The following is a 56,736-nucleotide window of genomic DNA, read 5'->3' as shown; positions in this document are numbered from 1 at the left end:
CGCCGAGCATGAGGGCTCCGATCCGTTCCCGGGCGTCCGGCTCCGCCGGGTCGACGGGGCCCAGCAGCTTCCCCCGGTAGGCCACGGTGATCCGGTCGCACAGGACGAGGAGTTCGGACAGCTCGCTGGAGACCACCAGCACACCGGTCCCGGCGGCGGCCGCGTCACGGATGCGGGAGTGCACGGCGCCCACCGCTCCGATGTCCAGCCCTCGGGTGGGCTGGGCCGCGGCCAGGCAGATCAACGGGTCGAGCGCCAGCTCCCGGGCCAGCACGACCTTCTGCTGGTTGCCGCCGGACAGCGAGGACATCAGGGCCCCCGGGCCGTCCGCCCGGATGCCGTGCCCGGTGAGCACCGAGTCCGCGGCACGGTCCATGGCGCGCCGGTCCAGGAGCACCCCGTGACGACGGAACCGGTCGAGCCGGCCGAGGAACAGGTTGTCGGCGACCCGCAGTTGTGGCACGCACCCTTCGTGGAGCCGGTCCTCCGGCACCACGCCGAGTCCGGCCCGGCTCCGCTCGCGCGGTGCCGCCCGGGTGAGGTCCCGTCCGTCCAGCTCCACGCGTCCCGCGACGGGCGCGAGCGAGCCGCCGAGCAGCGCCATCAGCTCGCTCTGACCGTTGCCCTCGACCCCGGCGATCCCCACGATCTCCCCGTACCCGACGTCCAGGGAGACCTCGTCCAGGGCGGAGGTCCCGTCTGCGCGCCGCACACTGACGTCGCGCAGCCGCAGCGCCTGCGTCACCCGGGCAGCGGCCTTGCCGCCGGGCTCCGCCCGCCCGCCGGGCTCCGCGGTTCCGACGGCCAAGGCGCGGCCCGCCGGCTCCGGACCGCCTGCACGGGTCTTCCCGGAGCCGGACGCCCCTGCCTCCGGGGAGTCCCCGTCGGCGGCCAGCCCGATCGTCCCGGCGAGCCCCGCGTCCAGCGAGCCGGCGGGCCGGCCGATCATCAGCGGTACCAGCCGCTCCGGCGGCAGCTCGGCCAGTGGCCCGCCACCGGACACCCGGCCGCCGCGCAGCACGGTCGCCGCATCCCCGGCCCGTGCCACTTCTCCGAGCTTGTGCGTCACCAGGACCACAGCGTGCCCCGACTCCGCGATCCGCCGGCAGGTCGCCAGCAGGGCGTCCGTCCCGGCCGGTCCGAGGACGCCCGTGGGCTCGTCCAGCACGAGGAGCCGGGGCTCCCGCAGCAGTGCCTTGACGATCTCGGTCCGCTGGCGCACGCCGACGGGCAGCTCACTCACCCGCGCGTCGAGGTCCAGTTCGAGTCCGTACTCCTCGCGCACCCGTGCCACCCGCCGCGGCAGGTCCCGCAGCCGCAGCAGGCGCATGTTCTCGCCCACGGTCAGGGTCGGTACGAGGCTGAAGTGCTGGTGGACCATGGCGATGCCGGCGGCGAGCGCGTCGGCGGGCCGACGGGGGGCGTAGGGCGAGCCGTAGAGGCGCAGACCGCCCGCGTCCGGCGCCACCGAGCCGCCCACGACGTGGCAGAGGGTCGACTTGCCCGCACCGTTCTCGCCGAGTACGCAGTGGACGGTGCCGGACTCGACGACGAGGTCCACCTCCTCCAGGGCCCGCGTCGTGCCGAAGGACTTGGTGAGTCCGGAGATCTCCAGCGCGGGAGCGGCCGTGTTCATCGGGTGGTGATCTCGCCGGCCGTGATCTTCCGCTTCAGCTCGTCGAGCTTCTCGCCCACAGCGGGGTCCGTGGTGTCGCAGAGCACGATGTCGTTGTGCGGTTCCTCGAAGGTGAGCCCGAAGTGGACGGCTTCCGCCGTCCAGTCGTCGGCGACCAGGTGATTCACGGCGTACTCGATCTCCGCGCCGATGTCCGTCTCCACGTACCCCGCGTACGCGGGGTCGGTGCCGCACTCGTGGGCGATCGGTCCGCCGATGAGAGCGCCGTCGCGCCGGCCCGCGGCCTGGGCGACGCCCTTGTGGCCGAGATTGAGGACCTGCCCCAGGACGTCCGCCCCGGCGCCGAAGCCGGCGAGCGCGGACTGCTTGGCCTTGGCCACGTCGTTGAAGTCGCCGACGTACTGCGGGGCGAGGACCTTGACGCCGGGGTCGGCCGCCTCCGCACCCCTGTCGAACTCCTTGGCGGCGTTCACGATCGCCGGGAGTTCCGCACCGCCGATGAATCCGACCGTCCCGGACTTGGAGAGCAGTGCGGAGGCCGCGCCGGAGAGGAAGGCCGCTTCGGCCTGCTGCGGGTCGTACAGCGAGAGGTTCGCGAGGGGCTTCCCGTCGGCGGGGCCTCCGATCTCGGCGAACTTCACCTGAGGGAAGCGCGCCGCGACGTTGCGCACATCGGCGTCGGTCTGCCCGCCGATGGAGATCACGAGGTCGGAGGTGGTGGCGAAGCGGACCAGCGCCTTCTCGTAGTCAGCCGTCGCCACCTGCTCCACCTTGCTGAACTCCACCGTGCCGGCGTGCTGCTTCTCCGCCCGCTGGTAGCCGAGGTAGGCGGAGCCCATGAAGCCGTCGTCGGAGAGCGAACCGGGGAAGAGGACGCCGACCTTGAGCTTGCCGTCGTCCTCGCCCCCGCCGTCGGCTGCGGAGGACCCGCCGCAGGCGGTCAGCAGGAGCAGCCCTGACACGACGGACGCGGCGACCGCGACGGGGGAGGAGAGGGGTCGGGAAGGTGCCACTGGGATGCCTCCAGGAAACGGGGCCCGCGAGCCGGTTAGCGGTATACCGCTATGGCGCCCAGTTTCCGCGTCGTTTGTTGCCACCGCGTCACCGAGCGGTTAGCAGTAGCGGACCCGGCACGGGATCCGCATACGGTGGGACCGTTCCGGAACCGGAGGAAAAGCCTTGGTGACAGCAGCCCGACAGTCCGACGCGGGACGCCCCTCGCTGCGCGATCTCGCGTACGAGACCTTGCGGCGGCGCATCATCGAGGTCGAACTCCAGCCCGGAGAGAGGCTCGTCGAGCGCGATCTGGCCACCGAGCTGGAGGTCTCGCGCATTCCCCTGCGCGAGGCCCTGCGGCTCCTGGCGGCCGACGGGCTCGTGCTGCTGGTACCGCACCGCGGCGCACTGGTCGCGCCCTTCACCCCCGGCGACGTACGCGATCTTTTCGACGTACGCGAGTCGCTGGAGTCCCTCGCCGCGCGCCTGGCCGCGGAGCGGGCGGACGAGGACGGGCTGGCCCGCCTGGCGGCCGGCCTCGATGCCGCCCGCGCCGCGACCCGCGCGCACGACCGGGCCGCGATCGCGGCGGCCAACGCGGCCTTCCACACCGATATCGTCGACCTCGCGGCCAACGCGCTGCTCAGCGGTGTGATGCGGCCCCTGGAGGCGCGCATGCACTGGCTGTTCCGCCTGACGGCCCAGCGGGACCCCGCCCGGCAGTGCGCCGAACACCAGCGGATGTACGAGGCCATCGCGGCACGCGATGCCGACCGTGCGGCCCGCCTGGCGCACGAACACGTGGCGGACGGCCGCGCCACCAGCCTCGCCCTCGCCGAGCAGTGGTCCCGCCCGGACATCGACCCCGAGGCGGTCGCCGCGCGCCGTCGGCGCGGGCGGGGCGATGCCGGGAAGCAGGCCGGGCCGGAGGCGTGATCCGCCCCCGGCCCGGCTGAGGTATGTCCCCCTATGACCCGGCGCGCAGCACCGCAGCGACCACCGGGCCCGCCGCGTCACCGCCGTGGCCGCCGGCCTGGACGACGGCCGCTGCCGCCAGGTCGTCGCTGAAGCCGGTGAACCAGCTGTTGGACGTGGTCTGTCCGTCGACCTCGGCCGAGCCCGTCTTGGCGCCCTTGTCGCCGCCGACCGAGGCCATGGCGGCCTTGCCCGTGCCCCAGGAGGCGGTGGCCCGCATCATGTCGTTCAGCTGCCCGGTGACGTTCTGCGACAGCGAGCGGGACGCGGTGGCGAGCTGACGGCCGTCCAGGGACTGCGGGACGATGACCGGCTGACGGAACGTCCCGGTGCGGGCGGTCGCCGTGATGGACGCGATGTTGAGCACGTTCATCTGGACGGTGCCCTGGCCTATGTACTGGGCCGCGGCCACCCCGCCGTTCTCCTCGGGCACGCTGCCGTCGAACGAGACGACACCCGTCTTCCAGTCGAGACCGATCCCGAAGACGTCCCGGGCCTCCTTGGCGAGGGCGGCGTCGTCGTCCACCTCGTCGATCTTCTTGATGAAGGCCGTGTTGCAGGAGCGGGCGAAGCTGGTGGTGAACGGCTCCGTGTCCGGCAGCGAGAAGTTCTTCAGGTTGTGGAAGCTGTTCCCCATGTACATCACGTCCTCGGGGCATTCGATCGGACGGTCCGCCGAGGCGAGGCCCTTCTCCAGCAACATGGCCGCGGTCATGATCTTCAGCGTGGAGCCGGGCGCCTGCTTGCCCTGCATCGCCGCGTTGAAGCCGGTCGCCGGGTTGTTGGCGACGGCGCGGATCGAGCCCGTGGAGGGCTTCACGGCGACCACCGACGCCCCGCTGTACTGCTTGACCGCCTTCTCGGCCGCCGCCTGGGCGTCCGCGTCCAGTGTCGTCTGCAGCTGTCCGGGCTTCCCCTCGGCCAGCGTCAGCAACGTGGTGTCCGGGAGCTGCTCGTCGGCCGGCTCGATCCAGGTCTCGATGCCAGGGGATCCGCCGGCCGTGTCGCCGTACTTCTCGCGCAGGCTGTCCAGGATCGGCCCGAGCGACGGGTACTTCTCCTTGTCGAGCACCTCGCCGTTGTGGTCGACGGCCTCGATCGCGGCCGTCGAGGACTCGCCGGTCCTCAGCACCGCACCCTCGGTCAGCTGCGGATGGATCACGGTGGGCTGCCAGTCGACCAGTGCCTTACCTGTCGTCAGGCCGCGCACCACCGTCAGCTCGGAGGAGTACGACCAGGGCTTGGTCTTCCCCTCGTAGGAGACCGTCGCCTTCACCGTGAACGGGACCTTCGCGCCGACTGCGGCACCCGGTGTGATCACCGCTCCCGTCACGTGTGCCTCTGCGGCGTAGCCGGCCAGCAGCGGTTCGGAGGCGGCCTCGTTGTTCGTGAACAGGGCGGCGGCCGCCGCGTCGCCGGACGCCCATGCCTTCAGGAAACCCTCGGCGGTCTCCTGGATCTCCTCCTTCTCGGGCGGCCCGGTCTTCACCTCCGAGGACTCCGCCACGGTCCCCGTCCCCCCGGCCTCGTCGCCTCCCAGTACCACGTCGTACACGCCGTAGCCGAGTCCTCCGGCCACCAGCACGAACACCCCGCCGACTATGGCGACCTTCGCTCCACCGCGCATCTGTGCAGTCCCCCTCCCCAGTAGCCCTCTTGAACGTGTTCAAGAGGGCCTTCCTCTGGCACTTTACGGGACACCGGTGAGAGCTGAGGCGGTTGTTACCGGACCGCGATGCGGTGCGGGAAAGCGCTTTCCGCCGTGCGCCCCCAGCCGGTCCACGGCACGTCGGGTGGCAACGAACCAACGAACAGGAGGGCCCGGCGAACAGCCGGGCCCTCCTGGTGCGTTCGGGGTGCTACACCCAGGTGTCCAGCCACATCCGGTCGCGCCAGGCGTCGTCCGGGATCGACGTGCCCGTGTAGAGCGGCCAGAAGTAGACGAAGTTCCAGACGATCAGCAGCACCAGGACGCCCGCCGCGATCGCGCCGAGGGTGCGTCTGCGTTCGCCCGTGGGGTCGGCGGTCCCGGTCTCCGCGCCGAGGCGGTGCTTGGTACCCGTGCCCGCCGCCGGTCCCAGGAGGGCGCCGATCATCATCGTGACCGCGAGACACAGGAACGGCACGAACACGACCGCGTAGAACAGGAAGATGGTCCGCTCCTGGTAGAAGAACCACGGCACCCAGCCCGCCGCCACACCGCAGGCGATCGCGCCCGCCCGCCAGTCGCGGCGGAAGAACCAGCGCCACAGCACGTACAGCAGTGCCACGCACGCCGCCCACCAGAGGAGCGGGGTACCGAGCGCCAGCACCTCGCGGGCGCACTTGCCGGTCTCGGACGTGAGGCAGGTCTTCTCCTCGTAGAAGTACGAGACGGGCCGGCCCAGCACGATCCAGCTCCACGGATTGGACTCGTAGGTGTGGCCGGAGGTCAGGCCCACGTGGAACTCGTAGACCTGGTACTCGTAGTGCCACAGGCTGCGCAGCCAGTCCGGCAGCCAGGTCCAGCTGCCGCCCTTGCCCTCGGTGGCCGCCCAGTTGCGGTAGTACCCCTTGTCCGTGACGATCCAGCCGGTCCACGAGACGACGTACGTGCCGATCGCGACCGGCACCGTGGAGACGAAAGCGGGCAGCAGGTCCCGCAGGACAACGGTCCGGTACGGCTGCACCGCGCCGGCCGTGCGCCTCGCGCCGACGTCCCAGAGCACCGCCATCACGCCGAAGGCGGCCAGGATGTAGAGCCCGTTCCACTTCGTGGCGAAGGCCAGGCCGAGCATCAGCCCGGCCGCGATCCGCCACGGGCGCCACCCGAGCCGGAGCGTCTCGGCGATGTGGGCGTCCGGGCGCAGGAGCCCCTCCTCGTCGACCGGGAGCGCCGCGGCCAGTTTCCGGCGGGACCGGTCGCGGTCGACGAGGAGGCAGCCGAAGGCCGCGAGCACGAAGAACATCAGCACCAGGTCGAGCAGCGCGGTGCGGCTCATCACGAAGTGCAGCCCGTCCACGGCCAGCAGGGTGCCCGCCAGGCAGCCCAGGAACGTCGAGCGGAACAGACGGCGGCCGATCCGGCACAGCATCAGGACCGAGACGGTGCCGAGCAGCGCCACCATGAAGCGCCAGCCGAACGGGGTGAACCCGAAGAGCTGTTCGCCGAACCCGATGATCCACTTGCCGACCGGCGGATGGACGACGTAGCCCGGGTCCACCGGGATGTCCACCAAGGACGGGTCGTTGAGGATCCGCTTGTCGACGTCCTTGGGCCAGGAGCCCTCGTACCCCTGGTTGACCAGTGCCCAGGCGTCCTTGGCGTAGTACGTCTCGTCGAATATCACCGCCTTCGGGCTGCCCAGGTTCCAGAACCGCAGCACCCCGGCGACCAGGGCGACCAGCAGCGGCCCGCCCCAGGCGGCCCAGCGCACCAGACGGCCCGCGAGGCCCGGCGGCACGGCGAGCACGTCCCAGAACTGGCGGCCCGGGCGGGTGTAGGGCGGGACCAGGCGCTCGCGCAGCCCCGTCTCCGGCCGTGGGGAATGGCCGAAGCGGCGCAGCCGCTGTTGCCAGGAAGGCGGCTGGTCGCCGGCGTGATCCCCGGCGTCGTTGCCCTGCTGGGCTTCGGGCGCAGTACTCGTCACCGCGCCATCGTAGGGAACGCATCTGTGCGAGGGGTGCCGCCGGTGCTGGGAGGATGGCCGATGTGACTGGAACGACTGGAACGCTCGTACTCGCAGGGACCCCCATCGGCGACGTGGCGGACGCCCCGCCACGGCTCGCCGCCGAGCTGGAGACGGCCGACGTCGTGGCCGCCGAGGACACCCGGCGGCTGCGCAGGCTCACCCAGGCGCTGGGCATCCACACGACGGGGCGTGTCGTGTCCTACTTCGAGGGCAACGAGTCGGCGCGCACGCCCGAGCTCGTCGAGGCGCTGACCGGCGGCGCGCGCGTCCTGCTCGTCACCGACGCGGGGATGCCGTCCGTCTCCGACCCCGGCTACCGGCTCGTCGCGGCCGCCGTGGAACAGGGCATCAAGGTCACCGCCGTACCGGGCCCGTCGGCCGTGCTGACCGCGCTCGCGCTGTCCGCCCTGCCCGTGGACCGCTTCTGCTTCGAGGGCTTCCTGCCGCGCAAGGCGGGCGAGCGGCTCGGGAAGCTGCGCGAGGTCGCCGACGAGCGCCGCACGATGGTCTTCTTCGAGGCCCCGCACCGGCTGGACGACACCCTGGCGGCGATGGCCGAGGTGTTCGGGGCGGACCGCAGGGCCGCCGTGTGCCGGGAACTGACCAAGACGTACGAGGAAGTGAAGCGCGGCCCGCTCGGCGAGCTGGCGGCCTGGGCGGCCGAGGGTGTGCGCGGCGAGATCACCGTCGTGGTCGAGGGCGCCACGGACTCCGGCTCCGAGGGACTCGACGACGCCGAGCTGGTGCGCAGGGTGCAGGTGCGCGAGGAGGCGGGGGAGCGGCGCAAGGAGGCCATCGCGGCGGTCGCCGCCGACGCGGGCCTGCCCAAGCGCCAGGTGTTCGATGCGGTGGTCGCGGCAAAGAACGCGGCTCGGACCGGCCAGGAACAGGGCAAGGGACTAACCTGAAATGTAAAGCCCGAGCCGCGTACCGGACCTCTTCGTCCATGGATCGGCCAAGAGCGTTCCAACACTCGGCAGACCTGGTGCGCCGCCGCCGGTGAAGGCGTCCACTTGAAGGTGGGACGCACCATCCGGAGTGCTTGTCCGGTGCTTGTCCATCGGACAAGAGGAGCAGGCATGAGTGACATCGCAGCGACCACCGTGCACGAGGCGTACGCCTTCGCGTGCATGAGGTGCGGGTACGGCTGGGAACAGGCCTACGAGATAGAGCACCACGTCGACGGCTCGGGCAACGCGTTCGTGGTGTACAAGGCGGACGGACAGCGAGTGCCCTCGCCGCTGTCCACGCCCACCTGCGCGAACTGCGGCGGGCACGTGGTCCGCCTCATGCGGGCCGGCCGGGTCTCCACCGTCCAGCAGCTGCTCCGGCACGGGCAGACCGTGCGTCCCAGGAGGGCGGGTGAGGAGACGGCTGCCGAGGAGATGGCCGTCGCGGCCGTACGGGCCCCGGGGCCCGCGCCCCACCACTGGCAGCTCTCCGATCTGCTGCGTCACTTCCACCGGCGGTGAGAGGGAGCCCATGCCCTCGTAGAGTCATGGGCATGAGCCGTACCGACGCCCCGCCGCTCCCCGAACCCCTCAGGGTTCCTGTCGCCGATTCGCACACCCATCTGGACATGCAGGACGGAACGGTCGAGGAGGGCCTGGCCAGGGCATCGGCCGTCAACGTGACGGCCGTCGTCCAGGTCGGCTGCGACGTGAAGGGCTCCCACTGGGCCGCCGAGACCGCCGCCGCGCACCCGTCCGTGCACGCCTCCGTCGCCCTGCACCCCAACGAGGCGCCGCGCATCGTGCACGGGGACCCGGAGGGCTCGGCGCGGCAGGGGGCCCGGGAGCCGGGCGGGAAGGCGGCACTGGACGAGGCGCTGGCCGAGATCGACGCACTGGCCGCCCTCGCCCACGTACGCGGTGTGGGCGAGACCGGACTCGACTACTTCCGCACGGGCCCCGAGGGCATGGCCGCCCAGGAGGAGTCCTTCCGGGCCCACATCGAGATCGCCAAGCGGCACGGCAAGGCGCTGGTCATCCACGACCGTGAGGCCCACGCGGACGTCCTGCGCATCCTCGCCGACGCGGGCGCGCCGGAACGGACCGTCTTCCACTGCTACTCCGGCGACGCCGAGATGGCACGGATCTGCGCGGCCGCCGGGTACTTCATGTCCTTCGCGGGCAACGTCACGTTCAAGAACGCGCAGCCGCTGCGCGACGCGCTGGCCGTCGCCCCCTCCGAGCTCGTGCTCGTCGAGACGGACGCCCCCTTTCTCACGCCCGCCCCGTACCGCGGACGGCCGAACGCGCCCTACCTGATCCCGGTCACGCTCCGGGCCATGGCCGAGGTGAGGGGCACCGACGAGGACACCCTGGCCGCCGCCGTCTACGACAACACGGCGCGGGCGTTCGACTTCTGAGGCCCGGCTCCGGGAACGCGCCGCCACCCCGGGGCCACGTCGGGTAATCGTACGACTGTGGAACGTGACCAGGGCTCGGCTATCCTGCCCGCCCAACCGGGTCGGGGTCGGCAGACCGCAACGTCTGGAGCGTCGTGGGCCATTCGCAGGGCAGTCACCGCGCGGCGCGCGGCAGCCGGCTGACGAGGCAGGCCCCGACGGTCCCCGCCCCGCCTCCGGCGCCGCGCTCCCTCCACGAGGAACGGACGGTCGTCGCCGCGCTGTGGCCGGGGCCCCTGCCGGTCCATGACCCCACGCTGCTGGACACCCCGCTGGTGGGCGGGCAGGCGGCCCCGCGGAAGGAGCCCGGCGGACACCGGGCGGCCCCGCGGCGCCCCGGAGAGCCTGCGGCGGATCGTCCCGCGCGCACTCGTCGTCGCCGTCCTGGCGGGCGGCACCGCCGCGTTCCTCACCCAGGACAAGGCCGTCCGCGTCAGCGTCGACGGGACGTCCCGCACCCTGCACACCTTCGCGGACGACGTCGGTGAACTCCTCGACGCGGAGGGCGTCACCGTCGGCACCCGCGACACGGTCGCCCCCGCCCCCGCCACGGGGCTGGACGACGGCGACGAGGTCGTCGTACTCCGGGAGACACGCGGCACGGCACCGGACCCCGCTCCCTGATCCGGCCTGACCCGGGCGAGAGACCCGGGGCCCCCTGGCGGCCGTAGGCTTGACGGGTGAGCACCACAGAGCCCGATGCCCTCCTGGGCCCCGCAGACATCCGCGAGCTGGCCGCAGCGCTGGGCGTACGCCCCACGAAGCAGCGCGGTCAGAACTTCGTCATCGACGCCAACACGGTCCGCAGGATCGTACGGACCGCCGAGGTGCGGCCCGACGACGTGGTGGTGGAGGTCGGGCCCGGCCTGGGCTCGCTGACCCTGGCCCTGCTGGAGGCGGCCGACCGGGTCGTCGCCGTGGAGATCGACGACGTGCTCGCCGGCGCCCTGCCGGCCACCGTCGCCGCACGGCTGCCGGAGCGCGCCGACCGCTTCGCGCTGGTCCACTCCGACGCGATGCTGGTCAGGGAGCTGCCCGGACCGGCGCCGACCGCGCTCGTCGCCAACCTGCCGTACAACGTCGCCGTTCCGGTCCTGCTCACCATGCTGGAGCGCTTCCCCACCATCGAGCGGACGCTCGTGATGGTGCAGGCCGAGGTCGCCGACCGGCTGGCCGCCCGCCCCGGCAACAAGGTCTACGGCGTGCCGTCGGTCAAGGCCAACTGGTACGCCGACGTCAAGCGCGCCGGGTCGATCGGCCGCACGGTGTTCTGGCCCGCGCCCAACGTCGACTCGGGGCTGGTGTCCCTGGTCCGGCGTGCGGAACCGGTCCGCACCACCGCGAGCAGGACCGAGGTCTTCGCCGTCGTCGACGCCGCCTTCGCCCAGCGCCGTAAGACGCTGCGCGCGGCCCTGGCGGGCTGGGCGGGCTCCGCACCGGCCGCCGAGGCCGCGCTGACCGCCGCGGGGGTCTCGCCGCAGGCCCGGGGCGAGGCGCTGACCGTCGAGGAGTTCGCCGCCATCGCCGAGAACAAGCCGGAGCTCCCCGCATGAGCCAGAGCGTCACCGTCCGCGTGCCCGCCAAGGTCAACGTGCAGCTCGCCGTGGGCGCCCCCCGCCCCGACGGCTTCCACGACCTGGCCAACGTCTTCCTCGCCGTCGGCCTGTACGACGAGGTCACCGTCACCCCCGCCGAGGCGCTGCGCGTCACCTGCTCCGGCCCGGACGCCGGCCAGGTCCCGCTGGACGCGACCAACCTGGCGGCCCGCGCCGCGATCGCCCTGGCCGACCGGCACGGCATCGCGCCCGACGTGCACATCCACATCGCCAAGGACATCCCCGTCGCCGGCGGCATGGCGGGCGGCAGCGCCGACGGCGCCGCCGCCCTCCTGGCCTGCGACGCCCTGTGGGCGACCGGCGCGAGCCGGGAGGAACTCCTGGAGATCTGCGCCGAACTCGGCAGTGACGTGCCGTTCGGTCTGGTCGGCGGGGCGGCGCTCGGGGTCGGCCGGGGCGAGCAGCTGACGGCCGTCGAGGTCGGCGGCACCTTCCACTGGGTCTTCGCAGTCGCCGACGGCGGGCTCTCCACACCCGCGGTCTACGGCGAGTTCGACCGGCTCACCGCGGGCACGCGGGTCCCCGAGCCGGCCGCCTCCCCGGCGCTCCTGGCCGCCCTGCGCAAGGGGGACGCCACCGCCCTCGCGGACGCCCTCGGCAACGACCTCCAGGCCGCCGCCCTGTCCCTGCGTCCCTCGCTGGCCGACACCCTCGGCGCGGGCACCGCCGCCGGCGCCCTGGCCGCGCTGGTCTCGGGCTCCGGGCCGACCACGGCGTTCCTGACCGCCGACGAGGAGTCGGCGCGGAAGGTGGCCGACGCCCTGCTGGCCTCCGGCACCTGCCGCGACGCCCGGGTGGCGGCGTCCCCGGCGGCGGGCGCCACCGTCGTCTGACGGCGGGTACTCAGACGCGAACTGAGTACGGTCGCGCTCCCGCCCTCCCGGGGCCCGGCGCGACCGTATGCGCATGGGATCAGATGTTCGTGAACTGGCCGCCGCGACGCCCGCCACCCGGGACCGCTACATCGACCTGCTGCGCGTCGCCTCGCTCGGCACGGTCGTCCTCGGCCACTGGCTGATGGCCGCCGTCACCACCGACGGCGTCGGCAACCTCCTCGCCTTCGTGCCGGAACTCCAGCTGCTCACCTGGGCGCTCCAGATCATGCCCGTGTTCTTCTTCGTCGGCGGCTTCTCCCACGCACTGTCCTACCGCTCCCTGCTCCGCAGGCGGTCCGAGGGCTCCACGGGCTCCGTGTACCCGTCCTTCCTGCGGGCGCGGCTGCAACGGCTGCTGAGGCCGACCATGGTCTTCGTCCTGGTGTGGGGGGCCGCCGCGCTCGCCGTCCAGCTGCTCGGCGGCGGAGGAGGGCTGACCGGTGTGACGCTGCGGCTGGTGACCCAGCCCCTCTGGTTCATCGGGATCTACCTGGCGATGGTCGCGTTCACCCCGGCCCTGCTCAAGCTGCACGACCGCTACGGCTGGGGCGCGTTCGCCGTCCTCGCGGGAGCCGCCGCCACGGTGGATCTCCTGCGCTTCGCGGTGGGCGTCCCGTACGTCGAGTTCCTCAACTTCGCGTTCGTCTGGCTCGCGGTGCACCAGCTCGGCTTCCTGCGCGCCGACGGCCGCATCCGACGTCCGGCGCTGCTCGCCGGTGCGGGGCTCGCCGCCGCCGTGGCGCTGGTGGCCTTCGGCCCGTATCCGCTCTCCATGGTCGGCATGCCCGGGGAGAAGATCAGCAACATGGCACCCCCCACGCTCGCCCTGCTGGGGCACGGCCTGTGGCTGGTCGGCGCGGTCGAGCTGCTGCGGACCCCCGGAGCCCGGCTGGCCGCCCGGCCCCGCGTGTGGCGTGCGGTCGTCGCCGCCAACGGCGTCGCGATGACCGCGTTCCTGTGGCACCTCACCGCGATGCTGGGTGTGTACGGGGCGATGCTCGCCCTCGGCCTCCCGCTGCCCGAGCCTGCCACCGGCGCCTGGTGGGCGCAGGTCCCGCCGAGGATCGCAGCCGCCGCCGCGGTCACCGCGGTCCTGGTCGCGGCCTTCCGTACGTTCGAGCGCCCCGTCCGCGTCGCCCCCGGCAGGGGCGCGATCGGCGCGGGAACCGTCTCGGCGATCGGGGTGACCCTCGCCCTGCTGGGCGTCCTGGGCCTGTCCATGGTCGGGTACGCGGGACTGCTCGAAGGGCACACCGCACTGCTGATCGCCGTCCACGTCAGCGCCCCCACGGCCGTGGCGATGGCGCTCGGCGGCTGGCTGCTGGTGGAGCGCGCCGGGCGGTGAGGGCGAGGGCGGTGCTTGCGGGAAACCGTTCAGCGACCGTAGTGGTAGCGGCACGAGACGATACGTACTTCGTCCTCGATCACGCGGTAGATGAGTCGGTGTTCCTCACTGATCCGGCGCGACCAGTACCCGTGGAAATCATGCCGTAGGGGCTCCGGTTTGCCGATGCCTTCGTTTCCGTTGCGGTCGATGTCCTGGAGCAGGGCGTTGATCCGCTTGAGGATCTTCCGGTCCTGGGTCTGCCACCACACGTAGTCCGCCCACGCCGATTCGTGCCAGACCAGCTTCATTCGATGAGCTCTCGTACCGTGCCGCCGCCGTTCTCGAGATCATCGATCGCTGCCAGGACGCGACGCGCGTTCTCGGGGCTGCGGTACAGGTAGGCCGTCTCCTTCATGGACTCGTACTCGTCGAGTGCCACGATCACCACGGGCTCGTGGCCGGCGCGCGTCACTATGACTTCTTCCCGGTCGTTGACCACAGCGCTCAGGGTCTCGGCGTACTTGGCGCGTGATTCGGTATAGGTCATCGTCCGCACAGCGGCCTCCTCGGGAACGTACGGAATCCTGTACGTACGGGATAGTGTACGCCTGAGTCGGGCGGGGGGGCAACGGACGCAGCAGCGGGTGAAGCGCCCCGTCAGCCCAGTTTCACGGTCTTCTTCGCCAGCTCGTACGCCGGGAGCATCTCCTCGTGCTCCTGGGAGTCCAGCCCGCCCAGGTGCACCACGACCGGACCGTCCGGCGTCGCGACGGCGAAGGCGCGCTCGTTCTTCGGCTCGTCCAGCAGTTCGCCGCTCACGGTGTACCCGACTTCGGTGGCGGTCAGGGAACCGGCCTCGACCTCGGTGTACGTGGCCTTACCGGCGTTCGTGTCGGCCGCCACGAAGGCCTCCAGCACCGTGCGGGAGCCGGCGCCGGACGGTTTCCCCTGCCACACCCGGATGTATCCGATGTTCCCCGCCGGCTTGGCGTCGATCTCGCAGACCATCGTGGCCGGGCCCTGCTGCCCCAGTTCCGCGAGTTCGGAGCCGGGGTCCACCTCCACGGCCTCCGGCTTCCAGTCCCCAGCCAGGTCGAAGGTCACCGGCAGCTCGCAGGGCGAGCCAGGGCCGCCGAGCGTGCCGCCCTTCTCCGGGGCGGCGCTCTCCGCGGCCTTCGCGGGGGCGCTGTCCCCGTTCTTGCCCGTGTCACCGCCGTCGGACGCCGGCGAACAGCCGGCCAGCACGGCCGTCGCCAGGACCGCCGGAAGCAGAGCCCGTATCGCGCAGCGCATCATGAAGTCCCCACCCCAGAGATGTTCCGAACCGCTCCGACCTGGGGTTACTCCCCATGATCGATCGCCGCACGCTATCGCACCCCGCGCGGCGACTACTCTGGGACGTCGAGCGGTCCCCGACGCAGGGACCACCTAGGCAGGAGTGAAATGGCCGTCAATCTGGTCAATGTCGAGCAGGTCAGCAAGGTGTACGGCACCCGTGCCCTGCTCGACGGTGTATCCCTCGGGGTGTCCGAGGGCGACCGGATCGGCGTCGTCGGCCGCAACGGCGACGGCAAGACGACGCTCATCCGGATGCTCGCCAAGCTGGAGGAGGCCGACACCGGCCGGGTCACCCACAACGGCGGGCTGCGCCTCGGTGTCCTCACCCAGCACGACTCGCTGGATCCGAAGGCCACCATCCGGCACGAGGTGATCGGCGACCTCGAGGACCACGAGTGGGCGGGCAGCGCCAAGATCCGCGACGTGCTGACCGGGCTCTTCGGCGGCCTCGCCCTGCCCGGCTTCGAGCACGGCCTGGACACCGTCATCGCCCCGCTCTCCGGCGGCGAGCGGCGCAGGATCGCCCTGGCGAAGCTGCTCATCGCCGAGCAGGACCTGATCGTGCTCGACGAGCCCACCAACCACCTCGACGTCGAGGGCATCTCCTGGCTGGCCGGACACCTGCGCACCCGGCGCTCCGCGCTCGTCTGCGTCACCCACGACCGGTGGTTCCTGGACCAGGTCTGCACCCGCATGTGGGACGTCCAGCGGGGCACCGTCCACGAGTACGAGGGCGGCTACAGCGACTACGTGTTCGCGCGGGCCGAGCGGGAGCGGATCGCCGCGACCGAGGAGTCCAAGCGGCAGAACCTGATGCGCAAGGAGCTGGCCTGGCTGCGGCGCGGCGCCCCCGCCCGTACGTCCAAGCCGCGCTACCGCATCGAGGCGGCCAACGAGCTGATCGCCGACGTGCCGCCCCCGCGCGACACCAGCGAGCTGATGAAGTTCGCCAACGCCAGGCTCGGCAAGACCGTCTTCGACCTGGAGGACGTGACCGTCCAGGCCGGGCCGAAGACCCTGCTCACCCATCTGACCTGGCAGCTCGGCCCCGGCGACCGCATCGGCCTGGTCGGCGTCAACGGTGCGGGCAAGACCTCGCTGCTGCGGGCCCTCGCCGAGGCGTCCCGCAGCCAGGGCGACGTGCAGCCGGCCGCCGGGAAGGTCGTCGTCGGCAAGACGGTCAAGCTCGCCTACCTCTCCCAGGAGGTCGCGGAGCTCAACCCGAACCTGCGGGTGCTCGAAGCCGTGCAGCAGGTGCGCGACCGGGTCGACCTCGGCAAGGGCCGGGAGATGACGGCGGGTCAGCTCTGCGAGCAGTTCGGCTTCGTCAAGGAGAAGCAGTGGACGCCGGTCGGTGACCTGTCCGGTGGCGAGCGGCGGCGGCTGCAGATCCTGCGGCTGCTGATGGACGAGCCCAACGTCCTCTTCCTCGACGAGCCCACCAACGACCTCGACATCGAGACCCTGACGCAGCTGGAGGACCTCCTCGACGGCTGGCCCGGATCGATGATCGTGATCTCCCACGACCGGTTCTTCATCGAGCGGACCACGGACAAGGTGATGGCCCTCCTCGGTGACCGTGCGCTGCGGATGCTCCCGCGCGGCATCGACGAGTACATCGAGCGCAGGCAGCGCATGGAGGAGACGGCCACGCCCGCCTCCGCCGCCGGGTCCTCCGCACCGAAGGCGGCGCCGGCCGAGGCCGTTTCGCCGCAGGCGGCGCGGGCCGCGAAGAAGGAACTCCAGAAGGTGGAGCGGCAGCTCGACAAGATGTCGACCAGGGAGACCTCCCTGCACGCGCAGATCGCCGACCACGCCACCGACTTCGAGAAGGTCGCCAAGCTCGACGCCGAGCTGCGTGAACTGGTCGCGGAGCGGGACGTGCTGGAGATGCGCTGGCTGGAGCTGGCCGAGGACGCCTGAGGGGCGGTCCGGTCCGGCCGGGAGGCCCCGCGCGGGCGGGTGGTAGAAAGTAGGCCCGTGCGGGTTGGCGTGACCCTGCGGAGCAATGACCGCACGAGGGGGACTCCGCCGATGACTCAGCCTTCCGGCCCGCAACCGCAGGAAGGCTTCGGGGCACCGTACGACCCGCCCGCCCACGGGTACGGCTGTTCGCCCGCGCCGGGCGGGGCTCCCGGGCCGTACGCCCAGCAGCCCGGGCCGTACGGGCAGCCGCCGCAGGGCGGTTACGGCTTCCAGCAGCAGCAGCAGCAGCCGGTCACCGCACCGGGCGGCCCGGCCGGGCCCGGTGGTGGCCGCTTCAAGGGCCGGACCGGCGTGATCACCGGGGCGTTGCTGGCCCTGGTCCTGATCGCGGGCGGCGGTGTCTGGTTCGCCCTGGGCGGCGACGAGGGGAGGAAGCCGGCAGCCGGCGAGGCGGCGGCCCCCTCCGCCACGTCCGGCAAGGGCGACCGGACCGACGACGCGGAGCTGGCGGCGCGGCTCGACGCCCGCCGGGAACCGGGTGAGGCGAAGGTCCGGTGGCTCCGGAGCCTGGGTGCCGACCTCCCGGGAAGGGCCATGGGGGTGTACGGGCCGTGGGAGGCCGGAGACGTCGTCGCCCAGGCCGTGTACCGCACGGTGTCGGGCTATTCGATGACGGACGGCAGGCAGCTGTGGAGCCTGCGGATGCCGGACGACATCTGCGCGGCGCCCACCCGGCCCACCGAGGACGGCAAGATCGTGGTCGCGGTCCAGGCCGAGGAGTCCGACAACGGCACGGACTGCACCGTCCTGCAGATGATCGACTTGCGGACCGGGAAGCCGGGTTGGAAGAAGATTTTCCCGAAGGCCGCCGTCACCGACGTGGAGAAGCGCGTCGTCATGGCGTCGAACGGCGATACGGTGACGTACTCGCGCCCCGGCCACGTCCACACCTACCGGGTGGGGGACGGGCAGGAGTTGTTCGGCGCGCAGCCGCGCGAGTGCCGGTCGTACGCGTTCCTCAGCGGCCCCCGGATGATGGCGGTCGCGGACTGCCCGGGCGGCAACCAGGTCCAGGAGTTCGACCCCGCTTCCGGGAAGACGAAGTGGGCGTACGCGCTCGAGAAGGACTGGTTCATCGATCAGGTCTACTCCACCAGCCCTCTGGTCGTCTCGGTGCAGAAGGGCGAACAGTGGCGGGCCCTCGCCCTGCGGGACAACGGCACCCTCCGGTCGCACATCGAGCTGGGCACCCGGGACACAGGCCTCGGCTTCGCCGACTACGAGGTGCGGTGCGGGGGTTACCTGGTGGTGACCCGTAACAGGGACGACTGCGCGGGGGTGGCGGCGGACAGCGACACCTTCTACGTGTCGACCAAGCGCAAGCACGTCGAGTTCGACGTCGACAACCGGATCGTCGCCTTCGACCTGAACACCGGCAGGCAGAAGTGGACGGCCGACGCCCCGATGGGACGCAGGATCGAACCGCTGCGCATGGACGACGGGAAACTGCTGCTCCACGTGGCGGCCACCAAGACGCAGGGAGGCCGGATCGCCACGCTCGCGCCCACCGGAGGGACCCCGCGCACGGTGCTCACCCATCCGGCGTCGACGGCCGCGATCGAGGCGGGGATGACCGCGGCCGAGGTCGTCCACAAGGACGGCCGTTCCCTCCTCACCCTGCCGCTGGTCGGTATGGAGGAGGACGACGAAGCCGAGGCGAGCACGAAGACGATGATCGCCTTCGGCGAGTGAACGGGCGGCGCGACAGCCCGACTTCCCCCCGGGGAGCAGCCGGACGGCCCGACGCGCGTCGGGTGGTACAAAGAAACTCCGCTCGACCGCAGACACGAACCGGGCGTCGGACCGCACGAAGGGGGACGTGCTGATGACCCAGCCGCCCAGCCAGCAACCGCCGACGGGGGGCTTCGGTGCCCCGTACGACCCGCCGCCGGGGACTCCTCAGCCACCGCCCGGCTACGGATACCCGCCTCAGCAGCCGGGTCCGTACAACCAGCAGCCCCTCCCGTACGGCGGGCAGCCCGGCCCCTACGCCCAGCAGCCGGGGTACGGCTACCCGCCGCAGCCTCCGACGGTCACGGCGCCGCCGCCGGGCGGGCCCGGCGGAGGCCGCTTCAAGGGCAGGGCCGGCGTGGTCATCGGCGCGGTACTCGCGGTGCTGCTCCTGGCCGGCGGCGGGATCTGGCTGGCCACCGGCGACGACGGGGGCGGGAAGGAGCCCCTCGCCGGGCCGAGCGGCGGCAACGGGAAGCCGAGCCCCACATCCGGCAAGGACGACGGCAAGAGCTTCGCCGGACCGACCGCCGCCGAGCTCAACGCGGGGCGCAAGCCGGGCGAGGCGAAGGTGGCGTGGCTGGCGGAGAACGGGGTCGACCTCCCGGAGTACGGGGAGGAGACGCACGGCCCGTGGTTCGCCGGCGACATCATCGCCAAGGGCATGTACCGCAAGGTGACCGGCTACGCGACGGCCGACGGCACAGAGAAGTGGAGCCTGCGGCTGCCCACGGACCTGTGCGCCTCGCCCACCGCCCCCACGGCCGACGGCAAGGTCGTCGTCGGCATCGAGGACAACGTCTCGGAGTCGGAGGCGTCCTGCTCCGTCCTGCAGATGATCGACCTGCGCACCGGCAAGGCGGGCTGGAAGAAGACCGTCGACAGGTCCGAGATGCAGGACGGTCTGTCGCACGTCGCCATGGCGATCAGCGGGAACACCGTGACCTTCGGGCGCAACACCGCCTCCGACGCCTTCCGGGTCAGCGACGGCAAGGAACTGTTCGGCAAGCGTGAAGGCGTCTGCCAGCCCTTCGCCTTCACCGGCGGCGACCGGATGATCGCGGCCGTCAGCTGCCAGGCGAAGCCCGACGACCCCGTCCGCCAGCAGGTCCAGGAGGTCGACCCGGTCACCGGGGCACCGAAATGGACGTACGAGGTGAAGCCCGGCTGGTCGGTCGCGCACGTCTACTCCACGAGCCCGCTCGTCATCTCGATCAAGCAGCCCGAGAAGTGGGCCGTGGTCGTCCTGAACGACGACGGGACGTACCGGTCGCAGATGGCGGCCGGGGTCGAGGAGTACACCGTCCGGTGCGGCGAGGAATCCGTCGAGACGGGCAGCAACCTGGACGGCTGCACGGGCGTCGCGGCGGACGCGAGCAGGTTCTACCTCTCGACACTGCCCGTCACGGGGTCGGCGTCCCAGACGAACAAGGTCGTCGCATTCGACCTGGCCACCGGCAAGTCCGTCTGGGCGGCGCCCGCGACGGACGAGCGCCAGATGTTCCCGCTGCGCATGGAGGGCGGGAAGGTGCTGGTCCACGTGGAGGCCTCGTACAGCACAAGCGGCGAGACCGGCACGCTGGAGCCGTCCACCGGCACGTACACGACCCTGCTGAAGCATCCGACGTCGGCGGTCGAGACGGAGGGCTCGCTCTTCGCACCGAAGGCCGTCCACCGCGAGGGCCGTTCCTACCTGCTTCCGCAGCGCATCAGCCGGGACGAGGACGAGGAGGAGAAGGCGGCGACCGCGGTGCTGGTCTTCGGTGAATAAGGGGGCGGACTGCGAGGTTCCTGTGAAATCGGCCCCGTCTCCGTGCAGTTGACGCAGTGTGGGCGGAGCGGGCTCCCCAGGGCCACGGCAGGCGCGTAACGAGGGCATCACGGCCCGGTTCTCCCTTGGGAACAGGGGATGGACCGATCCGGTGCCCGGTGTGGTGCGGGTGGTACAAAGAAGCCCCGCTCGACTGTCGTAACGCCGCGGAAGCCATGCCCGATTCGCTCCTTTCCGGGGGGAATTCAGAGATTCTCCGTACCTGATCCTCTGAGCCCAGCGGAATCGCGGGGGAGACCGGACCGGGCACCGGACCGCACGAAGGGGGACGTGCTGATGACCCAGCCGCCCAGCCAGCAACCGCCGCAGGGGGGCTTCGGGGCTCCGCAGGAACCGCAGGGCACTCCTCAGCCACCCCAGCCGCAGTCACCACCCGCGGCCCCACCGCAGACGCCGCCCGCACCCCCGCAGGCGCCGCCCCCCACGCAGCCGGGTTACGGCTACCCGCAGGCTCCCGGGGCGCAGCCCGGCTACGGCTACCCCCAGGCGCCCGGCCAGCCGGCCCCCGGCCCGTACGCCCAGCAGCCAGGCCCGTACGGCGCCCCGGCCGGCCCGTACGCCCAGCAGCCCGGTCCGTACGGCCAGCAGCCGGGTTACGGCTACCCGCAGCAGCAGTACCCCGGCGCGCCCGCGCCCGGCGGCTCCGGCGGCGGACCCTTCAAGGGCAAGCCCGCCGTCATCATCGGTGCGGCGCTCGCCGTGCTGCTCGTCGTGGGCGGCGGCATCTTCTTCGCCACGAGCGGTGGCGACGACGAGAAGAAGCCCGTCTCCAAGCCCAGCAGCGGCGCCGCGGACCCGAGCGCCTCGCCCACCGTCGACCAGGGTGACGGCAAGGGCGACGGCCGCGAGGCCGAGGACGACCTGAACGCCGGGCGCAAGGCGGGCGAGGCGAAGGTCCTCTGGACGACGACGAACGACATAGACCTGCCGCGCAACGGCGCGAAGGTGTACGGCCCCTGGGTCGTCGGGGACACCCTCGTCAAGGGCATGTACCGCTCGGTGACCGGCTACTCGGTGGCCGACGGCAAGCAGAAGTGGACGCTTCCCCTGCCCGCCGACATGTGCGCGGCACCCGGGACGGCCACCGCCGACGGCAAGATCGTCATCGGCGTGATGAACGGCACCACGGACAAGGCCGACTGCGCCGACCTGCAGATGATCGACCTCAACACCGGCAAGGCCGGCTGGAAGAAGTCGGTCAAGAAGAACGGCACGTGGGACTTGCTGTCCGACATCGGTCTGGCGATCAGCGGTGACACCCTGACCGTCGGCCGCACGAGCAACTCCAACGCCTACCGCGTCAGCGACGGCACCGAGCTGTTCGGTAAGCCGTCCGGCAACTGCCAGCCGTTCGCCTTCGCCGGCGGCCCCAAGCTGATCGCCGCTACCAGCTGCCGCACCGACGACGTGGACAATCCGCAGCACCAGGTCCAGGAGATCGACCCGGTCACCGGGAAGGCCAAGTGGACGTACCAGCCCAAGCGCGGCTGGGAGATCGACAAGGTGTACTCGGTGAGCCCTCTCGTCGTCTCGCTCACCCAGCGGGAGGAGAAGAAGTGGGGCATCCTCGCGCTCAAGGAGAACGGAACCCTCCGCTCCCAGCTGATCAGTGACAAGGGGGAGAAGCTCGCGGTCGACTGCGGACACGACTTCGCGATCTTCGGTCAGCAGCTCGAAGGCTGCAGCGGTCTCGCCGCCGACGCCAACACCTTCTACATGATGACCGAGGACGACACCAGCGGCAGCGGCCGCACCAACAAGGTCATCGCGTTCGACCTGAACACCGGCAAGACCAAGTGGAAGTCCGCGGCACCCGCCGAGCGCACCATGAGGCCGCTGCGCATGGAGGGCGGCAACGTCCTGGTCTACCTGGAGCCCTCCTACGACAAGGGCGGGGCGATCGCGACGATCGCACCCACCGGAGGCGCGCCCGAGGTGCTGCTGCAGCACCCGGACTCCACGACCGGGATCGAGAACTTCTTCTCCTCCAGGACCCTCTACGCGGGCGGCCGTTCCTTCGTCGTCAGCGACCGCGTCAGCGCCGGCAGCGACGAGGAAGAGAAAGCGCAGACGACCATGATGGCCTTCGGCAAGTGACGGCCCACGACGGCAACCACAGCCCCTTCCTCCCAGACTCCGCAGAGGTACGTACGCCATGACCCAGCCGCCCCAGCCGCCCAACGAACCGCCCCAGGGCGGATTCGGCGCCCCGCAGGACCCGCCGCCCGGCGGATTCGGCGCGCCCACCCCGCCGCCCTCCGACCCCTTCGGCAAGCAGCCCCCGGCCGCGCCGCCCACCCCGCCGGCCGGTGGCTACGGCAGCCCGCCTCCCCCGGCCCCCGGTGGCTACGGCGCCCCGCAGCCGGCTCAGCCCGGGCAGCAGCCGCAGAATCCCGCGTACGGCTACCCGCAGGCGCCGCCGCCGGGGCAGCCCGGCTACGGCTTCCCGCAGGGCCCCCCGCCCGGACAGCCCGGCATGTATCCGCAGCAGGGGTACGGCTACCCCACCGCACCGATGCAGCCGCAGTACGCCGCACCCCCGCCCGGCGGCGGCAAGAAGTTCAACACCCAGATGCAGATCATCGTCGCCGCGGTCGTAGCCGTGGTGCTGATCGTCGGCGGCGGGATCTTCTACGCCTCCAGCGGCAGTGACGACGACGGCGGCAAGCAGGACCAGGCGGCCTCGGCCGGGGCGGACGGCGGCGAGGGCAAGGGCGGCGAGGGCGACGGCCTCGCCGGCGGCACCGAGAAGGCTCCGGCCGACACCAAGGCCAAGGTCGCTTTCCAGCTCCCCCACCCGAAGGTCACCGACACCACGGTCGTGTCCGGCTCCTGGGTCACGGACAAGGCGTACGTGAAGACCGGCGTGTACGAGATCGTCGGCTACGACCTCGCCAAGGGCACCAAGCTCTGGTCGATCCCGCTGACCGGCCAGCTCTGCGCCGCCTCCCGGCACATGAGCAAGGACTACAAGACGGCCATCGCCTTCCAGGACGGCAAGCCGACGGCCGAGGACAAGTACCCGTCCTGCACCCAGGTCGGCGCGATCGACCTGGCCACCGGCAAGCTCATGTGGAGCAAGTCCGTCACCTCCACGGCCGGCGGTGACAGGCCCGTCAGGTTCGGCGAGGTCACGCTCAGCGGCTCCACCGTCGCCGCCGGCGGCACCAGCGGCGGCGCCGCCTTCAACCTCGCGAACGGCGCCGAGCTCTGGAAGCCGAAGGCCGACGCCAACAACTGCTACGACATGGGCTACGGCGGCGGCGAAGCCCTCGCGGTGGTCCGCAAGTGCGGCAGCTACGACAGTCCCCAGCTCACCGTCCAGGCGCTGAACCCGACCACCGGCGCGCCGACCTCCTCGTACACCATGCCGGCCGGCGTCGAGTACGCGAGCATCGTCTCCACCAAGCCGCTCGTGGTCGCGGCCGACGTCGGCGACACCGCCGGCGACGGCAGCAGCATCTCGGACTTCTTCTCCATCGACGCGGCCACCGGCAAGCTCATCGTCCGGATCTCGGCCGACGCGGACAAGTACGCCGCGGAGTGCGGTTCCACCGAGGTCGAGCAGTGCAGCTCCCTGGCCGTCGGCAACAACAAGCTCTACGTGCCGACCGAGAAGCACGAGGGCGGTGGGGAGTACGGCGACACCAACGAGATCGTCGCCTTCGACCTCACCACCGGCAAGCTCGTCGGGGGCAGGGCGGACGCGGGCGACCGCTACGCGCTGACCCCGCTGCGCATGGACGGCTCCAACGTCATCGCGTACAAGGAGCCCCCCTACGACAAGGGCGGCCAGATCGTCTCCATCAACGGCTCCACCTTCGAGGAGACCGTGCTGATGACCAACCCGGACGACGAGGCGGTCCGCGACGCGGAGACGAGCTTCTCCATCGACTACGCCGAGATCATCTACCAGAAGGGCCGGCTGTTCATCTCCGAGCAGATGGTCAGTGAGCCCAGCAAGTCCAGCTCGCTGGACGACAAGCAGTACCTCGTCGTCTCCTTCACCACCGTCTGACCCTCCCGGCCCGTTCCCGGGTCAGCAGTGACGGCCCTGCCGGTTGATCATCCGACCGGCAGGGCCGATCGTTTTCCGACGGGCAAGTAGCCCTGAATGACGCAGAATTCGGCATTCTGGGGGGCTTCTGCCCAGTAGAGGGGGCGCCACGTCGAACAAGCGTGTAGCTTGCCGGGTCAGAGGGGCCGGGGGGCCTGTTCAGGGTTACGCAGCGGTATCGCGCTGTACACATGGGGGCTATCTCGATGGGCGTGCGGCTCATGGTGGTCGATGACCACCGTCTGCTCGCCGAGGCACTCGCCTCGGCACTGAAATTGCGCGGGCACCGGGTGCTCGCGGCAGCCGCGCCGACGTCCGGGGCCGCAGAACTGGTCGTCAGCAGGGCGCCGGAGGTCTGCCTGTTCGGCACGGCGGCACCCGCCGAGCCCGGAGCGTTCGACCCGATCGTCCGGATCGGACGTGAGCGTCCGCAGGTGGCCGTCGTGGTACTCGGCCCGGTGCCGAGCCCGCGCGGGATCGCCGCGGCCTTCGCCGCGGGAGCGGCCGGTTACGTACGCCACGACGAGCGCATCGAGGGCGTCGAACGCGCCATGATCAAGGCTCGCGCGGGAGAGGTGGCGGTCGCCCCGCAGCTGCTGCGGGGAGCGTTCGCCGAGCTGCTGCACCCGGCGGCCCAGCCCGACGACGAGGGGCAGCGGCTGCTGAGGATGCTGACCCCGCGTGAGGCCGAGGTGCTGGTGCGGGTCGCCGAGGGCGAGGACACCCGGCTGATCGCGGCCGGCATGAGGATCGCGCCGAGTACCGCGCGCACGCACGTGCAGCGGGTGCTGATGAAGCTCGGTGTCGGCTCCCGGCTGGAGGCCGCCGCACTCGCGGCCCGGACGGGACTGCTCGACCGGGCCGCGTCGGGCACGCCGCGGGGGCCGGACGGCCTCGCGTGAACGCGTGATCATCCGGCCCTCGCGGGGTGTCGGTCAGCTCTCCGGCGGGCCGGGGGTCTCGTCCGGCACCTGGGCCGGGCGCAGCTTCATCCAGATCAGGAAGAAGAGGCCGAGCGCCAGCATGGCCAGGCCGGTCCAGAGATTGATGTGGACTCCCTCGGCCTTCTCCAGGTCGGCGTCGGACGGGTTGATACCGGCGATGGTGACGATCACTCCGTAGACCACGAAGAGACCGCCGATGATCCGGCGGATGTCGAAGAGCCGGGCCGCGGTCGCGGACTTGCGCTCCAGCTCGGAGACTTCCTTGTGCAGGTCGGACATGGTGAGTGCCTCCGATCAGAGCGAGTAGGGCAGGTAGCACAGGGTGGCGAGGACGATGGCGCCCCAGCCGAGCAGGGCGGGCTTGCGGTACCAGGCGCTGTCGCCCTCGTCGGGCGCCTCGTCGGCGTCCGGGGACTCCGTCCCGTAGACCAGACCGGCCAGTTCGGCCTCCGGCTTGGGGGCGGTGAAGAGGGTCACGACGACCATGACGACCGCGCCGGCCACGAATCCGACGATCGCGGAGACGAAGTTGGCGCCCTGGTCGGAGGGGATGTCGACGATGCCCTGCTTGTAGATGACGAAGTAGTTGACCATCGCCGCCGTGGTGCCCGCGACGAGGCCCCAGACACCGGACTTCATCGAGGCGCGCTTCCAGAACATGCCGATGATGAAGACGACGAACATCGGGACGTTGAAGAACGAGAACAGCGTCTGGAGGTACGTCATGATGTTGGAGAAGCTGGCCGCGATGAAGGCCGTGCCGATCGACGCCAGCACACCCACCGCGGTGATCAGCCGCCCGAACTTCAGGTAGTACGCGTCCGACTGGTCCTTCTTCACGTACCGCTGCCAGATGTCCGTGGTGAACACCGTGTTGAACGAGGACACGTTGGCGGCCATGCCGGCCATGAACGCGGCCAGCAGACCGGTCACCGCGATGCCGAGCACACCGTTGGGAAGCAGCTCCCGCATCAGCAGCGGGATGGCGTCGTTGTACGTGAGGTCGGAGTCGGGAGTGCCGATCCGGGGCACGACGACGGCGGCGACCAGGCCCGGGATCATCACCGCGAAGACGATGAAGATCTTCGGGAAGGCGGCGATCAGCGGGGTGCGCTTCGCGGCGGACAGGTTCTTCGCCGACAGGGCGCGCTGCACCTCGGCGAAGTTGGTGGTCCAGTAGCCGAAGGAGAGCACGAAGCCGAGACCGAGGATGATCGTCAGCCAGTTGGCGCCGAGCGGGTTGGCGTCACCGATGCCGGTACCGCCCCAGGCGGACATGAAGTCCGCGCCGTGCTGCTTCTCCAGCGAGCCGCTGAGACCGTCCCAGCCGCCGACGCGCTTGAGGCCCAGCAGGGTGAGGGGGATCAGCGCGGCGAGGATGACGAAGAACTGCAGCACCTCGTTGTAGATCGCGGAGGAGAGGCCGCCGATGGTGATGTAGAGCAGGACGAACACGCCGGCGACGACGATCGCGACCCAGCGGTCCCAGCCCAGCAGCGCCTCCACGACGATCGAGAGGGCGTAGAGGTTCACGCCCGCGATCAGTATCGCCGCGAAGGCGAAGAGTATGGAGCTGAGCAGGTGCGCCGACCTGTCGAAGCGCTGGAGCAGGAACTCCGGGACGGAGCGGACCTTCGACCGGTAGTAGAAGGGCATCATCACCAGGCCGAGGAAGACCATGGCGGGGATGGCGCCGATCCAGTACCAGTGGACGACCGCGACGCCGTACTGCGCGCCGGTCGCCGCCATGCCGAGGATCTCGGTGGCGCCGAGGTTCGCCGCGACGAAGGCCAGACCGGTCACCCATGCGGGCAGTGACCGTCCGGAGAGGAAGAAGTCGAGGCTCGTCTTCACACTGGCCCGGGCGGCGAAGCCGATGCCGAGCACCACGACGAAGTAGATCGCCAGGATTGTGTAATCGAGCCCGTTCGTGGGGAGCCGGAGCCCTTCGGCCAGATATTGCATGGGGGGTACTCGCTTCGTTGCGCGAACTGAACCCGTCGGAACCTACGCCCATGTGTTCAGAAAATGAACAGGTGCGATGGCGTTCTTTGTTTGATCGTGATCGGGCGGGTTGAAATGTCCAGGTCTGGCCACGCATTCCGCACCGTGCTGTCACAGGATGCGTCGGCATTGACGCCCCTGTTGAGTTGTGGTTAATTATGTTCGGTTCTGTTTAGAGGGCGTTACATGGAGGAGCCTGGTGAAGAAGACGGTCACGACCCTCGCCGACGGCCGGGAGCTGATCTACTACGACTCCGCGGACGACGTCGTCCGCGACGCCGCGGACCTGCGGCCGCTGGACGCCGTCCCCGCGTCCGGGGAGGACTCGGAGATCCGCCACGACCCCCTCCTCGGCGACTCGGTGGCCATCGCCTCGCACCGGCAGGGGCGGACGTATCACCCGCCGGCCGACGAGTGCCCGCTGTGCCCCTCGCAGGAGGGCCGGCTCAGCGAGATCCCCGACTCCGGCTACGACGTCGCCGTCTTCGAGAACCGCTTCCCCTCCCTCGCCGGTGACTCCGGCCGCTGCGAGGTCGTGTGCTTCACCTCCGACCACGACGTGTCCTTCGCCGGCCTCACCGAGGCCCAGGCCGCCCTGGTCCTGGAGGCCTGGACCGACCGCACCGCCGACCTCGCCGAGCTCCCGCAGGTCACCCAGGTGTTCTGCTTCGAGAACCGGGGCGCCGAGATCGGCGTCACCCTGGGCCACCCGCACGGGCAGATCTACGGCTACCCCTTCGTCACCCCGCGCACCGAGCAGATGCTCCGCTCCGCGGAGGCCCACCGCGCCGAAACCGGCCGCAACCTCTTCGACGACGTCGTCGCCCGCGAGCTGGCCGACGGCGACCGTGTCGTCCTGGAGGGCGAGCACTGGGTCGCCTTCGTGCCGTACGCCGCGCACTGGCCCTACGAGGTCCACCTCCACCCGCGCCGCCGCGTCCCCGACCTGCGCGAGCTCGACGAGGCCGCTCGCACAGAGTTCCCACAGATCTATCTGGAACTCTTGAGGCGATTCGACCGGATCTTCGGCCCCGGAGAGCCGCCGACCCCGTACATCTCGGCCTGGCACCAGGCCCCGTTCAGGGTCCCCGGCCGTGAGGAGTTCGGCCTGCACCTCGAGCTCTTCACCATCAGGCGGACCACCGGCAAGCTGAAGTTCCTCGCGGGCTCCGAGTCCGGCATGGGCGTGTTCATCAACGACGTGCCGCCGGAGGCCGCGGCACAGCGACTGCGAGAGGTAGCGAGCGAGTGAGCAACACCGGCAAGAAGTACCTGGTGACGGGAGGCGCGGGATACGTCGGCAGTGTCGTCGCCGCCCACCTGCTGGAGGCCGGTCACACCGTGACCGTCCTCGACGACCTGTCGACCGGCTTCCGTGAAGGCGTCCCCCAGGGCGCCGAGTTCATCGAGGGCCGCATCCAGGACGCCGCCAAGTGGCTGGACCCCTCCTACGACGGAGTGCTGCACTTCGCCGCCTGCTCCCAGGTCGGCGAGTCCGTCGTCGACCCCGAGAAGTACTGGGTCAACAACGTCGGCGGCACCACCGCCCTCCTCGCCGCCATGCGCGACGCGGGCGTGCGCACCCTCGTCTTCTCCTCCACCGCGGCGACCTACGGCGAGCCGGTCTCCAGCCCCATCACGGAGACCGACCCCACCGCGCCCACCAGCCCCTACGGCGCCTCCAAGCTCGCCGTCGACCACATGATCACCGGCGAGGCGACCGCCCACGGCCTGGCCGCCGTCTCCCTGCGCTACTTCAACGTCGCGGGTGCCTACGGCAGCTGCGGCGAGCGCCACAGCCCCGAGTCGCACCTCATCCCGCTGGTCCTCCAGGTCGCGCTCGGCCAGCGCGAGTCGATCTCCGTCTACGGCGACGACTACCCGACACCGGACGGCACCTGCGTGCGCGACTACATCCACGTCGCCGACCTCGCCGATGCCCACCTGCTCGCCCTGGAAGCGGCCGCCGCGGGCGAACACCTCATCTGCAACCTCGGCAACGGCAACGGCTTCTCGGTCCGCGAGGTCATCGAGACCGTCCGCCAGGTCACCGGCCACCCGGTACCCGAGACCACCGCGCCCCGGCGCGGCGGCGACCCGGCCGTCCTCGTGGCCTCCGCCGCCACGGCCAGGGAACGGCTCGGCTGGCGGCCGTCGCGCGCCGGCCTGGCCGGAATCGTCGCCGACGCGTGGACGTTCGCCCGCCGAGAGGAGCCCACCGCACCATGACCGACAACGCCGAGCCGGCCGTCTCCCTCACCGAGCTGACCGCCTCCTTCACCGAGCTGTACGGGAACGCCCCCGAAGGCATCTGGGCAGCACCCGGACGAGTGAACCTGATCGGTGAGTACACCGACTTCAACGACGGCTTCGTCATGCCGCTCGCCCTGCCGCACACCGCCCGCGCGGCCGTCGCACGCCGTACCGACGGACAGCTCCGCCTGCACTCCACCGACGTACCCGGCGGTGTCGTCTCCCTGCGCGTCGAGGAGCTGGCCCCGCACTCCGGGCACGGCTGGGCCGCCTACCCGGCCGGCGTCGTCTGGGCGCTCCGCGAGGCCGGTCACCCCGTCACCGGGGCGGACATCCAGCTCACCTCCACCGTCCCCGTCGGCGCCGGCCTCTCCTCCTCGGCCGCCCTGGAGGTCGTCACCGCGCTCGCCCTGAACGACCTCTTCCAGCTGGGCCTGAGCGCCCCGGAGATCGCCGTGCTCGGCCAGCGGGCCGAGAACGCGTTCGTCGGTGTGCCCTGCGGCGTCATGGACCAGATGGCCTCGGCGTGCTGCACCGAGGGCCACGCGCTGTACCTCGACACCCGCGACCTCACCCAGCGCCAGGTCCCCTTCGACCTGGCCGCGCACGGGCTGCAGCTGCTCGTCGTCGACACCCGGGTCAAGCACGCCCTGGGCGACGGCGCGTACGCGGAGCGCCGGGCCGGCTGCGAGGCGGGCGCCCGCGCGCTCGGCATCGGCACCCTCCGTGACCTTCCGTACGAGGACCTGGGAGCCGCGCTGGAGACCCTCGCGGCGGCCGGCGAGGACGAGTCGGTCGTGCGCTACGTCCGCCATGTGGTGAGCGACAACCACCGGGTGGAGCAGGTCATCGCCCTGCTCGACGCGGGCGACGTGCGCGCCGCGGGCCCGGTCCTCAACGAGGGCCACGTCTCGCTCCGCGACGATCTGCGGGTCTCGTGCCCGGAGCTGGACCTCGTGGTCTCGGCGGCGAACGCGGCCGGGGCGCTCGGGGCCAGGATGACCGGGGGCGGCTTCGGCGGCTCGGCGATCGTGCTGGTGGAGGAAGCGACGGCGGACACCGTCGCCAAGGCCGTCTCGGAGGCCTTCACCTCGGCCGGCCACGCAGCCCCGGGAGTCTTCCCCGCGGTTCCCTCCGCGGGGGCGCTGAGGGTCGCTCCAGCTGCTTGACCAGAATGAACTCCGCGACGCCTGGCGGGTAGTCCTCGACCTCGCCGACGACCTCGTACCCCTGCTTCCGGTAGAAGCCCGGGGCCTGGAAACCCCAGGTCTCGAGCCGGGAGCGGGTACAGGCGCGCTCGTCGCGGGCGAGGCGCTCCGCCTCGGCGAGCAGGCGCGAGCCGAGGCCGAGGCCGCGGTGGCGGGTGTCCACCCAGAGAAGGTCCACGTGGAGCCAGTAGGCCCAGGTCCGGCCGCTCAGCCCGCCGGCCAGGGCCCCTCCGTCGTCCAGGAGCCAGACCTCCAGCGGGACTTCGTGCTCGGCGGAGGTGGAGTGCAGGGCACGCAGCTCCGGTGATCCGTCCCAGTTGTCGTCGTGCAGCCGCCGGCCCAGCAGAATACGACGTTCCTTGTCCACTTCGGTCTCAAGACGGAACATGAACAACACCCTAAACACCTGGGGCGGTCAGTTCTGCGAATCGCCTTCCGCCGCCCGCCGCCCGCCGTACGCTGATGCTCAGCACCGGTGGGGGCCGGTGTTGTTTCAGGGGACGAGACAGTCGGATACGACGCCCGGGGCGGGTGGCGGCCGGCACACGGCGGCGGCCGTGCGCGGGCGGTTCACCGGAGTGCTCCGGGCGTCGTGTCCGCCGTGGTCCGTCCCCGCCGGGGCCGGCCAGGTACGGGGCGCCCCAGGAGCTCACACAGCATGGGGGTGTCTGTGGCTCGTATCCGGGTGCTGGTGGTCGACGACCACCGCATCTTTGCCGAGTCCCTCGCCGCGGCGCTCGCGGCCGAACCGGACGTGGACGTGTCCGCGGCGGGCAGTGGTCCCGCCGCGCAGCGATGTCTGGAGCGCGCGACGGCCGAAGGACGCCGCTACGACGTGATGCTGGTCGACGCCGAACTGGGCGTCCTCGCCACGGGCGGAGGCCGCACCGTTCCCGCGCCGCGCGGCACCTCCGACGGCGGGAACGGGGGGCCGGTGGACGGCATCTCGCTGGTCGCCGGGGTGCGTTCGGGCCAGCCCCACATCCGTACGGTGGTGCTCGCCGAGAAGGACGACCCGCGCCGGGCCGCGATGGCGCTGCAGGCGGGTGCTTCGGGCTGGGTCGCCAAGGACTGCTCGCTGCAACGGCTGCTGACGGTCATACGGGGCGTGCTGCGCGACGAGACGCACCTGCCCGCCGCGCTGCTGACCGGAGTCCTGCGGGAGCTGACGGCGGCCCGCAGACACCGCACCGAGAGCGAGCAGCTCGTCGAGTCGCTGACGCCGCGCGAGCGCGAGGTGCTGCGCTGCATGGTGGCGGGCCTGGGCCGCAAGGCGGTCGCGGAGCGGCTCTTCCTCTCCCCGCACACGGTGCGCACCCACATGCAGAACGTGCTGGGGAAGCTGGGCGTGCACTCGACCCTGGCGGCCGTGGCGCTGGCCCGGCGTGCCGGAGTGGGCCCGGCCGTGCTAACCGGGGACGTTGTCGAACGGGGCGGTCAGCCGGCGTAGCAGCCCGGCCAGTTCGGACCGCTGCCCACGGGAGAGCTCGCCCAGGATGGCCCGCTCCTGGTCGAGCAGCCCGGCCAGCGACTGGTCGGCCTTGTCGCGGCCCAGATCGGTCAGCCGGACCAGGACGCCGCGGCGGTCACTCGGGTCGGGCAGCCTCTCCACCAGATTCTTCTTGGTCAGCCGGTCGATGCGGTTCGTCATCGTGCCCGAGGTGACCAGCGTCTGGGTGAGGAGCTGGCCGGGGGAGAGCTGATACGGGGCGCCGGCACGGCGCAGGGACGTCAGGACGTCGAACTCCCACGGCTCCAGCTGGTGCTCCGCGAAGGCGATCCTGCGGGCCCGGTCCAGATGCCTGGCCAGGCGGGAGACGCGGCTCAGGACCTCGAGTGGTTCCACGTCGAGGTCGGGGCGCTCGCGGCGCCATGCAGCGACCAGTCGGTCGACCTCGTCCTCCATGTCGATCAGTGTAGAGGGTCCCTCGACATGAAGTCTCTTGAATTCAAGTGTCTTGACATCGAGAGAATTTTTTGGTGATTCTGACCCCCATGACCCCACCCACCTGGGACCCGCAGCAGTACCTCCGCCACGCTGACCACCGCACCCGCCCCTTCCTCGACCTCCTGGCCCGCATCGGACCCCTGCCGCACGACCCCGCACCCCGGATCGCCGACCTCGGCTGCGGGGCGGGCAACGTCACCGCCCTCCTCGCGGAACGCCGGCCCGACGCCCGCATCACCGGCTACGACAGCTCCCCCCACATGCTCGAACGCGCCCGCGCCCACGCCGGGCCCCTCCTCGACTTCGCCGAAGCCGACGCCGGGACCTGGGAGCCGGCCGAGACCTACGACCTCATCGTCTCCAACGCCCTGCTCCAATGGGTCCCCGGCCACACCGCCCGCTTCCCCCACTGGCTGGACGCCCTCACCCCCGGCGGCACCCTCGCCTTCCAGGTACCCGGCAACTTCGACGCCCCCAGCCACACCCTCATGCGCGAACTGGCCGGATCCCCCCGCTGGAACGACCGCCTCGGCGGCCTCCTGCGCCACGGCGACGCCGTACACACCCCCGCGGACTACCTGGAACACCTCACCGCCCCCGGACGCGACGTGGACGTCTGGGAGACCACCTACCTGCATCTCCTCCAGGGCGAGGACCCCGTCCTCGACTGGGTCAAGGGCACCGGCCTGCGACCCGTCCTCGACGCCCTCACCGACGACCCGGAGGCCCACGACGCCTTCCTCACCGCATACCGCGACCTGCTGCGCACCGCCTACCCGGCCGGCCCGCACGGCACGGTCTTCCCGTTCCGCCGGATCTTCGCCGTCGCCAGGACCGCGGGGTGACCGTCCGGGCCGGACGTCACAGCGTGTCGAGGGCCTCCGCCGAGATGTCGAGGTCGACGGGGAACGGCACACCCGTCTTGAGCCGGTCGTGATGGATGCCCGTCAGCGCGTACGCCTTCGTCACCGGATCCAGCTCGTAGACCCGCACCACCGGGTGCCGGTCGGTGCCGGTCATCTCGACCAGCCAGAAGTGCTCGATCCCGGCGGACGCGTACTTGTGCGGTTTGGTCTCGCGGTCCCGGGCCTCGGAGTCGGGTGATACCACCTCGACGGCGAGAACCACGTCCGCCGCCTCGAAACGGGTGAGCTCCCGCCCGGTGACCGCTTCCGCCCGGACGACGCAGACATCCGGCTCGGGGGCGTTGCGCCGGTCGAGGACGACGGTCATCTCACGGCGTGCCTTCAGCTCCGGCGGCGCGCTGTGGCGGAGCCCGGCCGTCAGGAGGTCGATCACCGTGCTGTGGAAATCTCGCTGCGGACTCACAAAAACCAGGCTCCCGTCGAGCAATTCCGTGTGCGGCGGGAGATCAGGCAGCGTGAACAGGTCGTCCACGGTGTATCCGTCCTGCGGGGGCACCGGCCAGCGGCTGCTGTGCCCGGTGATCGGCTCGGCGGTCATAGGTCCTCCCATGGACGGGATTCTGGCCCTGCCCCACCACAGTAGGGTCCGGTTCGCCGCTCCGTCATCACAACGAGTGAGCACGTGCGCACCACGGCAGGGATCAGCTCTTCCGGTGACCTATCAGCCGCGGCTTCGACTCCAGGTTCTCCAGCCCGTGCCACGCCAGATTCACCAGATGGGCCGCGACCTCGGCCTTCTTCGGCTTCCGCACGTCCAGCCACCACTGGCCGGTCAGCGCGACCATCCCGACCAGGGCCTGCGCGTACAGCGGGGCCAGCTTCGGGTCGAAGCCCCGGGCCTTGAACTCCAGGCCCAGGATGTCCTCGACCTGCGTCGCGATGTCACTGATCAGCGACGCGAAGGTGCCCGTCGACTGCGCGACCGGGGAGTCACGGACCAGGATCCGGAAACCGTCCGTGTACGTCTCGATGTAGTCGAGCAGCGCGAACGCCGCCTGCTCCAGCAGCTCACGGGGGTGACCCGCGGTGAGGGCCCCCGTCACCAGGTCCAGCAGCTGGCGCATCTCGCGGTCGACCACGACGGCGTACAGGCCCTCCTTGCCGCCGAAGTGCTCGTACACCACCGGCTTGGAGACCCCGGCCCGTGCCGCGATCTCCTCCACCGAGGTGCCCTCGAAGCCCTTGTCGGCGAACAGGGTGCGGCCGATGTCCAGAAGTTGCTCGCGGCGCTCCTTCCCCGTCATCCGGACCCGCCGGGCCCGTCGCGTGGGGGCAGGCATGCTCTTCTCGCCGCTTGTGCTTCCGTCGGTCGCCACGTCGTCAATCATGCCGGGTCGGCGGCCGCGGGCTTGCGGCGGGCGGCAATACGCGAGGCATCGGGCCACCGGACGTCGGATGCCCAGCCCAGCTTCTCGAACCAGCGGATGAGGCGGGCACTGGAATCGATCTGCCCCCTGAGCACCCCGTGCCGCGCGCTCGTCGGGTCCGCGTGGTGCAGGTTGTGCCAGGACTCACCGCACGAGAGCACCGCCAGCCACCACACGTTCCCGGACCTGTCGCGGGACTTGAACGGCCGCTTGCCGACCGCGTGACAGATGGAGTTGATCGACCACGTCACGTGGTGGAGCAGCGCGACACGGACCAGTGAACCCCAGAAGAAGGCGGTGAACGCACCCCACCACGACATCGTGACCAGGCCGCCGACCAGCGGCGGGATCGCCAGCGACAGGATCGTGAAGCTGAGGAAGTGGCGCGAGATCGCACGGATCGCCGGGTCCTTGACCAGGTCCGGGGCGTACTTCTGCTGCGGCGTCTGCTCCTCGTTGAACATCCAGCCGATGTGGGCCCACCACAGGCCCTTCATCAGTGCGGGGAGGTTCTCACCGAACCGCCACGGCGAATGCGGGTCGCCCTCGGCGTCGGAGAACCGGTGGTGCTTGCGGTGGTCGGCCACCCAGCGCACCAGTGGACCCTCCACCGCCATCGAGCCCGCGACGGCCAGGGCGATGCGGAGCGGACGCTTCGCCTTGAACGAGCCGTGCGTGAAGTAGCGGTGGAAGCCGATCGTCACGCCGTGGCAGCCCCAGTAGTACATGACGACCAGCAGGCCGAGGTCCAGCCAGCTGACACCACGGCCCCAGGCCAGCGGCACGGCCGCGACCAGGGCCGCGAAGGGCACCACGATGAACAGCAGCAGCGCGATCTGCTCGACCGAACGCTTCTTGTCGCCGCCGAGCGTGGCGGAGGGAGGTGCGGGGTTGCCTGCCGACGCCGGCAGGCCGTCGTCGATCACATCCGGGCTCGTGGGCATGGGGGGAGTCCTCCGCGAGGTGAGGAAATATGATGGTATGAGCGGGCTACGCTTCCGTAACCTACGGCAACGTAAGTATTGCAGCGAAACGGGTCACGACACGCGAGCGCCGCCGCCACAACCCTTGTGGGGGAAGCCCTCGCCCCCCGTCTACCCCGGATCCGTCTCACCCCTCAGGGCACCGAACACGCCGAATCCCCGGACACCTATCCTGGGTGGGTCGGACAGCGCGGTCCGCACTCTGCACATCCGGGGTGCCCCGTCAGCACCGCGAGCGCCCCGGCCCCCCTGACAGACGTGCTCAACCACTGCAAGGAGCCGCACACTGTGAGCAGTGCCGACCAGACCCCTGCCGCCAACACCGAACTGCGGGCCGACATCCGCCGCCTCGGCGATCTCCTGGGCGAGACCCTCGTACGACAGGAAGGCCAGGACCTCCTCGACCTCGTCGAGCGCGTCCGCGCCCTGACCCGCACCGACGGCGAGGCGGCAGCCCAGCTCCTCGGCGACACGGACCTGGAGACGGCCGCACAGCTCGTGCGCGCCTTCTCCACCTACTTCCACCTCGCCAACGTCACCGAGCAGGTCCACCGCGCCCACGAGATGCGCGACCGCCGGTCCGCCGAAGGCGGGCTCCTCGCCCGCACCGCCGACCGCCTCAAGGACGCCGACCCCGAACACCTGCGCGAGACGGTCAAGAACCTCAACGTCCGGCCCGTCTTCACCGCACACCCCACCGAGGCCGCACGGCGCTCCGTCCTCAACAAGCTCCGCCGCATCGCCGAGCTCCTCGAAACACCCGTCATCGAGGCCGACCGCCGCCGCCACGACCTCCGGCTCGCCGAGAACATCGACCTCATCTGGCAAACCGACGAGCTCCGCGTCGTCCGCCCCGAGCCCGCCGACGAAGCCCGCAACGCCATCTACTACCTCGACGAACTCCACGCCAACGCCGTCGGCGACGTCCTGGAGGACCTGGCCGCGGAACTGGAGCGGGTCGGCGTCGAACTCCCCGCCGGCACCCGCCCCCTCACCTTCGGCACCTGGATCGGCGGCGACCGCGACGGCAACCCCAACGTGACACCCGCCGTCACCTGGGACGTGCTCATCCTCCAGCACGAGCACGGCATCACCGACGCCCTCGAACTCGTCGACTACCTGCGCGGACTCCTCTCCAACTCCATCCGCTACACCGGAGCCACCGACGAGCTCCTCACCTCCCTCCAGACCGACCTGGAGCGACTCCCCGAGATCAGCCCCCGCTACAAGCGGCTCAACGCCGAAGAGCCCTACCGGCTCAAGGCCACCTGCATCCGCCAGAAGCTCGTCAACACCCGCGAACGCCTCGCCACGGGCACGCCCCACCGCCCCGGCTGCGACTACCTCGGCACCTCAGAACTCATCGCCGACCTCGCGCTCATCCAGACCTCCCTGCGCGAACACCGAGGCGGACTCTTCGCCGACGGCCGCATGGACCGCACCATCCGCACGCTCTCCGCGTTCGGCCTCCAGCTCGCCACCATGGACGTCCGCGAACACGCCGACGCCCACCACCACGCCCTCGGTCAGCTCTTCGACCGCCTCGGCGAGGAATCCTGGCGCTACACCGACATGCCCCGCGACTACCGGCAGAAGCTCCTCGCGAAGGAACTCCGCTCCCGCCGCCCCCTCGCGCCCACCCCGGCACCGCTCGACGCCGACGGTGAGAAGACCCTCGGCGTCTTCCACACCATCAAGCAGGCCTTCGAACGCTTCGGCCCCGAAGTCATCGAGTCCTACATCATCTCGATGTGCCAGGGCGCCGACGACGTCTTCGCCGCCGCCGTCCTCGCCCGCGAAGCCGGACTCATCGACCTCCACGGCGGCTGGGCCAAGATCGGCATCGTCCCGCTCCTGGAGACCACCGACGAGCTCAAGGCCGCCGACGTCATCCTCGACGAGATGCTCGCCGACCCCTCCTACCGCCGTCTGGTCTCACTCCGCGGCGACGTCCAGGAGGTCATGCTCGGCTACTCCGACTCCTCCAAGTTCGGCGGCATCACCACCTCCCAGTGGGAGATCCACCGCGCCCAGCGACGCCTCCGCGACGTAGCCCACCGCTACGGCGTACGCCTGCGCCTCTTCCACGGCCGCGGCGGCACCGTCGGCCGAGGCGGCGGCCCCTCCCACGACGCGATCCTCGCCCAGCCCTGGGGCACCCTCGAGGGCGAGATCAAGGTCACCGAACAGGGCGAGGTCATCTCCGACAAGTACCTCATCCCCGCACTCGCCCGCGAGAACCTGGAACTGACCGTCGCGGCCACCCTCCAGGCCTCCGCCCTCCACACCGCGCCCCGCCAGTCCGACGAGGCCCTCGCCCGCTGGGACGCGGCCATGGACACCGTCTCCGACGCCGCCCACGCCGCCTACCGCAAGCTCGTCGAAGACCCCGACCTGCCCGCGTACTTCCTCGCCTCCACCCCGGTGGACCAGCTCGCCGACCTGCACCTGGGCTCGCGGCCCTCCCGCCGCCCCGGCTCGGGCGTCTCGCTCGACGGCCTGCGCGCCATCCCCTGGGTCTTCGGCTGGACCCAGTCGCGGCAGATCGTGCCCGGCTGGTACGGCGTCGGCTCCGGCCTCAAGGCCCTGCGCGAAGCCGGCCTCGGCAACGTCCTCGAAGAGATGCACGACCAGTGGCACTTCTTCAAGAACTTCCTCTCCAACGTCGAGATGACCCTGGCCAAGACCGACCTGCGCATCGCCCAGCACTACGTCGACACCCTCGTCCCCGACGAGCTCAAGCACGTCTTCGACCTCATCCGGGCCGAGCACGAGCTCACCGTGCAGGAAGTCCTCAAGGTCACCGGCGGCAAGGAACTCCTCGGCACCAGCCCGGTGCTCCAGCAGACCTTCGCCATCCGCGACGCCTACCTGGACCCGATCTCCTACCTCCAGGTATCCCTGCTCGCCCGCCAGCGCCAGGCAGCCGAACGCGGCGAGGAAGCCGACCCGCTCCTCGCCCGCGCCCTGCTGCTCACCGTCAACGGCGTAGCGGCGGGCCTCCGTAACACCGGCTGACCCGCACACGGGAAGACCGAACGGGTGCGGCCCCGTCAGAGGGCGACGAACGTCGCCGTCAACAGGGCCGCACCCGCCACACCCGCACCCCACGCCGTACGCGTCAGCCGCATGCCGCCACCGATCACCAGGGCGGCCAGCACCAGCGCACCGCCCAGCGGTACCCACGCATGCAGAAAGCCCGGAGTCCCGGTACGCACGACGTACCCGGACCCGGGCTTCACCACGACCGGGAAACGGTCCCCCTTCTCCGCCGCCACGGACCGCTCGATCGTCACCACGGACCGCTTCACCGAATCCGCGTCCGGCGAGAACGACCCCGTACACGCGTCCTCACCACACGCCGTCACCGTCATCGTCCCGTGCTCACGCCCCTTGGCGAGGACGATGTGATGCGCGCTGTCCCACGACGACCACACCCCCGCCACCAGCAGCAACAGGACGACACAGCCCGCGAGGAACGTACGGCCATGGGCCAACAGCCGGTGGGAGGAACTCCGCTTCATGGGGGCCGATCCTTGGGCAGAGCCCTGCCCCCGGTCAACCTATGGCCGAAAAACACCCAAGAAGCAACAGGAATGTCAGGAGTTGTACGCCGACTGAGCCCGCTCCAACCCCTCAGCCAACAGCGACTCCACCGCATCCGCCGACCGGTCCACCAGATACGCAAGCTCCTTGCGCTCCGCCGACGAGAAATCCTTCAACACGAAATCGGCGACCTGCATCCGCCCCGGCGGCCGCCCGATCCCGAACCGCACCCGGTGGTAATCCGGCCCCATCGCCTTCGTCATCGACTTGAGCCCGTTGTGCCCGTTGTCACCACCGCCCAGCTTCAGCCGCAGCATGCCGAAATCGATGTCCAGCTCGTCGTGCACGGCCACGACGTGATCCAACGGAACCTTGTAGAAGTCCCGCAACGCCGTCACCGGACCACCCGACAGATTCATGTACGACATCGGCTTCGCCAGCACCACACGACGGCTACCAGGACCGGGCGGGCCGATACGCCCCTCCAGCACCTGCGCCTGCGCCTTCTGCGCCCGCTTGAACTTCCCGCCGACCCGCTCCGCCAGGAGGTCGGCGACCATGAACCCGACGTTGTGCCGGTTCGCCGCGTACTCGGGCCCGGGATTGCCCAGACCCACGATCAGCCAGGGGTCGGTGACGTCGGACATCTGCGCTCGGTCTCCTCGCGTACGAACCAGTGATCACAGGGAAACGGGGCGGCGGATCCCCGGAAGGGAACCGCCACCCCGTCAGTCAAGCAGGTGGGGCGAGGCTCAGGCCTCGGCGCCCGCACCCTCGGCACCCTCGGCCGAAGGCTCCTCGGCCTGCGCGGCGACGACCTGGAGCACCACGGCGTCCTCGTCGCCCGCCAGCACCGAACCCTTGGGGAGCGGGACGTCCTTCGCGAGAATCGAGTCACCGGCGTCCAGGCCCGCGATCGACACCGTCACGGACTCGGGGATGTGCGTGGCCTCGGCCTCGACGAGCAGCGTGTTCTGCACGTACTCGAGCAGGTTGCCGCCCGGCGCCAGGTCACCCTCGACGTGCACCGCGATCTCGACGTTGACCTTCTCGCCGCGCTTCACGGTCAGCAGGTCGACGTGCTCGATGTTGCCCTTGATGGCGTTGCGCTGCACGGCCTTCGGGATCACCAGGGCGTCCTTGCCGTCGATCTCGAGACCGATCAGGACGTTCGCCGTACGCAGGGCGAGAAGCAGGTCGTGACCCGGCAGGTTGATGTGAACCGGCTCGGCACCGTGGCCGTAGACGACCCCGGGAACCAGGTTGGCACGACGGGTACGACGGGCAGCGCCCTTGCCGAACTCCGTACGGACCGTTGCGTCGAGCTTGATCTCAGCCATGCTGCACTCCTCGTAAGGTGACGGAAAAACCGATGGTCACCCGGCCCACGACAGGCCTGCTACGAAGAGCGCGTCGATAACGGACCACCGATCCCCATGACCACGCATGAGAACGGCCTCCCTCGCCGAGCAACTCACTGAGTCTACCCGGCGGGGAGGCCGCACCCAAAGTCGATCACCCGGAGGTGGTCACTCCTGCTCCTCGAAGAGGCTCGTCACCGAACCGTCCTCGAACACCTCACGCACCGCGCGCGCGATCGTCGGCGCGATCGACAGCACCGTGATCTTGTCGATCTCCAGCTCACCCGGCGTCGGCAGCGTGTCCGTGAACACGAACTCGCTCACCTTGGAGTTCTTCAGACGGTCCGCCGCCGGACCCGACAGCACACCATGCGTCGCCGTCACTATGACGTCCTCGGCACCATGCGCGAACAGGGCGTCCGCAGCGGCACAGATCGTGCCACCCGTGTCGATCATGTCGTCGACCAGGACACACACCCGGCCCTCGACGTTACCCACGACCTCGTGGACGCTGACCTGGTTCGGCACGTCCTTGTCACGACGCTTGTGCACGATCGCCAGCGGCGCGTCCAGACGGTCGCACCAGCGGTCCGCGACCCGCACCCGGCCGGCGTCCGGCGACACGATCGTCAGCTTCGACCGGTCCACCTTCGCACCGACGTAGTCCGCCAGGATCGGCAGCGCGAACAGATGGTCCACCGGACCGTCGAAGAAGCCCTGGATCTGGTCCGTGTGCAGATCGACGGTGAGGATACGGTCCGCACCCGCCGTCTTCATCAGGTCCGCGACCATGCGCGCCGAGATCGGCTCACGGCCACGGTGCTTCTTGTCCTGCCGGGCGTAACCGTAGAACGGCACGATCACCGTGATCGACCGCGCCGACGCGCGCTTCAGCGCGTCCAGCATGATCAGCTGCTCCATGATCCACTTGTTGATCGGAGCCGTGTGGCTCTGGATCAGGAAGCAGTCGGCGCCACGGGCGGACTCCTGGAAACGCACGTAGATCTCACCGTTGGCGAAATCGAAGGCCTTCGTCGGCACGAGACCGACACCCAGCTGATGTGCGACCTCCTCGGCCAGCTCGGGGTGGGCGCGGCCGGAGAAGAACATCAGCTTCTTCTCGCCGGTCGTCTTGATCCCGGTCACAGCACAGTCTCCTCAGACGTGTATCTGGCGCCGCGCGCAGGTGTCCCGATGTGCGACGAGCCAGCCGAAATGGGTGAGCATCTATCACGGTACGCCGCCTTCGGCGCACCTGTTTCCGGTCAGCTTTCGCCGGCGGACTCCTGCGCGGCCGCCTGAGCAGCCTGAGCCGCCGCGCTGCCAGGACGCTTCCGGGCCACCCAGCCCTCGATATTCCGCTGCTGGCCCCGGGCGACAGCCAGAGAACCGGCCGGCACATCCTTGGTGATGACCGACCCGGCCGCCGTGTAAACGCCGTCCCCGACCGTGACAGGCGCCACAAACATATTGTCCGACCCGGTCCGGCAGTGGGACCCGATCGTGGTGTGGTGCTTGGCCACCCCGTCGTAGTTCACGAACACGCTCGCCGCACCGATGTTGGTGTGGTCACCGATCGTCGCGTCCCCGACGTAACTCAGGTGCGGCACCTTCGTGCCCTCACCGATCGTCGCGTTCTTCATCTCGACGTACGCGCCCGCCTTCGACTTCCCGCCCAGGCGCGTCCCCGGCCGCAGATACGCGAACGGCCCCACGGTCGCTCCGGGCCCCACCTCGGCGCCGTCCGCCACCGTGTTGTCCACCCGGGCACCCGCACGGACGACGGTGTCCTTCAGGCGGGAGTTCGGACCGACCTCCGCGTCCTCCGCGACGTGCGTCGCACCCAGCAGCTGGGTCCCCGGATGCACGATCGCGTCACGCTCGTACGTCACCGTCGCATCGATCAGCGTCGACGCCGGGTCCACGACCGTCACACCCGCCAGCATCGCCCGCTCCAGGAGCCGCTCGTTGAGCAGCCGCCTGGCCTCGGCCAGCTGGAGCCGGTTGTTGATGCCGAGGATCTCCCGGTGGTCGCCGGTGACCGAGGCCCCCACACGGTGCCCGGCCTCACGCAGGATCGACAGCACGTCGGTGAGGTACTCCTCGCCCTGGCTGTTGTCCGTGCGCACCTTGCCCAGCGCGTCACTCAGGAGCCGGCCGTCGAACGCGAAGACCCCGGAGTTGATCTCCCGGATCGCACGCTGCGCGGCGGTGGCGTCCTTGTGCTCGACGATCTCGGTGACGGCGCCGGTGGCCGCGTCGCGGACGATGCGGCCGTAGCCGGTGGAGTCCGGGACCTCTGCGGTCAGCACGGTCACGGCGTTCGAGTCGGCGGCGTGGGTGGCGGCGAGCGCGGACAGGGTCTCGCCGGACAGCAGCGGGGTGTCCCCGCATACGACGATCACCGTGCCGTCCACGGAGCTGCCGAGCTCTTCCAGGCTCATCCGGACCGCGTGGCCGGTGCCGTTCTGCTCGGCCTGGTAGGCGGTGCGCACGGGGGTGTCCCCGGCGGAGAGGTGTGCGGTGACCTGCTCGCTGGCGTGGCCGACGACCACGACGAGGTGCTGGGGGTCGAGCTCACGGGAGGCGGCGACGACATGCCCGACGAGCGAGCGCCCGGAGATCTCGTGCAGGACCTTGGGGGTCTTCGACTTCATGCGGGTGCCCTCACCCGCTGCGAGGACGACGACTGCTGCCGGGGGGTTGGCGCTCACGGATGTGCCCTTCGGCTTCGGGTGGTGGACACCCGCAGGATACCGGGGGCGTTTACGCCCGAAACGAGCGCGGGCCCCGACCGGGGAGGTCGGGGCCCGCTGCGTTGCTCCGCCGCTAGGACTCGAACCTAGACCGAACACCTCCAAAGGGTGCCGTGCTGCCAATTACACTACGGCGGAACGCACGTCAGCCGGGCAGAGAGATGCCCTGCCCGAAAGCGCTGCCGACCACTATGCCGCACCACCAGCCTTCGATGCGACGGTAGAGGTCTGCGCTCTGCTGTACGTGGATCACGAGGCAACCACGATAGTGCTCCCCGACGTTCTTGCGGTTGGTCCTGGGATTGTGCTTCTTGAGGGTCGTCTTGCCGAATGCCGAGAGGTCCGCGCCGGTGAGACCGGCCCAGTAGCGCTCAGCTGAGGCTACGTCCGCGGATTCGTGGATCATCACGCGGAAGCGGAGCCTTCCCGGAGCGATGTCCATCAGGGCGAGCCAGGCCAGAAAGATCTGGATCATGCCGGGATCGCTGTTCACGAATGCGACGCGCTCTCGGCGCGCATGGGGCTTGTCCTTCGTTCCCTCGGCCCAGTACAGACCTACGCCTACCAGGAACAGCTCGCGCTCGGTCAGGGAGCCGATCTCACCCCGGGCCGAGAGCTTCATCTCCTGGCGCTCCTGCTCCCGTTGTCGAAGGATGACCTCCCAGCCTCGCTTGGCGATTGCTGAGGCTTCTTCCCTCGTCCGGGAAGTGGGCTTAGGCAGGTCCCGGACCCACAGTGAGATCGACCCCTTCGAACACCCCAGTTCCACCTGGATCTGGTCGTAGGTCATGCCCTGGAGCCGCAGCTCGCGGGCCTTGGCGCGCAGATCGTCCTTCGCGCGGGGGCGCTTCGTCCATTCCGGCGCCGGCTCGCCCTCCAGGAGGCGATTCAGGATGTCGTTGTTGTCGACGAGCAGCCGGTCGCGGATCTGCCGGCGGCTGAGGCCCTCCCGCCGCAGCGCGATCGCCTTCTCGCGCAGCCCCTCGAAGTCCGCGTACTTGCCGGTGGCATGTGTCATACGGACAGCGTCGTCCGGAATGCGAACGTCCGGGTCGAAAGGGTGCGCGTTCACCGGATCGTGGGATCTGCCTGCCTTTGCGGTACGTCCGGTCACTTTCCGTGCTGATGGAGTCTCCGGAAATTGGGATGCGTCCGCCCGTAGGCTGGATGCCATGACCGCAACGGGGGCAGACCGGGAAGCGGCGGGTCCGACCACCCGCGGCTACTGGTGGTGGGAGCGGCGGCGCAGTGTCGCCCTGGACGTGGGGCTGGCGCTGCTTTCGGCGCTGGAGTGTGCGCTGGAGGGGGTGGCGTTCGCCGGGGAGACCGGGTTGCCGGTGCCGCTGGGGGTGCTCTTCGGGCTGGTGGCGGGGTCGGTGCTGGTGCTGCGGAGGCGCTGGCCGATCGTCGTGGTGCTGGTGTCGATCGCGACGACGCCGGCCGAGATGGGTTACCTGATGGGGATCGTCGGGCTGTACACCCTGGCGGCCTCGGAGGTGCCGCGCAGGATCACGGTGGCGCTGACGGGTATGACGCTCGTGGGGACGTTCGTCGTGTCCTTCGTGCGGTTGCGGCAGAGCCTTGACGCCCAGGCCGATTTCGGGCCGGGCGTCTGGTATGTCCCGGTGGTGTCGCTCTTCATGTCGCTGGGGCTGACGGCGCCGTCGGTGTTCTTCGGCCTGTACATCGGTGCCAGGCGCAGGCTGATGGAGAGCTTGCGGGAGCGTGCGGACTCGCTGGAGCGGGAGTTGTCGCTGCTGGCGGACCGGGCGGAGGAGCGGGCCGAGTGGGCGCGTACGGAGGAGCGGACCCGGATCGCCCGGGAGATGCATGACGTGGTGGCGCACCGGGTGAGTCTGATGGTGGTGCATGCGGCGGCGTTGCAGGCGGTGGCTCCGAAGGATCCGGCGAAGGCGGTGCGGAACGCGGCGCTGGTGGGGGACATGGGCCGGCAGGCGTTGACGGAGCTGCGGGAGATGTTGGGGGTGCTGAGGAGCGGGGATGCGCTGGTGGCTCCGCGGGCGGGGCAGGTGCCGCTGGCTTCGGTGGGGCGGGTGGCGGCTGTGGCTGTGGCCGCGGTGGCGGAGGACGGGCCGCGGTTGTGTGAGGTGGAGGCGTTGGTGGCGCAGTCGCGTGAGGCGGGGATGACGGTGGAGCTGTCGGTCGAGGGGGATGCGCGTGCGTATGCGCCGGAGGTGGAGCAGACGGCGTACCGGGTGGTGCAGGAGGCGTTGACGAACGTGCACAAGCATGCGGCGGGTGCGAGGACGTGGGTGCGGTTGGCGCATCGGGGGGCGGAGGTGGCGATGCAGGTGGAGAACGGTCCTACGGATGGTGTGACGGCGGATGCGGGGCTGCCGAGTGGTGGTAACGGTCTGGTGGGGATGCGGGAGCGGGTGCTGGGTCTGGGGGGTGTGTTCGTTTCGGGGCCGACGGATGCGGGGGGTTTCCGGGTGTCGGCGGTGCTGCCGGACGGTGAGGTGGCGTAGGGGCTTGCCGTCGGGCCGCGGGTGTTCGGGGCGGTTCAGCCGGTGGTGAGGCGGGTGGGCTGTGTCCCGGTGACGAGGGTTTCGAGGGCGCGGTCGATGTCGGAGCCGAGGTACCAGTCGCCGGTGTGGTCGATGGAGTAGACGCGTCCTTCGTTGTCGATGGCGAGGACTGCCTGTCCGTCGCCTTCTTCGCCGAGGGGGGCGACTTCGGTGCCGAGTGCGCGTCCGAGGTCGCCGAGGGTGCGTGCGAGGTGGAGTCCGCCGAGTGGGTCGATGTGCACGGTGGTGGTGGCGATCTGGCGGCCGGGGGCGGTCGGGCTGAGGCGGAGGCCGCCGAATTCGGCCCAGGCCTCGACGGCTGCGGGGAAGACGGCGTGCTGGTGTCCGGCGGGGGAGGCGTGGGAGCGGAGGGCGTCGGCCCATTCTTCGGCCTGGCGGATGTCCCAGCGGCCGGGTTGCCATCCGGCGTCGCGGAGTGCGGCGTCGACGGCGACGGGGAAGCGGGTGGTGGAGGTGCGGCTGTGGTGGCCGGGTGCGTCGGTCCGGTCGTGCATGGTGGTGTGCTCAGCCCTTCTCGGCGGTGGTCGCCGTACCTGTGGTGAGGTCGACGGGGCGTACGCCGAAGTGGGCGAGCATGGCGGTGCAGGAGCGGCAGGGGGGTGCGTAGCTGCCGTGGAGGGGGTCGCCGTCCTCGCGGATGCGGCGGGCGGTGATGCGGGCGTGTTTGAGTGCGCGGCGGGCTTCGCCGTTGGTGAGGGGTTTGCGCTGGGCTCGTTTGGAGCGGCTGTCGTCGGCTGCGGTGAGCTGGCGTGAGAGGAGTATGGCTTCGGGGCAGCGTCCGGTGAAGCGTTCGCGCTGGTTGCTGGTGAGGGTGTCGAGGAAGTCCTGTACGAGGGGGTGGAGGACGGGTGGCTGGTCGCCTTTGCCTGCGGTGCAGGTGAGTGTCTCTCCGCGTACGGACAGGGCTGCGGCCACCGCGGGCAGGATGCCGTCGCGGCGGTGGTGGAGGTGGGGTGCGCGGCTGGGCTCGGTGGTGCTCCAGGTGAGTCGCGGGTCTCCGGATGTGACTGCTTGTGCTGTGTGCATGGTGCTGGTGTCCCTCCCTGCAATCCCCCGAGTTGCGGGGGACAGCCTGCCAAATATGCAGGGTGGTGGGGAAGCTGGGTCGGTGAAACGTGTCTGCGTGTCGCGGCTGGGTGTCTTGGTTGTCGCGTGTCCGTCACGTGGTGGTGACGTTCGGTGAGGGGGGTGCGGGGGCGGGGGGCGCTGTTGCGTCACCGCATAGGCTGTGCGGAACACCAGACGCAGCAGGGGGCAACCGCCATGACGACAGGTCGGCTCGGGCAGCAAGCCGCGCCACCGAATGCGGCCTATGCCGGGCAGGTCGTGCACTTCCCGGATCCTGTCCGGGCGTCCCGCCACCCGAGGGGTGTGCGCGTGGACGGGAACGGCTATCCGGTGCTTTCGCCGTACGCGCGTGCGGCCGCGGAGATCGCGGATCCTCCTCCGGGTTTCGGTGTGGACGAGCTGCGGCTGACGGATTACGTGTCGGCGAACGCGGCTCTGGCGGCGAGTGGGCATGAGCTGTGGGACACGATTCCTGCGGTGGCGACTCCGCACGGCTGGACGTGGCATCACGTGGCGGGTGGCCGGCGGATGGAGTTGGTGCCGGTCGAGGTGAAGGCGTTGTTGCGTCATCACGGTGGTCTGGCGACGGCTTCGGTGGACCAGGACCGGAGGGGTACGCGGCCGCTGCAGGAGACGCGGCCTGCTCATTTCCGGTTGCCGAAGGGTTCTGTCGCCGTGGGTGAGCAGCAGATCCTGGGGGTCGAGGAGGATCTGGGGTATCGGCTTCCGGGCGCGTACCGGTCGTTCCTGAAGGCGGCCGGTGGTTCGGCTCCGGTGGGTGCGGCGCTGGACGCGGAGCTGGGTCTGCTGGTGGATCAGCCGTTCTTCACGGTGCGTGAGGAGGCGGCTGTGAATGACCTGGTGTACGTGAACAAGTGTCTGCGGGATCACTTCACGAAGGATTTCCTGGGCGTGGGGTTCGTCCAGGGCGGCATCCTTGCGGTGAAGGTGCGGGGTGGTGGTCTGGGGTCGGTGTGGTTCTGTGCGTACGACGATGCGCGGGATCGGGACGGTTGGGGTGTGCAGGAGCGGGTGGACCGGCTTCTGTTGCCGTGTGGCGAGGATTTTGATGCTTTTCTGCAGCGTCTGGCGGGTAATCCGCCGGAGCTGGAGACGGTGGCGAACCTGATGGTGGACGGTGGCTTCGCGCGTGCCGTCCCGGTGGAGGGGTGAGCGCGGTGGTGACGTTCGCGCAGGCGCAGGAGCGGGCGGATGAGTGGGTCAACGGTGACGTGCCCGCGTATCAGCACCGCGAGGTCCGGGTTCGTGAGTTCGAGCTGGGTTTCGTGGTGTGGGCCGAGGATCGTGCGGAGGGTCCTGTTTCGGACGGGGGCCGTCAGCGGCTGGTGATCGCCCGGGACAGTGGTGAGGCGACGTTGTGGCCGGGGCTGCCGGTGGGTGAGGTGATCCGGCGGTACGAGGAGGAGTACGGGGTGTCCGCGGTTGCGGGGGCTGCTGCTCCGGAGCCGCCGCGGCGTATCGATCTGAATCAGACGTCGTTCTTGTTGACTCCGCCGGAGTGGCTTCAGGAGGCGGCGGACAAGCTGGGGATTCCGGACCGGCGTGCGGAGGCGGATGTGCCGCCGTCTGCCGATGCTGTGCCGTCTTCTTCGTCTGCTGGTTCTTCCGGTTCGGATGAGGGTGCGGCTCCTGCTGCACCTTCTTCTTCCGTTTCCTCGCCGGGTGGTGCCGGTTCGGGGGCGGGGTGGCCGGCGGCCGGCGGGCAGCGGGATCATGAGCCGACGGTGAACGACGGGGTGCCTGCCGGGGCGACTCCTTGGGCGGGTACGGACACGAACGCGCACGGGGACGAGGGTGGGGTGCCGTTGCCGGAGACGGTGTTCGCGCCGCCGCTTTCCGGGTCGGACGATGACGAGGCTCCGCCGCCGGTGGTTTCGGCGGAGGCGCCCACGGCGCTGATGTCGGGTGGCAGCCGGTTGCCGGCGACCGCGGTCGTTCCGGGGCTGGACCCGCAGGCGCCGCCTCCGGGGGTGCCTGCTTCTGGGGCTCCTGCGGCTCCTGCGGCTCCTGGGCCGGGTGCGGGGGACATAGCGGACGCGGCGACGAGCAAGGCCGTGGTGCCGCCGAGGGGTGCGCGGGGGCCGGGGCCGACGGCTCCGCCGCCTCCGGGGGCGCCGGGTACGCCGGGGGTGCGGCCGGGGGCGACTCCGCCGCCTTCGGGGCCGGGTGCGCCGGGTGCTCCGGCGGGTGGTTACGTGCCGACGCAGCTCGTCTCGCAGCTCGGCCCTCCTGGGGCGCCGGCTTCGGGTGCCACTCCGCCTCCGGGTGCTCAGCCGCCTGCTCCTCCTGGTCCTCCTGGTGCGACTCCGCCTCCGGGTGGCGGGATGCATCATGCGGCGACGATGTTCGCCGATGCGAGCATCGGGGGCCCGAACGCGCCGCGTCCTCCGGGCCCGCCCGGTCCTCCGGCTCCGCCCGGCCCTCCTGGTGCGCCGGGTGCTCCTGGTGCCCCCGGTGCTCCTGGTGCGACGCCGCCTCCGCCCGGTTCCACGCCTCCGCCCGGCCCGCCCGGTCCGCCCGGTCCGCCCGGTCCTCCGCCGGGTGCGACGCCGCCTCCGGGTGGTGGGGTGCACCATGCCGCGACGATGCTGGCGGGTCCGGGGCAGGTCGGTCCGGGCGCGCCGCAGCCGCCCGGTCCTCCGGGGCCTCCCGGTCCTCCCGGTCTTCCCGGGATGCAGGGTCCGGGCCCGCACACTCCGCCGCCGCCTTCAGGGGCGTACGGCTATCCGCAGCAGCCGGCGGGTCTTCCGACGGTCGGGCCGGGGTATCAGGCCGTGCTGCGTTTCCGTGCGGCCGACGGCAGCGAGCAGCAGTTGATCCGGCGTTCGGCGCCGGGTACTCCGCATCCGGAGTGGCAGATGCTGCATGAGCTGCGTGCGATGAACGTTCCGCCGCAGCAGGTCATCGAGCTGCATACGGAGCTGGAGTCGTGTGAGCTTCCGGGTGGTTACTGTGCGCGGATGATCCGGGAGACCTGGCCGCAGGTGCGGATCACGAGTGTGGCGCCGTACGGCACGGATCACGCGAGCCGGCAGCAGGGTATGCAGCATCTGCTGACGCATCAGGGTGAGCTGCATCAGGTGGCCGACGGTCCGGCGCGGCCGGCTCCGGTGCGGGCGCCGTTGCCGCAGATGCCGCCTGCGATGGCGGTGCCGCCGGAGGCGTTGGCGGAGGAGCTGCACGGGGCGTTCGGTCCTGGTGTGCTGCGCTTCGACCAGCGGGCGGTGTCCCGGCAGGGTGTGCCGGAGGTGGTGGCGCGGACGCTGGTGTGGGCTGGGCTGCCTGCCGATTTCGGGCCGTTCTTCTGGGCTCAGCCGGGTCATCCGGTGGTGCCGACGCTGGCGGAGCTGGCGGCGCAGCGTCAGGTGCAGGCTGCGTCGGACGCGGGTTCGTATCTGGTGATGGGTTCGGACTTCGGCCGGGCGATCTGTGTGCAGTACGGGACGGCGAACATCGTGGCCGTGCCGGTGGAGGCGGGGCCGGGTGGTCAGCCGGTGCCGCCGCAGTTCGTGAACACGGGGCTGCCTGAGTTCGTGCGGTCGATGGCGTTGCTGGGCCGGATGTGGCGGCTGAGGTTCGGGTTGAATCCGGAGCAGGCCGGCCGTTGGACGGTGGATTTCCAGGCGCAGCTGGTGGCGATCGATCCGGCGGCGCTGGCGTCGCCGGAGGGCTGGTGGTCGGTTCTGCTGGAGCAGATGTGGGACGGGTTGCTGTGATCGGGTCCGGCCGGGTCTGATCTGTTGTGTGCGGGAGGCGCTTGTCCCTTGGTGGGGCGGGCGCCTTCTGTGTGGGGTTCTGTGAGCGGTTCTGTGATGCGGGTCGCTTCCGTCCTGAATGCAGCTGATCGATTCCGACTTGCGGGCCAATTGCCGCATCCTTGACGTATGGCTTGATGGTCGGGGCGTCGGAGAGCGGGAAGAGGGCTTCAGGGATGAGTGGTGGACCGGTGTCCGCGTTCGGTTTCGTCGGCGTCCGGGGGCGTGGTTACCGTCCTGAGCAGGTGGACCGCGTGGTGGCTTCGCTGTCGGCGGAGCGGGACGGGGCCCTGGAGCGGATCTCGCGGCTGACCGGACTGGTGGAGGAACTCGCGGCGGAGTCGGTGCGGCTGGGTGAGGTGGTGGCTTCGCTCGCGCCGCAGACGTATCAGTCGTTGGGGGAGCGGGCGCAGCAGATTCTGGCTCTGGCGGAGGCCGAGGCGGAGGCGGCGCGGGGTGCGGCGCTGGAGGAGGCGCATGCGCTGCGGGACGCGGCGGATGTGGCGGGCAGGGAGGTCCGTGAGGCGGCGCGTGTGCGGGCGGGGGTGGTGCGTGCGGAGGCGGATGCGATTGCGGAGGGGGTGCTGGCGGCGGCGCGGGATGCTGCCGGTGCGCTGGTGGAGGAGGCGCGCCGGGAGGCCGGTGAGGTGCGTGGGGCCGCGGAGGAGGAGATGGCGGAGACGCGTCGGCGTACGGCGGGGGTGTTGTCGCATCAGGAGCAGGAGCATGCCGAGCGGGGCAAGGCGGTGGATGCGGAGGTCGCCGCTGCGGAGGCCGAGGCGGCGCGGCGTGAGGCGGAGCTGACGGCCCGTGGGGAGGCGCTGCTGGCGGGGGCGCGGCGGGAGCTCGCGGAGGCGGAGGAGGCGGCGCGGCACGGTCAGGAGGACGCGGAGGCGCGTGCGGCGGAGTTGTTGTCGGGGGCCGGGGTGGCGGAGGAGCGGGTGGTGCGGGAGACGGAGCGGGTGCTGCGGGAGCACGAGGAGGTGCGCGAGGAGGTGCAGGCGCACATGGCGCACGTGCGTCATTCGCTGGCGGCTCTGACGGGGCGCGTGGTCGCGGAACCGGGGGAGTGAGGGTGTGCCGGGGCCCGGTGCGGGGGCCGGGTCCGGGGCGGTCAGCCGCTTGCGGTCCGGCCGTTCTGTGCGTCGGTGCCGGGTTCGAGTGAGAACACCTGGTCGAGCCCGGTGACGCGGAGGATGCGGAGGACGGGGCCGGGCACGGCGACCAGGGCGATCTCGGCCTGGGCGGCGGTGGCGTGGTTGCGGGCGACGATGAAGGCGGTGATGCCGCTGGAGTCGCAGAAGCCGAGGTGCGCGAGGTCGAGTACGAGGCGCTGGCCGGGTCTGAGGGCCAGGCCGGTGACGGTCTCGCGGAGTTCGGCGGCGGTGCTGTAGTCGAGTTCTCCGGCGATGTGCAGTACGGGTCCGGTGTCGGTGTCCTGGACGATGGTCGTCAGTGGGCTCATGTCGGGGAGTCGCTCCCGGTGTCGGGCCGGTCGGTGGGTACGCCGAGGGCCAGGAGGGCGGTGTCGTCGTCCAGGCCGTCGCCGAAGCTGTTGAGCAGGCCGGTCATGGCCTCGATGACTTCGTGCGGGGCGGTGTGGGTGAGGTCTGCCGCGAAGTCGCGCAGGGCGACGTCCCCGAACAGTTCGCGCTCTTCGCCGATCCGGGCCTCGGTGAGGCCGTCCGTGTAGAGCAGGAGGGTGTCTCCTGCTGCCAGCTCGGTCGTGGTGGCGGTGAACGGTGCGGAGGGCAGGATGCCGACGAGGAGGCCGCCGGGGGTGGGGAGGTATTCGGCGCTGCCGTCCTGGCGCATGACGAGGGCCGGGGGGTGGCCGCCGGAGGCGAGTTCGACCTTCACGGTGTCGCCGGCCTGTTCGAGGACGCCGAAGATGGCGGTGCAGTAGCGGGGGTCGCCTGCGGCGTACCGCTCGTGGAGGACGGTGTTGAGGGTGGTGAGCGCTGCCACGGGGTCCGGGTCGTGGAGGGCCGCGGCCCGCAGGGTGTAGCGGGTCAGGGAGGTCACGGCGGCGGCCTGGGGGCCTTTGCCGCAGACGTCGCCGAGGAAGAAGGCCCAGCGTTTGCCGTCGAGGGGGAAGAGGTCGTAGAAGTCTCCGCCGAGACGGTCCGGTGAGGCGGTGTGGTAGTGGGATGCGGCTTCCATGCCCGGTACCGGGGGGAGGGCCGCCGGCAGCAGACTCTGCTGCAGCACCGCGAGTGCCTCCTGCAGGCGTTCGCGGTCCTCCTCGGCCTGTGTGCGTGCTGCTTCGGCGACCTGGCGCTCGCGGAGCAGTTCACGTTCGTAGGCGCGCCGGTCGCTGGCGTCGAACACCGTGGTGCGGATCAGCTGGGGCCGGCCGGTGCTGTCGTTCTTCGTCACGGAGCTGAGGAGCACGGGGAGCCGGCCGCCCTCGGCCTTCTTGATGTCGAGGGCGATGCCACTGACGCTGCCCTGCATGCTCAGGAGGGGGGCGAAGTGGGTGTCGTGGTAGATCTTGCCGCCGACGGTCAGCAGGTCGGTGAAGCGCATGCGGCCCACGACCTCTTCGCGGGACCGGCCGAGCCAGGTCAGCAGCGTGGTGTTGATCTTCGCGATGGTTCCGTCCATGAGGGTGGACAGGTAGCCGCAGGGGGCGGACTCGTAGAGTTCGTCGGCGCTGTCCTCCAGCAGGGCGGTGAACGCCGCGTCGGTGGAGGTGGTCTCCCCGCCTTCCGGCGGGTCGGGGCTGGGCCCGGTGCGGCACATCACGACTGGTTCCCGATGAATTCGGTGAGGGCGGCCAGGGTCGCTTCGGGGGCGCTGAGCTGGGGGCAGTGGCCCGTCGCGTCGAGGGTGACGAGGCGGCTGCCCGGGATGACGTCGTGGACGTACGCGCCCACCTCCCGGGGGGCGATGACGTCCTGCGAGCATTCCAGGACCAGCGTGGGGACGTTCACCGTCTTGAGGTCGTCGCGGCTGTCGGACAGGAAGGTGGCCCTGGCGAAGACGCGGGCGATGGCCGGGTCGGTGGCGCAGAAGCTGTTGGTCAGTTCCTCGCCGAGCTCGGGGCGGTCGGGGTTGCCCATGATGACCGGTGCCATGGTCGCGGACCAGCCGAGGTAGTTGGAATCGAGGGATTCCAGGAGCTCGTCGATGTCCTCGGCGCTGAATCCGCCCCGGTAACCGGGGGAGTCGACGTAGCAGGGGGAGGGGCCGATCATGATCAGTGAGGTGATCCGGTCCGGTGTGGCCGCTGCCGCGAGTACGCCGACCATGGAGCTGACCGAGTGCCCGACGAAGCTGACCTCGCGCAGGTCGAGTGCTTCGCAGATCTCCACGACGTCCTGGGCGTATCCGTCCAGCGTGGCGTAGCGGGTCGCGTCCCACGCCGAGAGGTCCGACCGGCCCGATCCCACGTAGTCGAACTGGATGACGCGGTAGTTCTCGGCCAGCGCCGGTGCGACCAGTCGCCACATGTTCTGGTCACAGCCGAACCCGTGCGCCAGGAGGAGGACCGGTGCGTCCTGGGGGCCTGTCACCGTGACGTTGTTCCTGCTGACTATGTCCATCCTTGCATCCTCGCATCCCGGCGGCCTCGATCTCGGCCGCCCTCGGCCGAGCCCCGACGGAGGGGGGCGCGGTCAGTGCCGTCCGGCGGGCGGGGCTCCCGCGAGGATCCAGGGTTCGACGGCTTCGTACTGGCGGCGTTGCGCGGTGGTGTCCGTGTCCCGGCCGAGAACGGTGCCGAGCCAGCCGGCCAGGAAGCCGAAGGGGACGGAGACGAGGCCGGTCGTGGTGAGCGGGAACCAGTTGAAGTCGCGGTGGGGGAAGACGGATCCGGGTGAGCCGGAGACCAGGTCGGTGCCGGTGATCAGGACGAGTACGCAGGCGGTGCCGCCGATGAGGGTGCAGAGCAGGCCGGTGCGGGTGTAGCGGCGCCAGAACATGCTGTAGACGAGGGCCGGGGCGATGGCGGACGCGCCGATGCAGAAGGAGAGGGTGACGAGCGCCTGGACGTTCCAGTGCCGTGCGAGGACGGCGAGGGTGACGGCGAGTGCTCCCACGCCGATGGCCGCGCCCTGGGCGGTGGCCATCTCGGTGCGGTTCCCCATGGGATTCCGGGTGCGCAGCCCGTGGGCGAACAGGTCGTGGGCGAGGGAGTTGGCGCAGGCCAGGATCATTCCGGCGACGGAGGCGAGCAGGGTCAGGAAGATCGCCGTGGTCATGGTGGTGACGACGAGCGCCCCGGTGCCGCCGCCGCCGGCGACGGCTCCGGTGACCTGGAGGACGGCGCTGTTGCCCTGGGCGCCGGCGGCGGTGATGCGGTCGTGGCCGACGAGGGCGGCGGCTCCGAAGCCGATGACGGCGAGGAGGAGGCAGAGGCCGACGACGACGCCGACGGCCCAGGACAGGGAGCGGCGGACCGCCTGCGCGTCGCGGACGCCGGTCATACGCATCGTGATGTGGGGCAGGCAGGCGGCGCCGAGTACGACGGTCAGTTCGGAGCTGATCATGTCGAGGTCGTTGCCGCCGAACTGGAGTCCGGAGTGCAGGTAGCCGGTGCCCGCGCCGCTCCCGGTCGCGGCGGCGTGGAGGAGTGCGCCGGTGTCCCAGTCGAAGCGGTGGAGGACGAGTACGGAGACGAGGAGTCCCGCGCCGAGGAGTACGACGGTCTTGATGATCTGGATGAGGGCGGTCCCCTTCATGCCCCCGATGGCCGCGTAGCCGATCATGACGATGCCGAGCGCGACGATGGAGCCGGTGCGGAATCCGGAGCTGTCGAAGCCGAGGATGAAGGCGAGCAGATTGCCGCTGCCGGCGAGCTGGACGACCATCAGGGGCAGCAGGGCGGCGAGGGTGACGGCGCAGGAGGCGATGCGGGCGGCCCGGCCGGGGGCCCGGCGGGTGAGCATGTCGCCCATGGTGAACCGGCCCGCGTTGCGCAGGGGTTCGGCGAGCAGGAACATCAGCAGGACCAGGGACAGTGCCGTGCTGAGGGCGAGGACGAGTCCGTCGTGGCCGGTGAGGGCGATGACTCCGGTGGTGCCGAGGACGGTGGCGGCGGAGAGGTAGTCGCCGGCGATGGCGAGGCCGCCCCGCAGGGGTGAGAGCGAGCGGTAGCCGGTGTAGAAGGCGTCGAGGTCGTCGCGGTCGGGTCCGGTCATGACGCAGAGCAGCAGGGTGACGCTCGCTACGGCGATGAACGCGGTGAGGGACATCGTCTGGGCGGACTCGTCGAACACGTTCACCGGCCCGCCCCTTTCCTGCGGTCCGCCGGCGGCGGGTCGTCGCGGCGTGCGCGGTCGCGGAGTCCGGCGCTGAGCGGGTCGACGGTGCGGCGGGCGGTCCACTCGTAGACGGCGATGGCCGCCAGTGCCACGGGGAGCTGGCAGAGGCCGAGGAGGAGGCCGGTGGTGAGGCCGCCGTCTCCGACGGGCCGGGTCATCAGGGCGGGGGCGTAGCCGGACAGCAGGAGGAACAGGGTGAAGTAGCCGAGGGCGGTGAGGGTCGAGACGCGGCGCAGCAGGCGGTAGGCGGTGCGCAGCCGGCGGAGGTCGCTGTGGTGTCCGGGCGCGGGGGCGGGACCTCGTGCGGGTGCCGGGGGGTGGGGCGGCGGCG

The 56,736-nt window shown here is 70.8% G+C and carries 50 protein-coding genes, 1 tRNA gene and 1 pseudogene (1 of these 52 only partly in view); 24 read left to right on the top strand and 28 right to left on the bottom strand.

Features of this window, described 5'->3' with window-relative positions:
• Positions 1 to 1,636, bottom strand: partial view of an ABC transporter ATP-binding protein gene (locus OO67_RS17695; protein WP_051709508.1) — the 5' portion only. The gene continues 59 nt to the left of window position 1, outside the view; only the first 1,636 of its 1,695 coding nucleotides appear in the window; its start codon is at positions 1,634 to 1,636; its stop codon lies off the left edge, out of view.
• Positions 1,633 to 2,649, bottom strand: coding sequence for a BMP family protein (locus OO67_RS17690; RefSeq protein WP_033301426.1), 1,017 nt, complete (start codon positions 2,647 to 2,649; stop codon positions 1,633 to 1,635). The genes OO67_RS17695 and OO67_RS17690 overlap by 4 nt, the downstream gene beginning before the upstream one ends.
• 169 nt (positions 2,650 to 2,818) lie before the next feature.
• On the opposite strand from OO67_RS17690, the gene OO67_RS17685 reads away from it, so the two are divergent.
• A complete protein-coding gene (locus tag OO67_RS17685) occupies positions 2,819 to 3,568 on the top strand; it encodes a GntR family transcriptional regulator (protein ID WP_033301424.1) in 750 nt (249 codons plus the stop codon).
• Between the two features lie 31 nt (positions 3,569 to 3,599).
• Here OO67_RS17685 and OO67_RS17680 read toward each other — a convergent pair whose 3' ends face one another.
• Positions 3,600 to 5,234 carry a penicillin-binding transpeptidase domain-containing protein gene (locus OO67_RS17680; protein ID WP_033301422.1) on the bottom strand — a complete coding sequence of 545 codons (1,635 nt, stop codon included), beginning with the start codon at positions 5,232 to 5,234 and terminating at the stop codon, positions 3,600 to 3,602.
• A 232-nt stretch (positions 5,235 to 5,466) separates the two neighbouring features.
• The gene (locus tag OO67_RS17675; protein WP_033301421.1) at positions 5,467 to 7,236 is read right to left on the bottom strand and encodes a dolichyl-phosphate-mannose--protein mannosyltransferase; all 1,770 of its coding nucleotides are present in this window, start codon (positions 7,234 to 7,236) and stop codon (positions 5,467 to 5,469) included.
• Between the two features lie 53 nt (positions 7,237 to 7,289).
• Here OO67_RS17675 and rsmI point away from each other — a divergent pair, with 53 nt between their 5' ends.
• The 7 genes from rsmI (at position 7,290) to OO67_RS17640 (ending at position 13,524) form a co-directional block, all read left to right on the top strand.
• Complete coding sequence (rsmI, locus tag OO67_RS17670; protein WP_033301419.1) at positions 7,290 to 8,186, top strand: 16S rRNA (cytidine(1402)-2'-O)-methyltransferase; 897 nt, start codon at positions 7,290 to 7,292, stop codon at positions 8,184 to 8,186.
• A 171-nt stretch (positions 8,187 to 8,357) separates the two neighbouring features.
• Positions 8,358 to 8,750, top strand: a complete 393-nt coding sequence (locus OO67_RS17665) for a hypothetical protein (protein ID WP_033301418.1) — start codon at positions 8,358 to 8,360, stop codon at positions 8,748 to 8,750.
• A 32-nt stretch (positions 8,751 to 8,782) separates the two neighbouring features.
• Positions 8,783 to 9,649, top strand: coding sequence for a TatD family hydrolase (locus OO67_RS17660; RefSeq protein WP_033301748.1), 867 nt, complete (start codon positions 8,783 to 8,785; stop codon positions 9,647 to 9,649).
• A gap of 285 nt (positions 9,650 to 9,934) precedes the next feature.
• The gene (locus OO67_RS39900; RefSeq protein ID WP_382056433.1) at positions 9,935 to 10,312 is read left to right on the top strand and encodes a ubiquitin-like domain-containing protein; all 378 of its coding nucleotides are present in this window, start codon (positions 9,935 to 9,937) and stop codon (positions 10,310 to 10,312) included.
• Positions 10,313 to 10,368: 56 nt separating this feature from the next.
• On the top strand, positions 10,369 to 11,241 hold the full coding sequence (gene rsmA / locus OO67_RS17650; RefSeq protein ID WP_033301417.1) for a 16S rRNA (adenine(1518)-N(6)/adenine(1519)-N(6))-dimethyltransferase RsmA: 873 nt from the start codon (positions 10,369 to 10,371) through the stop codon (positions 11,239 to 11,241).
• Complete coding sequence (locus OO67_RS17645; RefSeq protein WP_033301416.1) at positions 11,238 to 12,137, top strand: 4-(cytidine 5'-diphospho)-2-C-methyl-D-erythritol kinase; 900 nt, start codon at positions 11,238 to 11,240, stop codon at positions 12,135 to 12,137. Before rsmA ends, OO67_RS17645 begins: the two co-directional genes overlap by 4 nt.
• 73 nt (positions 12,138 to 12,210) lie before the next feature.
• The gene (locus OO67_RS17640; RefSeq protein ID WP_033301415.1) at positions 12,211 to 13,524 is read left to right on the top strand and encodes an acyltransferase family protein; all 1,314 of its coding nucleotides are present in this window, start codon (positions 12,211 to 12,213) and stop codon (positions 13,522 to 13,524) included.
• A gap of 29 nt (positions 13,525 to 13,553) precedes the next feature.
• On the opposite strand, the gene OO67_RS17635 is transcribed toward OO67_RS17640, so the two are convergent.
• The 3 genes from OO67_RS17635 to OO67_RS17625 form a co-directional block, all read right to left on the bottom strand.
• Positions 13,554 to 13,814: a Txe/YoeB family addiction module toxin gene (locus OO67_RS17635; RefSeq protein WP_033301413.1), complete on the bottom strand. Its 261-nt coding sequence runs from the start codon at positions 13,812 to 13,814 to the stop codon at positions 13,554 to 13,556.
• The gene (locus OO67_RS17630) at positions 13,811 to 14,062 is read right to left on the bottom strand and encodes a type II toxin-antitoxin system Phd/YefM family antitoxin (protein ID WP_031098597.1); all 252 of its coding nucleotides are present in this window, start codon (positions 14,060 to 14,062) and stop codon (positions 13,811 to 13,813) included. The genes OO67_RS17635 and OO67_RS17630 overlap by 4 nt, the downstream gene beginning before the upstream one ends.
• Positions 14,063 to 14,163: 101 nt before the next feature.
• Complete coding sequence (locus OO67_RS17625; RefSeq protein WP_033301407.1) at positions 14,164 to 14,802, bottom strand: lipoprotein; 639 nt, start codon at positions 14,800 to 14,802, stop codon at positions 14,164 to 14,166.
• Between the two features lie 147 nt (positions 14,803 to 14,949).
• Between OO67_RS17625 and OO67_RS17620 the strand changes: the two genes are divergently transcribed.
• The 6 genes from OO67_RS17620 (at position 14,950) to OO67_RS17595 (ending at position 25,351) form a co-directional block, all read left to right on the top strand.
• A complete protein-coding gene (locus OO67_RS17620) occupies positions 14,950 to 16,767 on the top strand; it encodes an ABC-F family ATP-binding cassette domain-containing protein (protein ID WP_033301403.1) in 1,818 nt (605 codons plus the stop codon).
• A gap of 111 nt (positions 16,768 to 16,878) precedes the next feature.
• Positions 16,879 to 18,522 (top strand): outer membrane protein assembly factor BamB family protein, encoded by a 1,644-nt coding sequence (locus OO67_RS17615; protein ID WP_033301400.1) that lies wholly within the window; start codon positions 16,879 to 16,881, stop codon positions 18,520 to 18,522.
• A 133-nt stretch (positions 18,523 to 18,655) separates the two neighbouring features.
• Positions 18,656 to 20,332 carry an outer membrane protein assembly factor BamB family protein gene (locus OO67_RS17610; RefSeq protein WP_033301741.1) on the top strand — a complete coding sequence of 559 codons (1,677 nt, stop codon included), beginning with the start codon at positions 18,656 to 18,658 and terminating at the stop codon, positions 20,330 to 20,332.
• Between the two features lie 336 nt (positions 20,333 to 20,668).
• Positions 20,669 to 22,489 (top strand): outer membrane protein assembly factor BamB family protein, encoded by a 1,821-nt coding sequence (locus OO67_RS17605; protein ID WP_208861039.1) that lies wholly within the window; start codon positions 20,669 to 20,671, stop codon positions 22,487 to 22,489.
• Between the two features lie 58 nt (positions 22,490 to 22,547).
• Positions 22,548 to 24,410 carry an outer membrane protein assembly factor BamB family protein gene (locus tag OO67_RS17600; RefSeq protein ID WP_033301395.1) on the top strand — a complete coding sequence of 621 codons (1,863 nt, stop codon included), beginning with the start codon at positions 22,548 to 22,550 and terminating at the stop codon, positions 24,408 to 24,410.
• A 245-nt stretch (positions 24,411 to 24,655) separates the two neighbouring features.
• The gene (locus OO67_RS17595; protein WP_033301394.1) at positions 24,656 to 25,351 is read left to right on the top strand and encodes a helix-turn-helix transcriptional regulator; all 696 of its coding nucleotides are present in this window, start codon (positions 24,656 to 24,658) and stop codon (positions 25,349 to 25,351) included.
• Positions 25,352 to 25,384: 33 nt separating this feature from the next.
• Here the strand turns inward: OO67_RS17595 and OO67_RS17590 are convergent, their stop codons facing one another.
• Positions 25,385 to 25,672, bottom strand: coding sequence for a hypothetical protein (locus tag OO67_RS17590; protein WP_033301393.1), 288 nt, complete (start codon positions 25,670 to 25,672; stop codon positions 25,385 to 25,387).
• Between the two features lie 15 nt (positions 25,673 to 25,687).
• On the bottom strand, positions 25,688 to 27,358 hold the full coding sequence (locus OO67_RS17585; protein WP_033301391.1) for a sodium:solute symporter family protein: 1,671 nt from the start codon (positions 27,356 to 27,358) through the stop codon (positions 25,688 to 25,690).
• Between the two features lie 238 nt (positions 27,359 to 27,596).
• Between OO67_RS17585 and galT the strand changes: the two genes are divergently transcribed.
• The 3 genes from galT to galK are packed head-to-tail and all read left to right on the top strand — an operon-like array spanning position 27,597 to position 30,819.
• The gene (gene galT, locus OO67_RS17580) at positions 27,597 to 28,649 is read left to right on the top strand and encodes a galactose-1-phosphate uridylyltransferase (RefSeq protein ID WP_033301389.1); all 1,053 of its coding nucleotides are present in this window, start codon (positions 27,597 to 27,599) and stop codon (positions 28,647 to 28,649) included.
• Positions 28,646 to 29,626 (top strand): UDP-glucose 4-epimerase GalE, encoded by a 981-nt coding sequence (gene galE, locus OO67_RS17575; RefSeq protein WP_033301387.1) that lies wholly within the window; start codon positions 28,646 to 28,648, stop codon positions 29,624 to 29,626. The genes galT and galE overlap by 4 nt, the downstream gene beginning before the upstream one ends.
• Positions 29,623 to 30,819, top strand: coding sequence for a galactokinase (galK, locus tag OO67_RS17570; protein WP_033301386.1), 1,197 nt, complete (start codon positions 29,623 to 29,625; stop codon positions 30,817 to 30,819). The genes galE and galK overlap by 4 nt, the downstream gene beginning before the upstream one ends.
• On the opposite strand, the pseudogene OO67_RS17565 reads toward galK, so the two are convergent.
• Positions 30,809 to 31,246: pseudogene (locus OO67_RS17565) on the bottom strand (GNAT family N-acetyltransferase); the annotation flags it as partial. The gene galK and the pseudogene OO67_RS17565 overlap by 11 nt on opposite strands.
• Before the next feature lie 270 nt (positions 31,247 to 31,516).
• Between OO67_RS17565 and OO67_RS17560 the strand changes: the two are divergent.
• On the top strand, positions 31,517 to 32,308 hold the full coding sequence (locus OO67_RS17560) for a response regulator transcription factor (RefSeq protein ID WP_208861038.1): 792 nt from the start codon (positions 31,517 to 31,519) through the stop codon (positions 32,306 to 32,308).
• On the opposite strand, the gene OO67_RS17555 is transcribed toward OO67_RS17560, so the two are convergent.
• Positions 32,267 to 32,764, bottom strand: coding sequence for a MarR family winged helix-turn-helix transcriptional regulator (locus tag OO67_RS17555; RefSeq protein ID WP_033301382.1), 498 nt, complete (start codon positions 32,762 to 32,764; stop codon positions 32,267 to 32,269). The two genes, OO67_RS17560 and OO67_RS17555, sit on opposite strands and share 42 nt — an antisense overlap.
• A gap of 89 nt (positions 32,765 to 32,853) precedes the next feature.
• On the opposite strand from OO67_RS17555, the gene OO67_RS17550 reads away from it, so the two are divergent.
• Positions 32,854 to 33,651 carry a trans-aconitate 2-methyltransferase gene (locus tag OO67_RS17550; protein WP_033301736.1) on the top strand — a complete coding sequence of 266 codons (798 nt, stop codon included), beginning with the start codon at positions 32,854 to 32,856 and terminating at the stop codon, positions 33,649 to 33,651.
• A gap of 16 nt (positions 33,652 to 33,667) precedes the next feature.
• On the opposite strand, the gene OO67_RS17545 is transcribed toward OO67_RS17550, so the two are convergent.
• The 3 genes from OO67_RS17545 to OO67_RS17535 form a co-directional block, all read right to left on the bottom strand.
• A complete protein-coding gene (locus OO67_RS17545; RefSeq protein WP_033301381.1) occupies positions 33,668 to 34,270 on the bottom strand; it encodes a Uma2 family endonuclease in 603 nt (200 codons plus the stop codon).
• 103 nt (positions 34,271 to 34,373) lie between these two features.
• On the bottom strand, positions 34,374 to 35,060 hold the full coding sequence (locus OO67_RS17540) for a TetR/AcrR family transcriptional regulator (protein ID WP_073753171.1): 687 nt from the start codon (positions 35,058 to 35,060) through the stop codon (positions 34,374 to 34,376).
• The gene (locus OO67_RS17535) at positions 35,057 to 36,043 is read right to left on the bottom strand and encodes an acyl-CoA desaturase (protein ID WP_033301379.1); all 987 of its coding nucleotides are present in this window, start codon (positions 36,041 to 36,043) and stop codon (positions 35,057 to 35,059) included. Before OO67_RS17535 ends, OO67_RS17540 begins: the two co-directional genes overlap by 4 nt.
• Positions 36,044 to 36,370: 327 nt before the next feature.
• Here OO67_RS17535 and ppc point away from each other — a divergent pair, with 327 nt between their 5' ends.
• Entirely contained in the window at positions 36,371 to 39,100 is a 2,730-nt protein-coding gene (gene ppc, locus OO67_RS17530; protein WP_033301378.1) for a phosphoenolpyruvate carboxylase, read from the top strand.
• Positions 39,101 to 39,135: 35 nt separating this feature from the next.
• On the opposite strand, the gene OO67_RS17525 is transcribed toward ppc, so the two are convergent.
• The 7 genes from OO67_RS17525 to OO67_RS17495 all read right to left on the bottom strand — a co-directional run bounded on the left by OO67_RS17525 (position 39,136) and on the right by OO67_RS17495 (position 44,763).
• Complete coding sequence (locus tag OO67_RS17525; protein ID WP_033301375.1) at positions 39,136 to 39,606, bottom strand: hypothetical protein; 471 nt, start codon at positions 39,604 to 39,606, stop codon at positions 39,136 to 39,138.
• 75 nt (positions 39,607 to 39,681) lie between these two features.
• A complete protein-coding gene (gene pth / locus OO67_RS17520; RefSeq protein WP_033301372.1) occupies positions 39,682 to 40,275 on the bottom strand; it encodes an aminoacyl-tRNA hydrolase in 594 nt (197 codons plus the stop codon).
• Between the two features lie 105 nt (positions 40,276 to 40,380).
• Positions 40,381 to 40,968: a 50S ribosomal protein L25/general stress protein Ctc gene (locus OO67_RS17515; protein ID WP_033301370.1), complete on the bottom strand. Its 588-nt coding sequence runs from the start codon at positions 40,966 to 40,968 to the stop codon at positions 40,381 to 40,383.
• 189 nt (positions 40,969 to 41,157) lie between these two features.
• Positions 41,158 to 42,135, bottom strand: coding sequence for a ribose-phosphate diphosphokinase (locus OO67_RS17510; protein ID WP_033301367.1), 978 nt, complete (start codon positions 42,133 to 42,135; stop codon positions 41,158 to 41,160).
• 119 nt (positions 42,136 to 42,254) lie between these two features.
• Entirely contained in the window at positions 42,255 to 43,703 is a 1,449-nt protein-coding gene (gene glmU / locus OO67_RS17505) for a bifunctional UDP-N-acetylglucosamine diphosphorylase/glucosamine-1-phosphate N-acetyltransferase GlmU (protein WP_033301365.1), read from the bottom strand.
• Positions 43,704 to 43,810: 107 nt separating this feature from the next.
• Positions 43,811 to 43,883 (bottom strand) — tRNA-Gln (locus tag OO67_RS17500).
• A gap of 7 nt (positions 43,884 to 43,890) precedes the next feature.
• Positions 43,891 to 44,763 carry a hypothetical protein gene (locus OO67_RS17495; protein ID WP_033301364.1) on the bottom strand — a complete coding sequence of 291 codons (873 nt, stop codon included), beginning with the start codon at positions 44,761 to 44,763 and terminating at the stop codon, positions 43,891 to 43,893.
• 154 nt (positions 44,764 to 44,917) lie between these two features.
• Here OO67_RS17495 and OO67_RS17490 point away from each other — a divergent pair, with 154 nt between their 5' ends.
• The gene (locus OO67_RS17490) at positions 44,918 to 46,234 is read left to right on the top strand and encodes a sensor histidine kinase (protein WP_033301363.1); all 1,317 of its coding nucleotides are present in this window, start codon (positions 44,918 to 44,920) and stop codon (positions 46,232 to 46,234) included.
• Between the two features lie 35 nt (positions 46,235 to 46,269).
• Here the strand turns inward: OO67_RS17490 and OO67_RS17485 are convergent, their stop codons facing one another.
• Positions 46,270 to 46,788, bottom strand: a complete 519-nt coding sequence (locus OO67_RS17485) for an SUKH-3 domain-containing protein (protein WP_033301362.1) — start codon at positions 46,786 to 46,788, stop codon at positions 46,270 to 46,272.
• A 10-nt stretch (positions 46,789 to 46,798) separates the two neighbouring features.
• A complete protein-coding gene (locus OO67_RS17480) occupies positions 46,799 to 47,320 on the bottom strand; it encodes a YwqJ-related putative deaminase (protein WP_033301360.1) in 522 nt (173 codons plus the stop codon).
• Between the two features lie 237 nt (positions 47,321 to 47,557).
• On the opposite strand from OO67_RS17480, the gene OO67_RS17475 reads away from it, so the two are divergent.
• From OO67_RS17475 to OO67_RS39895, 3 genes are all read left to right on the top strand, one after another.
• A complete protein-coding gene (locus OO67_RS17475; RefSeq protein WP_078598077.1) occupies positions 47,558 to 48,535 on the top strand; it encodes an SMI1/KNR4 family protein in 978 nt (325 codons plus the stop codon).
• Positions 48,532 to 51,099 carry an SUKH-4 family immunity protein gene (locus OO67_RS17470; RefSeq protein ID WP_078598051.1) on the top strand — a complete coding sequence of 856 codons (2,568 nt, stop codon included), beginning with the start codon at positions 48,532 to 48,534 and terminating at the stop codon, positions 51,097 to 51,099. Before OO67_RS17475 ends, OO67_RS17470 begins: the two co-directional genes overlap by 4 nt.
• 215 nt (positions 51,100 to 51,314) lie before the next feature.
• On the top strand, positions 51,315 to 52,211 hold the full coding sequence (locus tag OO67_RS39895; protein ID WP_033301356.1) for a hypothetical protein: 897 nt from the start codon (positions 51,315 to 51,317) through the stop codon (positions 52,209 to 52,211).
• A 41-nt stretch (positions 52,212 to 52,252) separates the two neighbouring features.
• On the opposite strand, the gene OO67_RS17460 is transcribed toward OO67_RS39895, so the two are convergent.
• The 5 genes from OO67_RS17460 to OO67_RS17440 all read right to left on the bottom strand — a co-directional run.
• Positions 52,253 to 52,603 carry an STAS domain-containing protein gene (locus OO67_RS17460; RefSeq protein ID WP_033301354.1) on the bottom strand — a complete coding sequence of 117 codons (351 nt, stop codon included), beginning with the start codon at positions 52,601 to 52,603 and terminating at the stop codon, positions 52,253 to 52,255.
• Positions 52,600 to 53,883, bottom strand: a complete 1,284-nt coding sequence (locus tag OO67_RS17455) for a PP2C family protein-serine/threonine phosphatase (protein WP_033301352.1) — start codon at positions 53,881 to 53,883, stop codon at positions 52,600 to 52,602. The genes OO67_RS17460 and OO67_RS17455 overlap by 4 nt, the downstream gene beginning before the upstream one ends.
• Entirely contained in the window at positions 53,883 to 54,686 is an 804-nt protein-coding gene (locus OO67_RS17450; RefSeq protein ID WP_033301351.1) for an alpha/beta fold hydrolase, read from the bottom strand. Before OO67_RS17450 ends, OO67_RS17455 begins: the two co-directional genes overlap by 1 nt.
• 72 nt (positions 54,687 to 54,758) lie before the next feature.
• A complete protein-coding gene (locus tag OO67_RS17445) occupies positions 54,759 to 56,366 on the bottom strand; it encodes a sodium/solute symporter (protein ID WP_033301349.1) in 1,608 nt (535 codons plus the stop codon).
• The coding region (locus tag OO67_RS17440) for a DUF485 domain-containing protein (RefSeq protein WP_033301347.1) at positions 56,363 to 56,736 on the bottom strand (374 nt) is incomplete at its 5' end. The genes OO67_RS17440 and OO67_RS17445, both read right to left, overlap by 4 nt.

It is taken from the genome of Streptomyces atroolivaceus, from assembly GCF_000717025.1.
GTDB lineage: Bacteria > Actinomycetota > Actinomycetes > Streptomycetales > Streptomycetaceae > Streptomyces > Streptomyces atroolivaceus.
This window is presented reverse-complemented; position numbering and strand designations above follow the sequence as displayed.

Coding starts and splice junctions, on each gene's coding strand:
- OO67_RS17620 (WP_033301403.1), top strand. CDS start 14,950: ATGGCCGTCAATCTGGTCAATGTCGAGCAGGTCAGCAAGGTGTACGGC.
- OO67_RS17590 (WP_033301393.1), bottom strand. CDS start 25,672: ATGTCCGACCTGCACAAGGAAGTCTCCGAGCTGGAGCGCAAGTCCGCG.
- OO67_RS17480 (WP_033301360.1), bottom strand. CDS start 47,320: ATGCACACAGCACAAGCAGTCACATCCGGAGACCCGCGACTCACCTGG.
- OO67_RS17610 (WP_033301741.1), top strand. CDS start 18,656: ATGACCCAGCCGCCCAGCCAGCAACCGCCGACGGGGGGCTTCGGTGCC.
- OO67_RS17460 (WP_033301354.1), bottom strand. CDS start 52,603: ATGAGCCCACTGACGACCATCGTCCAGGACACCGACACCGGACCCGTA.
- OO67_RS17495 (WP_033301364.1), bottom strand. CDS start 44,763: ATGACACATGCCACCGGCAAGTACGCGGACTTCGAGGGGCTGCGCGAG.
- OO67_RS17545 (WP_033301381.1), bottom strand. CDS start 34,270: ATGACCGCCGAGCCGATCACCGGGCACAGCAGCCGCTGGCCGGTGCCC.
- OO67_RS39900 (WP_382056433.1), top strand. CDS start 9,935: ATGACCCCACGCTGCTGGACACCCCGCTGGTGGGCGGGCAGGCGGCCC.
- OO67_RS17540 (WP_073753171.1), bottom strand. CDS start 35,060: ATGATTGACGACGTGGCGACCGACGGAAGCACAAGCGGCGAGAAGAGC.
- OO67_RS17625 (WP_033301407.1), bottom strand. CDS start 14,802: ATGATGCGCTGCGCGATACGGGCTCTGCTTCCGGCGGTCCTGGCGACG.
- OO67_RS17535 (WP_033301379.1), bottom strand. CDS start 36,043: ATGCCCACGAGCCCGGATGTGATCGACGACGGCCTGCCGGCGTCGGCA.
- OO67_RS17605 (WP_208861039.1), top strand. CDS start 20,669: ATGACCCAGCCGCCCAGCCAGCAACCGCCGCAGGGGGGCTTCGGGGCT.
- OO67_RS17455 (WP_033301352.1), bottom strand. CDS start 53,883: ATGTGCCGCACCGGGCCCAGCCCCGACCCGCCGGAAGGCGGGGAGACC.
- OO67_RS17640 (WP_033301415.1), top strand. CDS start 12,211: ATGGGATCAGATGTTCGTGAACTGGCCGCCGCGACGCCCGCCACCCGG.
- OO67_RS17450 (WP_033301351.1), bottom strand. CDS start 54,686: ATGGACATAGTCAGCAGGAACAACGTCACGGTGACAGGCCCCCAGGAC.
- OO67_RS17615 (WP_033301400.1), top strand. CDS start 16,879: ATGACTCAGCCTTCCGGCCCGCAACCGCAGGAAGGCTTCGGGGCACCG.
- OO67_RS17585 (WP_033301391.1), bottom strand. CDS start 27,358: ATGCAATATCTGGCCGAAGGGCTCCGGCTCCCCACGAACGGGCTCGAT.
- OO67_RS17660 (WP_033301748.1), top strand. CDS start 8,783: ATGAGCCGTACCGACGCCCCGCCGCTCCCCGAACCCCTCAGGGTTCCT.
- OO67_RS17600 (WP_033301395.1), top strand. CDS start 22,548: ATGACCCAGCCGCCCCAGCCGCCCAACGAACCGCCCCAGGGCGGATTC.
- OO67_RS17595 (WP_033301394.1), top strand. CDS start 24,656: ATGGGCGTGCGGCTCATGGTGGTCGATGACCACCGTCTGCTCGCCGAG.
- OO67_RS39895 (WP_033301356.1), top strand. CDS start 51,315: ATGAGTGGTGGACCGGTGTCCGCGTTCGGTTTCGTCGGCGTCCGGGGG.
- OO67_RS17560 (WP_208861038.1), top strand. CDS start 31,517: ATGGGGGTGTCTGTGGCTCGTATCCGGGTGCTGGTGGTCGACGACCAC.
- OO67_RS17680 (WP_033301422.1), bottom strand. CDS start 5,234: ATGCGCGGTGGAGCGAAGGTCGCCATAGTCGGCGGGGTGTTCGTGCTG.
- OO67_RS17645 (WP_033301416.1), top strand. CDS start 11,238: ATGAGCCAGAGCGTCACCGTCCGCGTGCCCGCCAAGGTCAACGTGCAG.
- OO67_RS17515 (WP_033301370.1), bottom strand. CDS start 40,968: ATGGCTGAGATCAAGCTCGACGCAACGGTCCGTACGGAGTTCGGCAAG.
- rsmI (WP_033301419.1), top strand. CDS start 7,290: ATGGCCGATGTGACTGGAACGACTGGAACGCTCGTACTCGCAGGGACC.
- OO67_RS17490 (WP_033301363.1), top strand. CDS start 44,918: ATGACCGCAACGGGGGCAGACCGGGAAGCGGCGGGTCCGACCACCCGC.
- OO67_RS17550 (WP_033301736.1), top strand. CDS start 32,854: ATGACCCCACCCACCTGGGACCCGCAGCAGTACCTCCGCCACGCTGAC.
- OO67_RS17525 (WP_033301375.1), bottom strand. CDS start 39,606: ATGAAGCGGAGTTCCTCCCACCGGCTGTTGGCCCATGGCCGTACGTTC.
- OO67_RS17635 (WP_033301413.1), bottom strand. CDS start 13,814: ATGAAGCTGGTCTGGCACGAATCGGCGTGGGCGGACTACGTGTGGTGG.
- OO67_RS17475 (WP_078598077.1), top strand. CDS start 47,558: ATGACGACAGGTCGGCTCGGGCAGCAAGCCGCGCCACCGAATGCGGCC.
- pth (WP_033301372.1), bottom strand. CDS start 40,275: ATGTCCGACGTCACCGACCCCTGGCTGATCGTGGGTCTGGGCAATCCC.
- OO67_RS17555 (WP_033301382.1), bottom strand. CDS start 32,764: ATGGAGGACGAGGTCGACCGACTGGTCGCTGCATGGCGCCGCGAGCGC.
- galK (WP_033301386.1), top strand. CDS start 29,623: ATGACCGACAACGCCGAGCCGGCCGTCTCCCTCACCGAGCTGACCGCC.
- OO67_RS17665 (WP_033301418.1), top strand. CDS start 8,358: ATGAGTGACATCGCAGCGACCACCGTGCACGAGGCGTACGCCTTCGCG.
- OO67_RS17485 (WP_033301362.1), bottom strand. CDS start 46,788: ATGCACGACCGGACCGACGCACCCGGCCACCACAGCCGCACCTCCACC.